Source organism: Bradyrhizobium niftali, assembly GCF_004571025.1.
GTDB lineage: Bacteria > Pseudomonadota > Alphaproteobacteria > Rhizobiales > Xanthobacteraceae > Bradyrhizobium > Bradyrhizobium niftali.
In genome coordinates, this window is the sequence record NZ_SPQT01000007.1 from 55,799 (window position 1) to 112,702 (window position 56,904).

The window sequence follows — 56,904 nt, forward strand, 5'->3', positions numbered from 1 at the left end:
CGCGATACGCGCCAGCGCCAGCAGCCAAATCGCGGCGCTGCCGATCTCGGAATAGCCGGGCAGGAACGCGAGCGCCACGGTGGCGGTGCCGAGCAGGAACAGCGCCGAGACCAGCTTGGCCGTCTTGCCGTACTCCCGGTCGACCGTCATGAAAATGACGGTGCCGATCGGCCGGGCCATGAAGGCCAGCGCGAAGATCATGAAGGAATAGAGGGTGCCGGTCAGCTCGCTGGTGAATGGGAACACCAGGCGCGGGAACACGATCACCGAGGCGATCGCGTAGACGAAGAAGTCGAAGAATTCCGAGGTCCGGCCGATGATGACGCCGATGGCAATCTCGCCGGGACTGGCCTGGTCGTGGCCGTGCTCGCCCGAGTGGAGGTCTGCCATTGCGGGGGTCTGTGCCGTCGCCATTCGTGCGCCCTTAACGTCCTGAAAACCAAAGCCGACCGCCCGGCGGGGCGCCAGGCAATCCGGGCCTGTCTGACCCAACATTCCGCACTGCAACATTGGACAAATTGTCCAATGTCCGGATTGCTGCGCCGCAGCTACCCGTTGGCCCCGCAAAGGAAACTCATTCTCAAAGGCTCGGCCCGTGTCCCGTCTCAAGATCCTGGCGCTGCTACCCCTGGCAGTTGCGCTCAGTGGCTGCAACTACGTCGTGCTGGCGCCAGCCGGCGACATCGCTGCCCAGCAGCGCGACCTCGTCATCATCTCCACTGTCCTGATGCTCCTGATCGTCGTCCCCGTGATGGCGCTGACGGTGCTGTTCGCCTGGCGCTACCGCCAGTCCAACACCGCGGCGCGCTACGAGCCGGAATGGGATCACTCGACCAAGCTCGAGCTGGTGATCTGGTCGGCGCCGCTGCTGATCATCATTTGCCTGGGCGCGCTGACCTGGATGGGGACGCATCTGCTCGACCCCTATCGCACGCTCGGCCGCATCAAAGCGGAGCAGGCCGTGGACCAGTCCAAGGCCCCGCTCGAGGTCGACGTCGTCGCGCTCGACTGGAAGTGGCTCTTCATCTATCCGGACTACGGCATCGCCACCGTCAACGATCTGGCAGCTCCGGTCGATCGTCCGATCAACTTCCGCATCACCGCCTCCTCGGTGATGAACTCGTTCTACATCCCCGCGCTCGCCGGCCAGATCTACGCAATGCCGGGCATGGAGACGAAGCTCCACGCGGTGGTGAACCATCCCGGCACCTACAAGGGCTTTTCGGCGAACTACAGCGGCGCCGGCTTCTCCGGCATGCACTTCAACTTCCAGGGCCTCGACGACAAGGGCTTTGACGCCTGGATCGCCAGCGCCAAGTCCGCCGGCGGCTCGCTCGGACGTGCCGAATATCTCCAGCTCGAAAAGCCCAGCCAGAACGAGCCGGTGCGGCGCTGGGGCACGATCGATTCCGATCTCTACCGCCTGATCCTCAACATGTGCGTCGAGACCGGCAAGATGTGCCAGAGCGAGATGATGGCGATCGACGCCAAGGGCGGCGCCGGCCATCAGGGCCTGAACAACACCCTGCCGCTCTCCTACGACAAGTACGCCCGCCGCGGCACCGCGCTCGGCCCCGAGCCGACCTTCGTCGCCGGCACCTGCACGCCGGATGCGCCGCAGGGCAAGACCACCGCCTCCATCACGGCGCCCGTCGACACCGCGCCGCTGCTCGGCGCCGGCCTGAAGCGGCCGACTTTCGCGCCGCTCAAGTCCTCGTCCTTCTTCCTCGGACAGCGTCCGAAGTCAGACTCCTAAAGAGAGCTCGCATGTCTCCTGATCTTCTCAAGCTCATCTTCGGCCGGCTCGGCCTCGAGTCACTGCCATTGCACGAGCCGATCGTCGTCGGCACCTTCGTGGTGGTCGCGCTCGGCGGCGCCACGCTGCTCGGCGGCCTCACCTATTTCCGTCTCTGGGGCTACCTCTGGCGCGAATGGTTCACCACGGTGGACCACAAGCGCATCGGCATCATGTACATGATCCTCGGCATCGTGATGCTGCTGCGCGGCTTCGCGGACGCGCTGATGATGCGCGGCCAGCAGATGCTCGCGTTCGGCGGCTCCGAAGGCTATCTCAACGCCCATCACTACGACCAGGTCTTCACCGCGCACGGCGTGATCATGATCTTCTTCGTGGCGATGCCGCTGGTCACTGGCCTGATGAACTACGTCGTGCCGCTCCAGATCGGCGCGCGCGACGTGTCGTTCCCGTTCCTGAACAATTTCAGCTTCTGGATGACGGTCGGCGGCGCGGTGCTGGTGATGGCCTCGCTGTTCATCGGCGAATTCGCCCGCACCGGCTGGCTCGCCTATCCGCCGCTGTCGAACATCGGCTACAGCCCTGACGTCGGCGTCGACTATTACATCTGGGCGCTGCAGGTCGCAGGCGTCGGCACGACCTTATCCGGCATCAACCTGATCTGCACCATCGTCAAGCTGCGCTGCCCCGGCATGACCATGATGAAGATGCCGGTGTTCACCTGGACGTCGCTCTGCACCAACATCCTGATCGTCGCCTCCTTCCCCGTCCTGACCGTGGTGCTCGCGCTGCTCTCGCTCGATCGCTACGTCGGCACCAACTTCTTCACGAACGATTTCGGCGGCAGCCCGATGATGTACGTGAACCTGATCTGGATCTGGGGCCATCCCGAGGTCTACATCCTGGTTCTCCCCGCCTTCGGCATCTTCTCGGAAGTCACCTCGACCTTCTCCGGCAAGCGGCTGTTCGGCTACACCTCGATGGTCTACGCCACGGTCGTCATCACCATCCTGTCGTACCTGGTCTGGCTGCACCACTTCTTCACGATGGGCTCGGGCGCCAGCGTCAACTCGTTCTTCGGCATCACCACGATGATCATCTCGATCCCCACGGGCGCGAAGATGTTCAACTGGCTGTTCACGATGTATCGCGGCCGCATCCGCTACGAGCTGCCGATGATGTGGACGATCGCCTTCATGCTGACCTTCGTGCTCGGCGGCATGACCGGCGTTCTGCTCGCTGTGCCGCCGGCCGACTTCGTCCTGCACAACAGCCTGTTTCTGATCGCGCACTTCCACAACGTGATCATCGGCGGCGTGGTGTTCGGCGCCTTTGCCGGCATCAACTACTGGTTCCCGAAGGCGTTCGGCTTCAAGCTCGATGTCTTCTGGGGCAAGCTGTCGTTCTGGTTCTGGGTCGTCGGCTTCTACCTCGCCTTCATGCCGCTCTACGTGCTCGGCCTGATGGGCGTGACCCGCCGTCTGCGCGTGTTCGACGATCCCAGCCTCCAGATCTGGTTCGTCATCGCCGCGATCGGTGCCTTCCTCGTCTTCCTCGGCATCCTCAGCATGCTGATGCAGTTCGCGGTCAGCCTCCTCAAGCGCGAGCAGCTCAAGGACGTCACCGGCGATCCCTGGGATGCACGCACGCTGGAATGGGCCACCTCATCGCCGCCGCCGGACTACAACTTCGCCTTCACCCCCGTCGTTCACGACAATGACGCGTGGTGGGACATGAAGAAGCGCGGCTACCAGCGTCCGCTCACCGGGTTCAGGCCGATCCACATGCCCAGCAGCACCGGCACCGGCGTCATTCTCGCCGGCCTCGCCACCGCGATGGGATTCGGCCTGATCTGGTACATCTGGTGGCTGGCGGCTGCGAGCTTCATCGCGATGCTCGTCGTCGGGATCGGTCACACCTTCAACTATCACCGCGACTTCGACATTCCGGCCGACGACGTCATCCGGACCGAGGACGCGCGCACCAAACTGCTCGCCGGAGTCAAGTAAATGACTATCGCTGTCAATCCCTCGCAAACCGGCGAGCCGGTCTTCTATCTCGCCGACGAGCATCCGCATCCGGAAGGCTACAGCACCTCGCTGGGCTTCTGGATCTACCTGATGAGCGACTGTCTCATCTTCGCGATGCTGTTCGCCGCCTTCGGCGTGCTCGGCGCCAACTACGCCGCCGGGCCCGCGCCGAAGGACCTGTTCGACCTCGACCTGGTCGCGGTGAACACCTCGATGCTGCTGCTGTCGTCGATCACCTACGGCTTCGCCATGCTGACCATGCAGCAGAACAAGATCGCCCAGACGCAGATGTGGCTGGCGATCACCGGCCTGTTCGGCGCCGCCTTCATCGGCATCGAGCTGACCGAGTTCGCCCACATGATCCATGAAGGCGCAACGCCCCAGCGCAGCGCCTTCCTGTCCGCCTTCTTCACCCTGGTCGGCACCCACGGCCTGCACGTCAGCTGCGGCCTGATCTGGCTGGTGACCCTGATGGTGCAGGTCTGGAAGTTCGGCCTGATCGAGGCCAACCGCCGCCGCCTGATGTGCCTGTCGATGTTCTGGCACTTCCTCGACGTGGTCTGGATCGGCGTCTTCACCTTCATCTATCTCCTGGGAGTTCTGCGATGAACACCGATACCCACGCCGCCCACGCGGACGATCATCACCACGGCGATGGTCACGCCCACGGCACGTTCTCGACCTATCTCCTCGGCTTCGTGCTCTCGGTCGTGCTCACCGCGATCCCGTTCTGGCTGGTGATGAGCGGCGCGCTGCCGAGCAAGCAGATCACCGCGCTGGTCATCATGGCCTTCGCGGTCGTGCAGATCGTCGTGCACATGATCTACTTCCTGCACATGACCACGAAGTCCGAGAACGGCTGGAGCATGATGGCGCTGATCTTCACCATCGTCATGGTGGTGATCGCGCTGTCCGGTTCGCTGTGGGTGATGAACCACCTCAACAGCAACATGATGCCGATCCACCAGATGAGCGGAATGAAGTGAACGAATTGGGGACCGTGACGAGCAAGACAGGATGGGCGCGCCGTAACGCTGTGCGCCCGTCCCTGTGGCTCACGGTCCTCTCGCTCACGGCCTTTGCAGTTCTGATCGCGCTCGGCGTCTGGCAGATCGAACGTCGCGCCTGGAAGCTGGCGTTGATCGACCGCGTCGAGCAACGCGTCCATGCCCCGGCCCAGCCGATCCCCTCGCCCGCGGCGTGGCCTGCGGTCTCGGCCGCAAGCGACGAATACAGGCACGTCACCGTCAGCGGCCGCTTCCTGCATGACCGCGAGACGCTGGTTCAGGCCGTCACCGAGGAAGGCCCCGGCTATTGGGTGCTGACGCCGCTCAAACGCGACGACGGCACGCTCGTCCTGATCAACCGCGGCTTCGTGCCGTCCGAGCGGCGCGAGGCATCGACACGCCGGGATGGCAATCCGGACGGCGAGGTCGCGATCACCGGCCTGCTCCGCATGACGGAGCCGAAAGGCGGCTTCCTCCGGAACAACGTTCCCCAACACAACCGCTGGTACTCGCGGGATGTCGTCGCGATCGCGACGGCACGCGGCCTCCACGATGTCGCACCCTTTTTCGTCGATGCCGATGCCGGATCACAAACCGCCCAAGGCCCCTTCGAAGGCCCCATCGGCGGATTGACCGTGATCCGCTTTCCCAATAACCACCTGATCTACGCGCTGACGTGGTTTGCCCTGGCTGTCATGCTGGCCGGTAAACTTTTCGTCACATTCGGCGGCGGGCTGTTCCGCCGCGGGCGCTTCGTCCACGAACCGGCCGGCGGCTCCGACGCTGCCGCCCGCAGGACGGGATCAGATGCTGGAACGATCGTCGAACAGGCCTGACGACGGAAAAACGCCTCCCCAGGCGTTTGGCGAGCTCGCCGTCACGCTGCAATCGCAGGCGGACGCGCGCAGCGAGCTGGTCGGCGCTACGCCGACCGACGACGAGACCAACCGCAAGAACATGGCGCTGCTGATCCAGCTGCGCTGGACCGCGGTGGTCGGCCAGATCGTGACCATCGGCGGCGTGCATTTCTGGCTCGGCATTCCCCTGCCGCTGGAGCGGATGGGCGCGGTGATCGGCGCGCTGGTGCTGCTCAACGTCTCGAGCCTGGTCTGGGTGCGCCATCGTGCCGCGATCTCCAACAACGAGCTGCTGGTCGCCTTGATGCTCGACGTCGCGGCACTGACCGCGCAGCTCTATCTCAGTGGCGGCGCCACCAATCCGTTCACCTCGCTATTCCTGCTCCAGGTGACGCTGGGCGCCGTGCTGCTCGATGCGCGCTCGACCTGGTCGCTGGTGGCGCTGACCTGCGCCAGCTTCGTTTGGCTGACGCTGGCGTACCGGCCGCTCGACCTGCCGCCGAACCCGATCAGCGAGACCTACAGCCTCACCGTAACAGGCATGCTCCTGGGCTTCGTGCTCAATGCCGTGCTGCTGGTCGTGTTCGTCACCCGCATCAACAGGAACCTGCGCGAGCGCGACGCGCATCTGGCGGCGCTGCGCCAGCATGCGGCCGAGCAGGACCATATCGTCCGCATGGGCCTGCTGGCATCGGGCGCGGCGCACGAGCTCGGCACCCCGCTCGCCTCGCTCTCGGTGATCCTCAGCGACTGGCGCCGCATGCCGGATCTCGCCGCCGATCAGGAGCTCGCCGAGGATCTCGCGGAGATGGAGACCTCGCTGCAACGCTGCAAGTCGATCGTCACGGGCATCCTGGTGTCGGCGGGCGAAGCGCGCGGCGAAGGGTCCTCGCCGACGACGGTGACGGCCTTCGTGACCGCACTGGTCGATGAGTGGCGCAACGCCCGTTCGGCGCGCACGCTCTACTTCGTCAACACGTTCGGCGAAGACATCGCGATCGTCTCCGACGTGGCGCTGAAACAGGTGATCTTCAACGTGCTCGACAACGCCTATGAGGTCTCGCGCGAATGGGTGGAACTGCTGGCGGAGCGCGAGGGCGACAATCTCGTGCTGTCGATCAGCGACCGCGGTCCCGGCTTTGCGCCGGAGATGCTGGCGCAGCTCGGCAAGCCCTATCACTCCAGCAAGGGCCGCGCCGGCGGCGGGCTCGGCCTGTTCCTGGTGGTCAACGTGGTGCGCAAGTTAGGGGGCAGCGTGACCGCCGAGAACCACAGGAAGCGCGGCGCCACCGTCCGCCTCACCCTGCCGCTCGCAACGCTCGCGATCGGGGGCAGCTTTGACGCCTGACCGTTCGCTCATCGTCGTCGAGGACGACGAAAGCTTTGCGCGCACGCTGAAACGCTCGTTCGAGCGCCGCGGCTACGAGGTCGTGCTGGCCGGCTCGATCGAGGAGGTGCGGAAAGTGCTGGAGGAGCGATCCTTCGGCCACGCCGTCGTCGACCTCAAGCTCGGCGGCGCCTCGGGGCTCGCCTGCGTCGAGCTGCTGCACACCCACGATGAGGAGATGCTGATCGTGGTGTTGACCGGCTTTGCCAGCATCTCGACCGCCGTCGAGGCGATCAAGCTGGGCGCCTGCCACTATCTGGCAAAGCCGTCGAACACCGACGACATCGAGGCCGCCTTCAACAGGGCCGAAGGCAACGCCGAAGTCGCGCTCGATGCACGGCCGACATCGATCAAGACGCTGGAATGGGAACGCATCCACCAGACGCTGATCGAGACGGATTTCAACATCTCGGAAGCAGCGCGGAGGTTGGGTATGCATCGGCGCACGCTGGCGAGGAAGCTCGAGAAGCGGCCGGTGAAGTGAGCGGTTCGCTGCGCGGGTGAAAAACACTCACCCGAGCTGATGACCTCGCGGCCATGCATCACTAGACTGAAGATCGGTTGCGGCGGCTGACAGCCGTCGTCGTGCTGCAACGGCCCAAGCGAGGAGACCGCCCCGTGACAATGCTCGTCGAGCGCCGCGAATCGTCTGCCGAGCCTTCACGCGCGCGCAGCCAGCGCGAGACCGAAACTGTCCAGTTCGCGCAGGCCGCACTCGCATCCGCCAAGCAGGAGGGCCTGCAACTGGCCGTGCGGGCGCGCTATGTCGCGCTTGCCATCATCGCTTGCCTGCTGCCGGCCATCAACCCGGCATGGCAGCAGCTCTACTACGTGGCGCTGCTGGGCCTGTTCGCACTGATCGGCTGGGCCCAGGTCAGGGTTGGGCGGGTCGGCGTGTCGCGGTCGGAATTGGCGCTTTTGTTCTGCGACCTGGCGCTGCTCACCTTCGTCATCGTCGTCCCGAACCCCTTCGGCACGACGCACTGGCCGGTGGCGATGCAGTACCATTTCGGCAACTTCATCTACTTCTTCGTGCTGCTCTCGGGCGCCACGCTGGCCTATTCCTGGCGAACCGTGGTTGCGGTCGGAACATGGACCGCAGCGCTCTGGGTGATCGGCATCGCATGGGTGTGGTGGCAACCTGATCGCGATCCCGCACTGACCGCCCGCATTGCGGACGCGGTGGGCAGCGATCACAGGCTGTTCGCGCTGATCTCGCCCGCTGCGATCGGATTCGGCATCCGCATCCAGGAAATCGTCGTCTTCATGATCGTCGCCGTGACGCTGGCGCTCGCCGTCCGCCGCAGCAACGATCTGCTGATCCGGCATGCCGCGGTGGAACGGGAACGCGGCAATCTTGCGCGCTACTTTTCACCCAACGTCGTGACGGAATTGTCGAAGCACGACGAGCCACTGAAGCAGGTGCGCACGCAGGACGTCGCGGTGCTGTTCGTGGATATCGTCGGCTTCACGGCCTTTGCCGATGCGCGCACCCCGGAGGAGGTGGTGCGGACGTTGCGCGAATTCCACGGATTGATGGAGCAGGAGGTTTTCCGCCACGACGGCACGTTGGACAAATATCTGGGTGACGGATTGATGGCGACATTCGGCACGCCGTTCGCCGGCACGCGCGACGCCAGCAACGCGCTGCGCTGTGCCCAGGCCATGATTGCGGCGGCGGACCGGTGGAGCGCGCAGCGAAGGGCATCCGGTGAGCCGCCGATGCACGTCAGCTTTGGCCTGCATTACGGGCCGGTGGTGCTCGGCGACATCGGGCACACCTGTCTGGAATTTGCCGTGATCGGCGCGACCGTCAACGCAGCAAGCCGTCTCGAAGCGCTGACGCGCACGCTCGACTGCGCGCTGGTGGCAAGCCACGATCTCGTCAGCCGCGCCATGCTAGAGCTCGGCAGCACAGCCGAGACATTTGCATCGTTGATCGCCCTGGATCCCCAAGCGATCCGCGGGCTCGAGCGGCCGATCGCGATCTGGACCCAGCCGCGCGCGGCGCCGTAGGGCGAGGCTCGACCGCCGTCGCATCACAAACAAAAAGCCCGGCCAAACGGCCGGGCTTTTGATCTGTTGCGATCGACGCGACGAGAGGCTTACGCCGCCTCGTCGGCGACGGTGGTGTCGTCGCCATCGGTATCGTCGGCATCGCCCTCGGCATCCGCCTCGCCCTCGGCGGCTTCCGCCTTGGCGTTGCGGCGCGGGCTCTTGGCGAGCTGGGCCTCGATCTCCTTGACCGCTTCGGTCTCGGTCGAGTGCTGCACCACCGCGATCTCGCGGGAGAGACGATCCAGCGCCGCTTCATAGAGCTGGCGTTCGCTATAGGACTGCTCAGGCTGCGACTCGGAGCGATAGAGGTCGCGCACGACTTCCGCGATCGCGACGATGTCGCCCGAATTGATCTTCGCTTCGTACTCCTGGGCGCGGCGCGACCACATGGTGCGCTTGACGCGGGCGCGGCCCTTGAGGGTCTCCAGCGCCTTCTTCACCAGCGCAGGCTCGGACAGCTTGCGCATGCCGACATTGGCGACCTTGGCGGTCGGCACGCGCAGCGTCATCTTGTCCTTGATGAAGTTGATGACGAACAGCTCGAGCTTCGCACCGGCGATCTCCTGCTCCTCGATGGCCAGGATCTGGCCGACGCCGTGAGCGGGATAGACGACGAATTCGTTGGCCTTGAAGCCCTGACGCTGGGTCACGACCTTCTTTTCCTCGACCTTCGGCGCAGCAGCCGCCGGCTTCACGGCCGGCTTGGCAGCGACAGGAGCCTTGGCAGCAGCAACAGGGGCCTTCGGCGCGGCGGACTTGGCAGCGGGAGCCTTGGCAGCAGGCTTGACAGCGGTCGCTTTCGCGGCCGGTTTGGCAGTCTTGTTAGGCATTGCGCTTCTTTTGTTCTTCGAGGACTTTGCAGCCGGCGCCTTCGTCGCGGACCGACCCTTGGATGCGCTACGGCTGGCCGCGGCGACTTTTTTGGCCTCCTTATGGGAAGCCCTCGCTGAAGTACTCTTTTTACGCGTTTTCTGTGACACAGCCTGCGCGCGGAAACTGCCACGCCCCTGTTCGACATTTGGTTTCACGGGAACCCAGAAGGGCCAACGGGGCTGACGGGGTTCGGCTTAATGTGCCCAATATAGCACATTTCCCGCAAAAATCAATGATTTAGGGGTCTTCAGGCCTGGTTTTCGACGGTCACGCCGCTATTAGGGTTAAGTTTGCGGCCGAATTAGTCTCCGGAGCCGGGGTTCGGAGAAAAATATTTCTCGAACTTTCCCTCCATGCCGTCGAATTCCTTGGCGTCGGCAGGTGATTCTTTCTTCTGGGTGATGTTCGGCCAGCTCTTGGCGTAGTCGGCGTTGACCGACAGCCACTTTTCCAGGCCCGGTTCCGTGTCCGGCTTGATGGCGTCGGCGGGGCATTCCGGCTCGCACACGCCGCAGTCGATGCATTCGTCGGGATGGATGACGAGCATGTTCTCGCCCTCGTAGAAACAGTCGACCGGGCAGACCTCGACGCAGTCGGTATACTTGCACTTGATGCAGGCTTCAGTGACGACGTAAGTCATCCAACGCTCCGAAAAGCTCTTTTAAAAGTCGCGGCTTGCGTAGCGCGGATGGCCCGGCGCCGCAAGGTCGGGGACGGTCGATCATGACGGCTTTGCGCGTTTGATCGACCAAGAAATGAATTCAAAGCGCAATTAATTGCGCTTTCCTTCGCCGAGCTCCTCGTAGAGCACGCGCGCCGAGGCGGCGTCGCCGCGGCGCTCGTTGAAGGCTATCACTTTCAACACGCGCACGGTGCGGTCGAGCGCGATGGTGAGCACGTCGCCAACCTTGATCGCATGCCCCGGCGAGGTCTCGCGCACGCCGTTGACGCGGACATGGCCGGACTCGACCAGTTCAGCCGCAGAGGTGCGCGCCTTCACCACCCGCGCGTGCCACAGCCATTTGTCGATGCGCTGCCGCTCGGTCGTGGGCTACTCCTTGCGCCCCGCGAGCTGCTCCTTCAGCGCAGCGAGCTTTGCGAAGGGCGAATTGGGATCGACCGGACGATCGCGCTCGCGCGGGTTCGCGCTCGAGGCGTAGGGACGCAGCGACGGCCCGCCCTGGCGGTCACGGCCCTTGTCGCGGTCGCGGCCACGATTGTCGCGGCCCTTGTCGCGATCGCCGCCGAACTTGCCCTTGTTGCGATCGCGATCCTTGTCGCGGTCCTTGCCCTGGAAGCTGCGGTTCTTGTCGTCGCGCCCTTCGGGACGCGGCGCGCCTTCCGCACCACCTTCGCGGCCCTTGCGGAAGTCTCTGCCGCCATCCCTGCGACCGCCGTGACGATGGCGCTCGCCGCGCTTCTCGCCGTCGGCTGCTTGCGCGGCCTCGCCTTCGGCGGGCGCAGCACCCGCCTCGGCGCCCGCCTGCGGGCGCGGCTGATGATGGTGACGCTGGTGGCGATGGCGCTCGTGGCGCGGCTTGCGATCCTCGTGACGGCCGCCGGGACGCCAGACCTCGACCAGCTCGGGCTCGGCGGGCGCGGCGTCGACAGGGGCGGCGGCATCGGGCGATGCAGCGGCCTCGACCGCGGCGGCTTCGGCGGGAGCTGCCTCAAGGCCGGCAGCCTCCGCAGGCGCAGCGGCTTCTTCTTCGGCCGGCGGCGCGATGCCGGGAGCGTCTTCGGGCGTGACGGGAGCATCTAGCGATGCTTCGAGCGCCGGCTCGTCCTGCGCGGGCTCGTCGTGCTGCTCCATGCCGGGCGCGTCTTCGACGGTGACTGCGACCGCAGCGGCTTCGATCGGTGTGTCTGCGGCGGCGGCGTCCTCGACCGGCGTTTCGGTCGCAGGCGTCTCGGCGGGAGCCTCTGCGCTGGAAGCTTCAGCAACGACCGCCACAGGCTTCGGCGGCAGCGGCGGGCGCTTCTCCATGCGATAGCCGAGCGCACGCAGCACCGAGGCGAAATCTTCGCCCGCGGAGCCCGTGAGCGAGGTCATCGCCTGCGTCACCACGAAGCTGCGGCCGTCGAACGCGCCGGCGGGCTTTTCGCCGGGCGAGTTATCACGCCAGGCCAGCGCCGGACGGATCAGATCGGCAAGGCGCTCCAGGATGTCGACGCGCACGGCGCGCTCGCCGGCCTGCTTGTAGCCGAGCACGCGATAGGCATCGCGCGGCAGTTGCTTGTCGACCGGGAACGAGGTGCGGCCCGAAGATGCCAGATGCTGCGCGCCCGAGAGCGAGGACAGATCGACATTGTCCTGCTTCAGCGCCCACAGCAGCGCGGCGAGCGCACGCGCGGCGGGCTTCAGGAGGCCGGGGAAATAGAGGTGATAGGCGCCGAAGCGGACGCCGTATTTGCGCAAGGTCGCGCGCGAGGGCTGGTCGAGATCCTTCAGCTCGTTGGCGATCTTGGGACGCTCGAGCACGCCGAGCGCCTCGACGAGCTGATAGGCGATGCCGCGGGCAATGCCGGTGACGTCCTCGGCCTTGCTGAGCTCGAACATCGGCCCGAGCAGCTTTTCGATATGCGTCTTGAGCCAGAGGTCGAGGCGGGCCTGCACCTTCTCGCGCGGGCTGCCGGTCAGGCGCTCGTCGGAGATGATGCGGATGCGCGGATGCAGCGCGTCCTCTGCGGCGGACAGTCGCGCCACGGCGTCGCCGGTCCAGCGGATGGTGCCTTCCGAGGTCAGCACGAACTGCTCGTCCGGCGCGTTGCCCAGTTTTTCGGCGCGCGCGTTGATCTCGCCGGCGAGCACCGCTTGGGCCGCAGCCTGCAAGGCTTTCGCATCGGAGCCGGCTTCCGCGGCGTCCGGTGCAAAGGTGAAGCCATCGAGACGGCCGATGACATGGCCTTCGACGATGACTTCGCCGGTCTTGCCGATTTCAGTATTCAAGCTCGTGTTCTCCCGCAGGCGGCGCATCAATACACTGGTCCGGCGATCAACGAAACGCTCAGTCAAGCGTTCATGGAGCGCATCCGATAATTTATTTTCGACCTCCCGCGTAATCCCCTGCCAGTGTTCGGGGTCCGCGAGCCAGTCCGGCCGGTTGGCGACGAAGGTCCAGGTGCGGATCTGCGCGATCCGGCCCGACAGGGTGTCGATATCGCCGTCGACGCGGTCGGCCTGGTCCACCTGGGCCGCGAACCAGGCATCGGGAATGCGGCCCTTCTGCATCAGGAAGCCGTACAGCGTGGTCACGAGCTCGCCATGGGCCGCCGGCGACAATTTTCGGTAGTCGGGGACCTGGCAGGCCTCCCACAGCCGCTCCACGGCCAGCTTGCCATGTGCGGAATCGCGCACATCGGCGTCGCGGGCGACGTGGTCGAGCACGCGCATGTCTTCTGCAATGGGCGCCCGCGTCAACGCCTCATGGCCGGGGGAGAGGTTCAGCGACACCTGGAGCGCGCCGAGCGAGGAGAAATCCAGCTTCGAATTGCGCCATTGCAGCATCTTCACGCTGTCGAAAGTGTGGTTCTGCAGCGCGTTGACGAGCTCGGGCTCGAACGGCGCGCAGCGGCCCGTGGTGCCGAACGTTCCATTCCGCGTGGCGCGGCCGGCGCGGCCGGCGATCTGCGCGAATTCGGACGGCGTCAGGCGGCGGAACTGATAGCCGTCGAACTTGCGGTCGGAGGCGAAGGCGACGTGGTCGACGTCGAGATTGAGGCCCATGCCGACCGCGTCGGTGGCGACGAGATAGTCGACGTCGCCGTTCTGGAACATCGACACTTGCGCATTTCTGGTGCGCGGGCTGAGCGAGCCGAGAACGACGGCCGCGCCGCCATGCTGGCGGCGGATCAGCTCGGCGATGGCGTAGACCTCGTCGGCCGAGAACGCGACGATGGCGGTGCGGCGCGGCTGGCGGGTGATCTTGCGATCGCCGGCAAATTCCAGCTGCGACAGCCGCGGCCGCGTGATCATGGACACGCCGGGCAACAGGCGCTCGATGATCGGGCGCATGGTGGCAGCGCCCAAGAGCAGCGTCTCGTCGCGGCCGCGGCGGTTGAGGATGCGGTCGGTGAAGACGTGGCCGCGCTCCAAGTCAGACGCGATCTGGACCTCGTCCACGGCGAGGAAGGAGACGTCGAGATCCCTCGGCATCGCCTCGACGGTGGAGACCCAATAGCGCGGGTTCTTCGGCTTGATCTTCTCCTCGCCGGTGATCAGCGCGACGCTCTCCACGCCCTTGCGATCGGCGATCTTGTTATAGACCTCGCGCGCGAGCAGGCGCAGCGGCAGGCCGATCATGCCGGAGGGATGCGCGAGCATCCGCTCGATGGCGAGATGGGTCTTGCCGGTGTTGGTCGGCCCGAGCACCGCAGTGACGCCCGCGCCGGGTGCGCGCTCGGAGGCGAAGGGGGAAGGGGGAAAAGCCATTCTGGGGATTAGGTAGTGCCGATTTCGGCGAATGTCAGTGCTGTTTGGGGCGGCGCGGCGGCTTGCGAGGTGTCGGGTATGTCTCCGAACGCTGCGGGGCGGCCGCCCCCACTGCTGTCATCGCCCGGCTTGACCGGGCGATCCAGTACGCCGAGGCGGTCGTGACCGAACCGAGAAGCCGCGGCGTACGGGATGCCCCGGTCAAGCCGGGGCATGACAGCGGAGTGTGTGGAGCATCCTCAAAACCTCGCGCAACTGTCTCACTTTGCGACGCTTTTCCCTGTGGCCTTAAGCATCGGAACGACTCTAGAACGAATCGCGGCCGAATCGCTGACTCCCCGTTGAGTCCTGTTCCGTTCACGCAACATGTCGCGGCGCCCTGTGTTTGATTGCACTAGATGGAGTTTTGGGCTGCCGCACAAGCGACACTTCGGTGGCGGGTTCCTTAAAATTGGGGACGGCGCGGAGTCGAATCAGAATCGGGGAGGAGTCAAATGGATTCACGCCCCTCCGCCTGCTTCCCCGTCATGGCCGGGCCCCCAAACGCATTTTCGCGAAAACAACCCCATGCACAGTAGAAACGGCGCGTGGGCGAATGACGGGGTGGGGCGCGTAAGGTGTTGAGGCTGCGTGCAAAATCCCTCCGCTTGTCATTCCCTGGCGCGACGCAGTCGCGAGCCCGAAATCCATCAGGCCACAGGGCTTGTCTCGCCATGGATTCTCAGCTGCGCAATTGCGCACCGTAGGTCGCGCCAAGTGGCGCGCCCCGGAATGACGGAGGAATCGCAGCGCGGCTTTTACTGCGTCTTCGCAACCCGCGGCGGCTGGGCTGATGTGATGAAGCTCGTCGCTTCCAGCATTGCCGATCCCAAGGGCGTCGGCACTTTCAGCCAGAACGGAACCAGGATGCGCGTGCCGGCGACGGGCGCGAAGGCGATCTCGATATTGCGCTGGGCGGCGAGGTATTTGATCACGGGGCGGTCGGGGATGTAGCCCGCCACGGGCACGAAATAGAGCGCGCAGACGACGACCGGGCCGTGATAGCCCTTCTCCGCCTTCACGTTCTCCATGCGCTTGAAATCAAGCTTGAGGTCGTAGCGCATGCGGCCGTCGAACACCGGCGCGCCGTTGTGGCAGGCGTCCGGCGAGACTGGGTCGCCGGTGCCCGGCACGCGCAGCAGCGAAGCCGTCATCGGGTCCCAGACGCCGCGGCGATGCGCGTCGGTGACGAGGATGCGATCAGGGTCGACCGGCGGCTCCGGCACGATGCCGAACTCCTTCACATTGCCCTTGTCGAGGGTGATGTGGATCTCTTCGGTTTTCTTCGAGGTGGTGGTGGAGGCCTGGTAGCCGGTCGCGACCAGCGCGCCGTTGACCACCCGCCCCTGCGAGGCGCCGGTGCCGGACCCGCCCGCGAACGACTTCAGCAGCCCCGTGGTGCCGCCGGAGGCGGCCGCTGCGAACACGTCGTCCTGGATGTCGATGTTCCAAGCGCCCCTGCCGACCGGAATGCCTGAGAGCGTCGCCTCATACTGCGCCTCGAGCTTGCCTTGCGCCGCCGCCGGCTTCGCCTCCCACGCGAAGGCCAGGGCGCACAGGGCCGCCATGGCCAGCCGGGCGGCAAACCGCGGACTGGCGATGCGCGGCCTGGGCGCAAATCGGGGGAAAATGAGCACGAAACAATCCAATCGGGGCGCGACGGTTGTTATTTAAGCCAAAAACCGCGGCAAACAATGTGTCCGGGCGTAACAGGCGCGGAACTCCACCGGAGTCTTCCGGGGCGAATACGCCCTTTATGTGATGGTAAGGCACTTCAAACATTGCCGTTTTGGTGATCGGGACGGTTATCTTGGCCCCCAGCACTCCGCCGTCATGCCCCGGCTTGACCGGGGCATCCAGTACGCCGCAGCCCCTCGACTCCGGCCGCGCCGTCACGGAATACTGGATCGCCCGGCCAAGCCGGGCGATGACACCTATCGTGGGGCATGGCGCGGGGCCCAAAACCCCTCCCCAAAAACTTGACGTCCCGCCGCTTCCCCCCTATACGTCCGCCGCTCCCTGCAAGGACAGAGAATTTGCCCCCGTGGCGCCCCGAATGGCGGCCTCAACTCGTTTGGGGGTCAGGATAAGGATTTGTGACATGTCTCGCCGCTGCGAACTGACGGCCAAGGGCCCCCTCGTCGGCCACAAGGTCAGCCACTCCAACATCAAGACCAAGCGCCGCTTCCTGCCGAACCTCGTCAACGTGACGTTCATCAGCGAAGCCCTGGAGCGCAACGTGCGCCTGCGCGTCTCCACCAACGCGGTGAAGAGCGTCGACCACAATGGCGGCCTCGACGCCTTCCTGCTCAAGGCCAGCGCCGACGTCCTGTCGCCGCGCGCCCTCGAGCTGAAGCGCGCCATCCAGAAAAAGGTCGGCGACACCGCGCCGGTCAAGAAGGCCAGCTAAGAAGATTTACCGTTAGGGCGGGGGCTAAGTCGCGTGGCGTAAGCTTAGCCAGTAGAGTTTTGCGTGACGGCCGGATCGAAAGATCCGGCCGTTTTTGTTTTAGGGATTCGAATGGCGAAGTGCTGGCGACAGCGGAGCGTTGCTCGCGGCCGAGGTCGGCATCTTACCTCGCGTTCGAGGGCTATCTCTCGCTCGAACAACGTACTGTTTGATCACGCCGCAACCCCTCAAACATAGTGCTTCACGATCTCGTCGAGGATGGCCGGGCTGTAAAATCACTGCTTTGAGCTTTTCTTGTTCCGTGGATCGAGCAGACGGACGCGACAAAACCGCGGATCGTCCTCGACGGGGTCTGCGCAGCTTGTGAAATCGCTTCTGGGGAGAACCTGGCAACGGAGACCATCCATAGCTGGGCTTCATCGTCACCCGCGGTAGTGGTGCCCTGCGATGCCAAGGCCGGCACGGCGACGCCACCCGTAAACCAGCACCGCCCGCGTGTTAACCGTCCATTAACCAACGCAGCCTAGCCTGCTGTAATCGTCCAGCCATCATTAGCCCGAAATGCCTTCCCGGTTCGCTCCAGGAGAAGCGCCGATGTGCGTTGCGTTGTTGACGTATGCTGATCTGGGTGCCCGCCTCAATATCTCGCGCGAGGCCGCTCGTTCGCTTGCGAGACGTCGCCGGTTGCCGCGCTCGCGTTCGGATGATGGCAAAGCACTGGTGAGCGTTGATTTCTCCGAGCTCCGGTACGTGCCCCGCCCACGGCGTTGCCGCAAGGCAGACCCCATCGCCGCCTCCATGGCAAGGATCGAGGCGTTCAAGGCGGAGGCATTCAAGATGGAGGTCGCGCGGCTCGAAGCAGCAGCAACCGGCTACAGGGCGGATTTCGAGCGCGAGCGTGAGCGCGCCGATCGCCTGGCTGTCGAGCTGCTGCAGGCGGCTGCCGAGACGACGGCAGCCAATGCGTGGGCGGCACGACTGGAAGACGAAGTGGCGGCTCTGCGGACCGGTCGCCGGGCCAGCGGCGCGATCGCGGGACGAGCCGCGCTTCGATTGGGACATCTGGCCGCGGCCATCGTGGGCGCAGACCGCGCGGCTCGCAGGTAGCACTTGAACCTTTCTCCACCCCGGCCTGCCGGAGCAACCACGAGGACAGAATGACTGGCATGACCGATATTCGTGAGATGAAGGCGCGCATTGTCGTGTTCGGGGTCGGCGGCGCCGGCGGCAATGCCGTCAACAACATGATCACGGCCGGGCTGGAAGGGGTCGACTTCGTCGTCGCCAATACCGACGCGCAGGCGCTGGCCATGTCGAAGGCGACGCGCCTCATCCAGCTGGGCACAACGGTCACCGCAGGCCTCGGCGCCGGCTCGCAGCCGGAATTGGGACGCGCCGCAGCCGAGGAGGTCATCGATACGATCCGCGAGCACCTAACCGGCGCGCACATGGTGTTCGTGACGGCCGGCATGGGCGGCGGCACCGGCACCGGGGCTGCACCGATCATCGCCAGGACCGCGCGCGAGCTCGGCATCCTCACCATCGGCGTGGTAACCAAGCCGTTCTACTTCGAGGGCCAGCGCCGCATGCGCTTTGCCGAAGCCGGCGTCGAGGAGCTGCTGAAGACGGTCGACACCCTCTTGATCATCCCGAACCAGAACCTGTTCCGGGTGGCCAGCGAGAAGACCACGTTCGCCGATGCCTTCGCCCTTGCCGACCAGGTGCTCTATTCGGGCGTGGCCTGCATCAGCGACCTCATCGTCAAGGAAGGTCTGATCAATCTCGATTTTGCCGACGTCCTCTCCGTCATGAAGGAGAAGGGCAAGGCGATGATGGGACGGGGCGAGGCTTCCGGCGAGAAGCGCGTGCTCGCCGCCGCCGTGGCCGCGATCTCCAATCCGCTGATCGAGAATCCCTCGATCAAGCGTGCCAGTGGCCTCATCATCTCCATCACCGGCGGCAGGGATCTCATGCTGTACGAGGTCGACGAAGCCGCGACCCGCATTCGCGACGAGGCCGATCCGGACGCCAACATCATCGTCGGTGCGTCGTTTGACGAAAGCCTCGAAGGCATCGTCCGCGTCTCGGTGGTTGCGACCGGAATCGATAATCTCGATCCGGCGCAGCAGGCGCTACCGGTGGAAACCGCCCTCACGCAGCTCGCCGGCAGGCTGCGCAACGACGGCCGTCGCATCGCCGATCGCATCGAGCGCAGTGCTACCCTGCCGCAAGTGGAAAGCCCGCCGCTCCGCCCGCAGCCGCACCACCCCGTGGGGCCACCGGCAAGGCCGGGTCTGGACTATGCGCGGCAGGCGGCGCTTCAGCCGCTCGATCCTTACGGCCGCGCCCCTGCGCGCAATGCGCCCGACGAGGCCGTTCTCGATATCCCGGCCTTCCTGCGCCGCGCCGCCAACTGAGCGGTGGCGAAGGAGGTGCGCTCCCTCCCGCAAGCGGGAGAGGTTCGAACGAGCCCGCGGCCAGTCGATTCGACTTAAAGCCATTCCGCTTTAGGTCCAGGGTGCGATGAGATCAGGTTCGGCCGCCCGGTTCACCCTCTCCCCAGCAGGGAGAGGTGGCCTAGTTCTCAACTCGCTCCGAACGTCAGATTATGCAGACAAGGTCTTGAGCTGCGCAGCGTGCCGGGGCTTCAAGCCGCCGTGCTGCGCGGGCTCTCGGCGGTGTCCTTCTTGTCCGTCTCCCTGTCGCGGGACAGCCACGCCGGAAAACGAAGCAGGCGCTCGTTGGTGTCCTTTGGCAGCTCGATGGGCGGCGCTTCAATGGCCGAACTCGGCAGGTCCAGCGCTGCCTGTCCGGTTCGCACCGCATCCGCGCGCTGATCCAGTTCGCGGAGCAGGGGATCGAGCACGCTGTCGATCTCGGTCGCCACCGACACCAGGAAACTATTGAGCTCGCGCGCCTCGGGCACAACCGCCGCAGCCTGCTCGATCGCCCTCGAGAGACCATCGACGACAGGCGCAAACGCGCCGGCGGCTTGCTTGATTCGCGTCTTGATCGCTTCGACCTCGCTCAAGACGCGCTCACGCTCACGCCTTTTCTTTTCCTCCGAAAGACGGGCTTCAATTTCGGCGATCTGGGCCGTCAGGGCCGTGGCTTCGGATGCAAGCGCATCTCGTCTTCCGCGCGCGCGATCGAGATCGCGGCTGAGATTGTCCACTAAGTCGTCCTTTCCGAACATGGCTTTGCTCCGTGGGACAGGCGCTTTGCCCTGTAGGACGGCCTTGGCGCGAACCGCCAGCCTCGCCACCGACCGGATGGCCGGATCGGCCGAAACAGACATCAACCTCGGTCGCGTCACATGGGCCGACATGGTGATCCCCCATCGTCAACATTAGGCAACCGCATGGTTAACAGACGGTTAATGTCAACAGACGATGCGGCCATGGGGCGTGACGGCACCGGCAACGAGATCCCGAAGAACATCTCCAACGTCCTGAAGCTCCATCGCTGCCTGCGCAAGACGGACAAGTCGCAGCCGCGGTAGCCCGCCTCCCCTACCCCCGAAAATCAATGCTCCGCAGCACGATCCCTGGCGGCGTCCCCTCGAACTCCGTCGCGCGGTACTTGCTCGCCGCTTGCGCCTCGATCCGCTCGCGCAGGCGGGTGAACTGGGCTTCGCGCTGCTCGGGCCTCGCTTGCGGGCCGCGCTCGAGATAGTCCATCGCGGAGGTCGAGATCGCGCAGGCGATCTCCTTCGATCCGTCCTGCATCAGGAACTGGACGATGCCCCGGTCCTGTTCGTAGCCGACGAAGCGGCTGCTCGTGAGTGTCATGGCTTACTCCCTTGCGCGATTGCACCGTGGCGCGATTGGCGCCTGGCTTCGACGCCGCCGCGGCCCGTGAATTCCTCTCGTTGCCCGGCCTGGTGCGCAATTGCGCAACGAGGGCCAGGGCCCATGAGTCCGGTCAGCGTTATGGAGGCACGCTGTGGCCATGTTCATTCACAATAACTCGGTTCGGTGGCTATGGGTCCTGGCTCCCGTGCGCAATTGCGCACCAGGCCGGGACGACGGCGGTTTTCCAGGCGCAAGACATCGTGCAATGCACGCACGCGGCCGGGCTTCAACTGTCGCCACTGAGCCTTGCGAAATCGTCGAACAGCGCCGTCACCAGCGCGCGGTGGCGGGTGTCCTCGGTGGAGAGGCTGGCGGCATAGAGGTTGAGCAGATAGCGCGCCTTCACCGCGGCCTCGGCCCACGAGGCGGCGGGCACCGTCATCAGGCGGTTCTCGAGATCGGCCTCGCGCTCGCGCAGCTCCCGGACATTGTTCTCGACCTCGGCCAACGCGCGGCGCAAATCGGTCGCCTTCTGGGCGGCCATGCCGCGATGCCTGTCGAGATCCACCGGGACGTCAGTCATGGGCGACACTCTGGGCGACGCTCGCCGGCGCGGCCTGCGCATCCGCGGCTTGCGCGTCCGCGAGGTCAACCGAGCCGATCGACAACATTTCCATCATGCCGCCGCGCCCGCCTTCGGCCGGCACCGTGATCATGGTGGCGACGCGGCGCCAGCACGGGAATGACAGGCCCTCGATCATCTCCTCGTCGGTGACGACGTCATAGCTGCCCGCGGGCAGCAATCGGTCGATGCCGTGGATGCGGAACGGATGCCTGAAGGTGACGGTTTCTCGGCGCGAACGGATGGTCACGGACGCCTGCCTTTCTGCGAGCGGAGCCCCAACCGACACCGGCTTGCCCTGAGCATGCGCTCCCAGGGCGGCAATAGCCAGCACTATCGTCACCGCGCCGCGCGCAGCCGAGGGCGCAGGCGACGCGCGGCGTTTTAGTCCTCGCTATTGGGGTGGGGCAGGCGTAGGCTCGCTCCTATCACCGCCCTTCCTGCAACGGCATCGACCGGTGACTGAGGGTCACGTGCGCTCCCGCCGATAGAGCAGCGTTCAGAGCATGACGTTGTCATGCTGTGCAGGAGCGTGCGATGCCGCGGTTTCGCGTCTCGGAATGGATCGTTCCACAGGTCGACGTCGCGCTGTTCCTTCTGCTCCTGGTCTGCGCGGCGGCCATCCTCAATGGCTAGGACAATGCGCGTGCCCTATCTGGTCAGCGGTACCAACGAATATGGCTGCTCCAATCTCGGCCGCGGCAGCGCCACCGTCGCGCTGCGGCTGGCGCGGAAGCTGCTGCGCGAGGGCTACATGGACGTGCGCGTCTGCACGCCGCGCGGACGCGTGCTGCAATCGGACGAACTGGACGAACTCAAACCCCCACAGGAGACCGACGCCATGGCCAAGGGACAGCAACGCGGCAATCGCGAAACCAAGAAGCCGAAGAAGGACAAGACCAAGATTATCGCCGCAGCACCGAGCCGCAAGGACGCGGTGTGGCAGCCGGACTTCGGACCGACGAAGAAGAAGTAGGAAGTAGCAAGCGGGGATTCTCACCCTCCCCTGGAGGGCAGGGCAATCGCATTTAAGGCGGTTGCTCTGCGGCCCATCCATCGAGACGCCCGCCTTTGGCGGGCCCTCAGGATGAGGACGGAGTGCGCGGCAGCAATTTTCGATCGGCAAAGATGCCGCTTAGCCTCATCCTGAGGAGACCGCGGAGCGGTCGTCTCGAAGGACGAGGCGCGCGCTCAGACCCTGCCAAGAAGTCATATGCGATTGCCCCGCCCTGGAGGGGGAGGCTAAGAACCCCCACCGTCTCCTCCCCGTCGCGCTTTTTTGCTATACTCGCCCCGGTAGCATTACCGGGAGGGGCCACCTGTGGAGCACGAGCGCAAGATCGAACCGAATACCGAACCGAAGAACCTCGTCATCTGCTGCGACGGCACCGGCAACGAGATCAGCGAGAACATCTCCAACGTCCTCAAGCTCTATCGCTGCCTGCGCAAGACCGACAAGACCTCGCCGCGCCAGATGGTGTTCTACGATCCCGGTGTCGGCACGGTGACGGAGCCGACGACGTGGCACCGCTTCAAGGCCAACGTCAACCTGGTGCTGGGGCTCGCCACCGGCTACGGGCTCGATGACAACGTGCTCAGCGCCTATCGCTTCCTGGTCGAGCACTACGCGCCGGGCGACAAGATCTATCTGTTCGGCTTCTCGCGCGGCGCTTACACCGTGCGCGTGCTGGCGGGGCTGATCCACAAGATCGGGCTGATCTCGCCGGAGCAGGCTAACCTCGCAGGCTCGGGCCTCGTCGCCTACAAGCAATATTCCGGCACCGGGCGCGGCAACGACATCGAGGACCTCAGCGATGTCGATGTCGACGATCAGGGGCCGCTGCCGAAGGACACGTTCGACCTCGCCGCGCAGTTCGCGCGCATCACCTCCACGCGCTGGCCGACCATCCACTTCATCGGGGTGTGGGACACGGTGGCGAGCGTGATCGTGCCGCGGCGCGACAATTTCTTCTTCGTGTTCAGCCTGGAGGAGCTCGCCTTCACGCTGCGCAATCCGAGCGTAAAAATCTTCCGCCAGGCGATCGCGATCGACGAGCGGCGCTGCATGTTCCGCCTCAAGGAGTACGAGGAGCCGCAGGAGTATTGGCGCAACCGCTATGTGCCCGACGAGAAGAAGGAGCCGCAGGACATCCTGCAGGTGTGGTTCGCCGGCGTGCATTGCGACGTCGGCGGCGGCTATCCGGAGGCCGAGAGCGGGGAGTCGAAATATCCGCTCATCTGGATGATCGAGGAAGCCGCGAAGGCCGGCCTCAACTTCAACCCGCGCACCGTGAACCAGCTCGCCTGGGGCGTCCAGCGAAAGAACTCGCCGTTCCAGTATGTCCCGCCCGCCTACACCGGCAAGTCCGGCGAGCTGCACAATTCGATGACGGCGGCCTGGCGGCTGCTGGAGTACCTTCCGAAGAGCGCGAAGTACAAGGAGTGGCCGGAGCGAAAGGTGTTTCTCGGCTTCTACATCCCCGATTGCGAGCCGCGCCTCATCCCCGAAGGCGCGCATGTGCACGAGAGCGTGGTGAAGCGGATGGCGGTGGAGCCGGACTACCGGCCGGTGAACCTGCCGAAGACGTACGAGACGGTACCGATGCCGGTGCCGCAGCATGTGGGGGTGGCGGCGGAGGCGGAGACGGTGACGGGGTGAGGTGGCGCTGGAGCCGCATTAGAGGTGTCGTCCCGGCCTAGTGCGCAATTGCGCACTAGGCCGGGACGACAATGGTGATTGAAACCCCTCCCCCGCTACCGCCGCTTTCTCCATTCGCCGCTACTTTTCATTAAAATTCTCCCGCCCACCTTAGCCGGATCGCATCAACTCCCGCCGATCATTGCAACAGACCACCCGCGCTATCCGCGGAATTGGAGGAGATGTGCCAATGCATCCGCGAAGGTTCGCCCGTGTGAAGCCCGCAGGACTGGTGTCGCGCCAGGCCAAGATCATCACCGACCCGCGCGCGCCGGTGATTCCCTGCACGCTGATCGACTATTCGCCCGGCGGGGCCTGCGTCGATCTCGGCGGCCAGGTGAGCATCCCCGACCGGTTCGAGCTGCTGCACGTCAACACCAAGAAGCGCTGCCGCATCGCCTGGAAGCGCGGCACGCGGGTCGGCGTGGTGTTTTAGGGAAGCTGTCACCGTAACCGAATAATTCCCGCCGAGCACTCCGCTCTGCTCCCTCCCCCCTTGCTGGGAGAGTTGGCGAGGGGGGTGGCCCAGCAAAAGGTGCGGGTCGCATGCGAGGCCGCGGCAACAGAGTTTCGCTCAACGCGATAGAGCACGCCGTGTGGCTCCCCCTCCCTAGCCCTCCCCCGCAAGGGGGGAGGGAACGCAGTGTGCTTCGCGGCGCTGTCTTTTCCAGAGCAACAAGCGACGCCTTACTTCCGCATCCGCGCCTTCGCGCCGGCGACGATCTGCATGGCGACGCCGGCGATCCAGCCGAACAGGACGAGCCAGGTCCAGACCATGTGCGGATCGAGCCGCAGCACGATGACGGCGACCGAGGCGAGCGCGGCGAGCGTGGCGCAGAGCGTGCCGGCGGAGCTCAAAAATTCCGCGGCGTCGATGGCGCTGTGCGCCTCGTCGAAGGGCAGCTGCGGCGTGTCGATGCCGAGATAGAAACCGACCGCGCCCAAGCCCATCATCAGCATCAGGAAACCCTGCGTGGTGAGCGGAGCGATCGCCGATCCGACATAGGCGCCGACGAACAGCCCGCAGGCGGCCCCCGCCATCGCGAGACCCACGCGCTCCAGCACGTGAGCAGCGTTGCGAACGCGAAAACGCATGGCGGGCCTCCGTGAGGCGTTGAACGTTGCGAAGGTTAGGCCAGTTTTGCGGGGGGTGGAAGCTGAGGGAGGTTACGGATGCGTGAGGGGCGGCTGCGATCTCGCAACTATACCTATGGAGTTACTCCCTATGGTTATGCCGCCGTCCCCGCACCTCACCTCGCCCCGAACGTCGTCTTGCCGAACAGCGCCTTCTGCGTCGACGGCTGCGAGCGCCAGTATTGCGGCGGGGCTTCGACCTCGCCGCCGAGCTCGGCTGCGGCGTGCCAGCCCCAGCGCGGGTCGTAGAGCATGCCGCGGCCGAGCGCGATCATGTCGGCCTTGCCGGAGGCGACGATCTCCTCGGCATGCTTCGCGTCGGAGATCATGCCGACGGCGATGGTGGGCAGTCCCGTCTCGCGGCGGATGGCGTCTGCGAACTGCACCTGATAGCCGGGGCCGAGCGGAATCTTCTGCAGCGGCGAGACGCCGCCGGAGGACGCATCGATCCAGTCGATGCCGCGCGCCTTCAGCACGCTCGCGAATTCGAGGGTCTGCGCCAGATCCCAGCCGCCCTCGACCCAGTCGGTCGACGACACCCGCATGCCGATCGGCTTGTCGTGCGGGAACGCGGCGCGTACCGCGTCGTAGACCTCGAGCGGGAAGCGCAGGCGGTTCTGCAAGCTGCCGCCATACTCGTCGGTGCGCCGGTTCGAGATCGGCGACAGGAACTGATGCATCAGATAGCCGTGCGCACCGTGCAGCTCGATGGCGTCGATGCCGATGCGCTCGGCGCGTTTCGCGGCCTCGACGAAGGCCTCGCGGATGCGCGTCAAGCCCGCGGCATCCAGCGCCAGCGGCGCGGCCTCGCCCTCCTTGTGCGGCAGCGCGCTTGGCGCCACCGTCTGCCAGCCGCCGTCACTGACCGGGATCAGCTGGCCGCCGTCCCAGGGGCGCGCGCTGGAGGCCTTGCGGCCGGCATGGGCGAGCTGCATCGCGACCGCGGTGGAGGAATGCTTGCGCACGGAGGCGAGGATCTGCTTCAGCGCGGCTTCGGCGGCATCGCTGTAGAGCCCGAGGCAGCCCGGCGTGATGCGGCCGATCGCCTCGACATGGGTCGCCTCGATGCAGAACATCGCAGCGCCCGACAGCGAAAGATTGTTGATGTGGGTGAAGTGCCAGTCGGTGGGAACGCCGTCCTCGGCCGAATACTGGCACATCGGCGACACCACGACGCGGTTCTTCAACGTCAGGCCGCGCAGCTTGATCGGGGAAAACAGGGCGCTCATGCGGGAGTTCCGGGGGATGAGAGGGGAGATTAAGGGGAGTGTAGTGAGGGATGCGCGGATTTCCAGCGGCGCGGCAAGCATGCCCGCCAGCGAGGCCATGCATTGCGCGCGTCATATGATCACAAGAGGCCCCTTGGCTGTCGCCAAAACCTCCGCTGTCATCCCGGGGCACGCGAAGCGTGAGCCCGGGACGACGATCGAATTTGGGGCCCCTACTCCAGCTCCTCGAACTGGCCCGCCCTGGGCTTGCCCATGCGGATGCGGCCGTCGGGCAGCAGCTCGCCGTCGGCCTCGGCGGAAAACTGGACCGTGGTGCGGCCGTCCTTCATCGCTGTCGCCTTGCCGAGCGGCCCGAGCTTGTCTGCGAGCGCGGCGTCGTCGAGCACGAACACGCGGTAGTCGGTGAGATGGAAGCGCCGCGGTGCCGGCCATGTCAGCGCGGGGACCGATGTGCGCATATCGCCGTCGGTCTTGATATCGACGCTGCGGCCGGTCACGTCGCGGAACAGGTCCGGCGCATCGATGAGGCGCACGCGGCGGCCGTCGATGGCGTAGAGGTTCAGCGTGACGATATGGCGCTCGCTGCGGAAGGAGACGGCGACGGTGCGCGAATCGGCCGACCAGGCGGCGTGGAACGCATCCGGCGCGGTGTCGAGGATGTTGTCGTCGTTGACGTTGTCGAGCGTCATCAGCCGGCGATGGCCCGGCTCCGCCATCAGGTAGATGCGAAAACCCTCGCCACCGGTCTCGCCGCCGCCATGGGCTGCGACGGACAGCTTCCCATTCGGCGCGCGGCCACCCTGGATGATGGCGTATTCGTTCTTTCCATACCGGTGCTCGGCCGTCGCAAAGGCCGGCGACAGCGCGGCGAGCGTGAGAGCAAGGGCGAGGATGGCGCGGCGGAAGGGCATGAGGGTGTGTCGCGATACGGGCGGCGAACGTTCACTCCACCAGCGTGAACTGGAGCAGCAGCGTACGCTGGAGCATTGAAAAATTGTCGTCCGAGACCAGCGTCAGCACGGTCTCGCCCGCCGGCGTGACGTGGGCGTCGATGCCTTCCATGTTGTCGATCTCCTGGCCGAGATCGGCCCTGAACAACGCAGGGCCGTCGGCCACCGCGCCCGGCGCGATGGATTTCAGGGGAATCGAGCGGATGCGGATGTCGACGCCGCTGAACCAGGAGAATTTGCGTTCGAGGATGAGCAGCTCGCCCGAGGGTAGCAGCACCGCGTCGCTGATGTCGAATTTCTCGGTGCGGCGGACGCTGAACTGGCCGGGCGCAGGACCGCCGATCAGGAACGCGACCAGATTGCCGTCGACGTCCAGCCCGCGCTCGGAGAAGGCGATCAGGGTGCCCGCGAGCGGCTGGCCCTTCGGGACGAAGACCAGCCCCTCGAGCCCCTTGTTGTGCGGCAGCCTGCGCAACGCGGGCGGCACCTGGATCACCTCGCCGCGGGCGCGCGTGCCGCCCTTCGAGAAATCGTAGCGCAGGATCTGGTTGACGCGCTCGAGCCCGACATAGACGATATTGCCGTCGCGCGTCAGCGACTCCGAATCCCACCAAAGGCGCTTTTCCGTGATCGGCCGCCCCTCGGCATTGAGCAGCGGCGCCGCCTCGACGTCGTCGAGCCCGGCCATCTTGCTGCCGGAATAGCGGATGGCCCCGGTGAACCAGCCGCCCTGGTCGGAGATCGCGAGGAAGCGCTCGCCCTTGGCGTCGAGCCGGATGCCGGACAGGCCGCCGAAGCCGCGATAGGGCGAGGTCAGCACCAGGCCGCTGCGATACTCCAGCGAACCGAAGCGCGTGCGCGAACGGTCGCGCGGCTCGAAACTGGCGATCGGCCGCGCGTTGACCTCGATGCTGACCGGCTCGGCGACGGCGCGCTCGACCTGGAGCGGGCGCGGCGGCGGCTCGGTCGTGGCTTGCGCCTGCGCCAATCGGGACAGTGCGAAAGTGGAAAATCCCGCCGCCGCATGGCCAAGGAAGCTGCGGCGGGATTGATGGCTGCTCACGAATGCAGTTTGCGACGCGGCCGGCCGGCCGGCTGGATCGGCGCGGTGTTGGTCTCGCTGAACAGCTCGGCGAGCTTCTCGGTGATGGCGCCGCCGAGCTCCTCAGCGTCCACGATCGTCACCGCGCGGCGATAGTAGCGCGTGACGTCATGACCGATGCCGATCGCGATCAGCTCGACCGGCGAGCGGGTCTCGATCTCCTCGATGATGTGGCGCAGATGCCGCTCGAGATAGTTGCCGGGATTGACCGACAGCGTGGAATCGTCGACCGGCGCGCCGTCCGAGATCATCATCAGGATCTTGCGCTGCTCGGGCCGGCCGAGCAGGCGCTTGTGCGCCCAGTCCAGCGCCTCGCCGTCGATGTTCTCCTTCAGCAGTCCCTCGCGCATCATCAGGCCAAGGTTCTTCCGCGCACGGCGCCAGGGCGCGTCGGCGGACTTGTAGATGATGTGGCGGAGGTCGTTGAGACGGCCGGGATTGGCCGGCTTGCCGGCGGCAAGCCACGCTTCGCGCGACTGCCCGCCCTTCCAGGCGCGCGTGGTGAAGCCCAGAATCTCGACCTTGACGCCGCAACGCTCCAGCGTGCGCGCGAGAATGTCGGCGCAGGTCGCCGCGACCGTGATCGGGCGGCCGCGCATCGAACCGGAATTGTCGAGCAGCAGCGTCACCACGGTGTCGCGGAACGTCGCCTCCTTCTCGTGCATGAAGGATAGCGGGTGATAGGGATCGGTGACGACGCGGGACAGCCGCGCGGGGTCGAGGATGCCCTCTTCGAGATCGAACTCCCAGGCGCGGTTCTGCTGCGCCATCAGCTTGCGCTGCAGCCGGTTGGCGAGGCGGGCGACGATGCCCTGCAGATGCGCGAGCTGCTTGTCGAGATAGGCGCGCAGGCGCTCCAGCTCGTCATGGTCGCAGAGATCTTCGGCGGCAATCACCTCGTCGAATTTCGGCGCGAAGGCGTGGTATTCCGGCCCGCGCGGCTCGTTCTTCCCGTGCGAATTCGGCCGCGTCGCCTCGCCCGGCGTCTCATCGTCGCCGAGTTCGCCGTCGTCGAACGTGTCTGACGTCGAGGCCTGCGCGCTTTCCATCGCGCTCTCGCTCATCTCCTCGCTCGACGCCTGCGCCTGGTCGGCGCTCATGTCCTGGGCGGCATCGGAATCGGGCGAACCCTCGGCGCCGGACTGGTCGTTGTCGCCGTCGCGGTTTTCGTCGTTGTCGTCATTCTCTTCGCTGTCGGCGTTGCGCTCGTCACCGAGCTCGAGCGCGGACAGGAGGTCATGCACGGCGTCGCCGAACCTGGTCTGGTCCTCGACCACGCCGTCGAGCCGGTCGAGCCGCTTGCCGATCTTGTCTTCGAGAATCGGCCGCCAGAGATCGACCATCTTCTTCGCAGCCGTCGGCGGCGCCATGCCGGTCAGGCGCTCGCGCACCAGCATCGCCAGCGCATCGGCCAGCGGCGCGTCGGCGCGGTCGGTGATCTCGTCGAACTTGCCGCGATGGAAATGATCGTCGAGCATCGCGGTGAGGTTTTTCGCAACGCCCGCCATGCGGCGCGCGCCGATCGCCTCCACCCTCGCCTGCTCGACCGCCTCGAACACGCCGCGCGCCTGCGGATTGCCCGGCATCAGCTTGCGATGCAGCTTCGGATCGTGACAGGCGATCTTCAGCGCGATGGAGTCGGCGTGGCCGCGCACGACCGCGGCGTCACGCTTGGTCATCTTGCGCGCCGGCTCGGGCAGCCGCGCCTTGCCCGGCGCAAGGCCCGGCCGCTCGGCGGCAAAGGAGACCTCGAGCTCGGGCGATTTCGCGATCGCCTTCAGGCAGGAGGCCACCGAGCGCTTGAACGGCTCGGTCGGCGCTTCCTTGCTGTTACGGAATTTGGAATTGGATGATGATGTGCTCATAGCGACTTCGTAAACGAATGGCGCGTCACGCCGCCGGGATAGCCCTTGAGAGTGCCGAATTCCTCGTACCCGCAGGAACGATAGAAGCCCGGCGCCTGGAAACTCATCGTGTCGACATGGGCCTGGATCGCGCCCTGCCGTCTTGCCTCGTCCTCGATCGCCGCGATCAGCTTCGTGCCAAGCCCCTTGCCGCGCTGCTTCTGGTCGATCCAGAAATACTGGATGAACAGAACCGTAGCCCAGAGATGCCCGACGATGCCGCCGACGATCTTGCGGCCGTCCTTCAACGAGACCGCGATGCTCTTGGCCCTCTGCTTCCCGAACTGCTCGTCGTTATAGGCACCGAGCCCGGCGAGCACAGCCTTCTTGGTGGTCCCAATGGTGCGCTCGACGGTGATGGTTGGCATGGCCTAGCTGAGCGCCACGTTGACCGCCGATTCCGGCAGCTCCGCGTTGAAGCAGCGCTGGTAGAACTCGGCGACCAGGGGACGCTCGAGCTCGTCGCACTTGTTGAGGAAGGTGACGCGGAAGGCGAAACCGATATCGCCGAAGATGTCGGCGTTCTCAGCCCAGGTGATCACCGTGCGCGGGCTCATCACCGTCGACAGATCGCCATTGGCGAACGCGTTACGGGTAAGATCGGCAAGGCGCACCATCTTGTTGACGATGTCGCGGCCTTCCTGGGTGCGATAATGCTTGGCCTTCGCCAGCACGATCTCCACTTCCTCGTCATGGCTGAGATAGTTCAGCGTGGTGACGATCGACCAGCGGTCCATCTGGCCCTGGTTGATCTGCTGGGTGCCGTGATAGAGGCCCGAGGTGTCGCCGAGGCCGACCGTGTTGGCGGTCGCGAACAGGCGGAAGGACGGATGCGGCTTGATCACCTTGTTCTGGTCCAGCAGCGTCAGGCGGCCGGAGACCTCCAGCACGCGCTGGATCACGAACATCACGTCCGGGCGGCCGGCGTCGTATTCGTCGAACACCAGCGCGACATTGTGCTGGAGCGCCCAGGGCAGGATGCCGTCGCGGAATTCGGTGACCTGCTTGCCGTCGCGGACCACGATCGAGTCCTTGCCGACGAGGTCGATACGGCTGATATGGCTATCGAGGTTGACGCGCACGCAGGGCCAGTTCAGGCGGGCGGCGACCTGCTCGATATGGGTGGATTTGCCGGTACCGTGATAGCCGGTCACCATCACGCGGCGATTGCGGGCGAAGCCGGCGAGAATGGCGAGCGTGGTGGCGCGGTCGAAGCGGTAGTCGGAATCGACTTCGGGCACGTGAGGATCGACTTCGGAATAGGCCGGCACTTCGAGATCGCTGTCGATCCCGAACACCTGGCGCACCGACACCTTCATGTCGGGCAAACCGGAAACTTCCTCAACTTTGGACAGAGCGGCGGTCGTCATCAATCCTCCGAGGTCCCGGGCGATCCCGAGACCAGTTATTGCACGGTGGCTGCGGCTGGGTGCGTTTGCGAACCTATCAGAGACAACGTGCGGGCAGAAGCCCGCCCTCCAATCAAAGTTCCATTGTCTTTTCATTTAGATAGGCAAGGAGCGCGATTTTTGGAAGGCTGCCCTGCGAATCCCGCTCGTATTTCAGGCGGGTCAGCCGGCCTGCCCACGCGAATGGCACTTTTACCGCCTCCCCTTACTTATGTAGGGTCTGAATCCGCCTGGCCCCGCCCAACACGAAAGCCGACGTGACGTCATTCCTCGATCCCTTGATCTCGTTCGTTTCGGCCCATGCGTGGCTGGCCTATCTGACCCTGTTCCTGGCGGCGCTTCTGGAAGCGGTTCCGGTGGTGGGATCGGTGGTGCCGGGCTCGACCATCATCCTGGCGCTCAGCGCCCTGGTCCCGGGCGGCGAGCTCAAACTCGGCTGGGTGCTGCTGGCGGCAGCGACCGGGGCCGTGCTGGGTGACGGCTCGGCCTACTGGATCGGGCACCGGCAGCAGCGCGAGATCCTCAACACCTGGCCGCTGACCAATTATCCGCGCGTGGTCGAGGAGAGCGAAAGCTTCTTCCACCGCTTCGGCACCTGGGCCGTGTTCTTCGCCCGCTTCGTGCCGCCGATCCGCGCGTTTGTCCCGGTTACGGCCGGCGCGCTCGGGATGCCCCCTGCCCGCTTCTACGCGATCAACATCCCGGCAATCCTGGTCTGGGCCCCCGCGCATGTGCTGCCGGGCGTGCTGGCGGTGTCGGCCCTGCACGAATATGCCGGGCTGCATCACCACGGGCATGTCGGCAAGCACATCTGGATTTTGACCGTGGCGGCCGTGGCGATCACATTGGGGCTGGCGATATGGATCATTCGCCGGCGGCAGGGCAGCGGTGTCGCGGCGGCAAAGCCGCGGGCTTAACCGGCCGCCACACCACAGGTGTCGTCCCGGCGAAGGCCGAGACCCATAACCCCAGGGAGGAGTTATGGCGCGAGCTGGCAACCACGAGTCTTCGTCAAACCAAATCCTGTGGTTATGGGTCCCGGCCTTCGCCGGGACGGCGCTGAGAAATGAGCTTTATCGCTCTTCCAATTTGGCGGGCGTGCCCCCCGCCCTCCGCCCCGGCGCCGGCCCCACATACCTTGCCCTTGGCCTGATCAGCTTGCCGAACTGCAATTGCTCGCTGGCATGGGCGATCCAGCCGACGCTGCGGGCCATCGCGAACATGGCGAGCTCGCTGCCGGCGGGCAGCCGCAGGGCATGCACGAGGACGGCGAGCGCATAGTCGATGTTGACGAATTCGCCGGTCGCCTCGGCAATCCGCTCCGGCACTTCGCGCGTGAATTTGCGCGGCGCGCCGGCGCGCGAGAGCGCATTCAGCAGCGATTGCGCGCGGGGATCGCCGCGCTTGTAGACGCCGTGGCCGAAGCCGGCGAAGCGCTCACCGAGCGCGACGCGTTCGCGCACCACGGGAGCGACGTCGCGGTCGACCAGCGTTTTCACCAGCTGCGAAGCCAGCACGCCGGCGCCGCCATGCTTCGGCCCCTTCAGCGCGGCGAGGCCGGCAATGACGGCGTCGTAGAGATTGAGGCCGGTCGAGGCCGCGCAGCGCGCGGTGAAGGTCGAGGCGTTCAGTTCATGATCGGCGAGCAGAACCAGCGCGCGGCGGATCAGATCGGGCGCGTGCTTGTTGTCCGCCGCCCAGACGCGCGCGACCTGCTGATGCAACGGCTCGGCCGAGGCTTCCGCATTGAGCATGGTTGCAACCAGCAGGCGGACGATGCGCGCGCCGACCATCGCGCGGCCATCGGGTGCACGGGTGAAGGCGCGCGGATCGGCGCTCGCGGCCAGCGCCAGCACGGCGATGGCGCGGTCGATCGGCGCCGCCCGCCGCGCGGCCCCTGCGATCGTGCGCATCTCCTCGGATATCTCGGGCTGATTATCAGGCGCAAACGGATCGACGCCGGAGACGTCCCAGAGCAGCGTCGCCGTGTGCTCCAGCGTGTCGTTCTCGGCGAGATCGACACAATTGACGCCGCGATAGATCGCACCCTCCTCGGTGATGGTCGAGATCTCCGTGTCCATGACCGGCAGGTCGGCATCGAAGCTGCGCAGCCCCCGCGGCTCCGGCGACGGTACCCGGCGCTCCTTCAGGGCGCGGACATCCTCGGCGCGGTAGCGGTTCTTGCGCGAATCCGGCGTCGGCTCGGAGCGGATCAGGCCTCGGCTGACATAGGCGTAGAGCGTGGCCGGCGAGATCGCGAGCTCGGCGGCGGCCTCCCGGGCAGAGAGGTAGAGCTCATCGGAATTTTTCATATTGATTTATGTAATCAAGATTGATCAATCTGTCGAGAGGCCCGACTTTTATCGTGCGTAGAACAGGAGATTTAGGCCATGAACATCCACCTCACCAAGAGCCAGATCGGGCTGGACGGCGTCCCCGCGGCCGAGACCGTGCTGAGCCATGTCGACGGCGAGCGCGGCGAGCTGATCATCGCCGGCGAGCATGTCGGCCGGCTGGCCGCCAAATCGAGCTTTGAGGGCGTCACCGCCCGGCTCTGGAACGGCGCCAGCAAGACCTCGCTGAGCGAGGCCAATGTGCGGGCGAGCCTGGGCGCCGCACGCGAGCGTGCCTTCGCGCGGCTCGCCGAGCTGCTGCCGGCGACGCACGGCATGGGGATCGTCGACGGGTTTCGCGCGGCCGTCGCGGGCCTTCGCGCCGAGCACGGGCTGGAACATGAGGCGACCATCGTCGGCGCGTTTCCGGTGATTTCAGGCGCGCTGGTCCGGCGCGCCAAGGGGCTGGAGCCGGTCGCCCCCGATCCGAGCGCGAGCCACGCCGCCGACTCGCTCCGCATGCTGCATGGGCGCGCGCCGGCCTCTCGCGAGGTCACGGCGCTCGATGCCTATCTCGTCACCGTCTGCGACCACGGCATGAACGCCTCAACCTTCACAACGCGCGTGGTGGCCTCGACCCAGGCCGACCTGTTCGCGGCCGTCACCGCCGGCTATTGCGCGCTCACCGGTCCCTTGCATGGCGGCGCGCCGGAGCCGGTGCTGGAAATGCTCGATGCGATCGGCTCGCGCGAGCGGATCCAGCCCTGGGTGGATGCGGCACTGGCGCGCGGCGAGCGCATGATGGGCTTTGGTCATCGCGTCTATCGCGTGCGCGATCCGCGCGCCGACGTGCTGAAGACCGCGATCGAGGCCCTCGCCTCCAACGGAGCCGACCTACCCTTCGCCGGCGAGGTCGAGGCCTATATCCGCGCCGCGCTGCGCAAGAAGAACCCGGAGCGGCCGCTGGAGACCAATGTCGAGTTCTTCACCGCGATCCTGCTCGATGCGCTGGCGATTCCAAGGCAGGCGTTCACGCCGATCTTCGCGGTGGCGCGCGCCGCGGGGTGGACCGCGCATGCCCGCGAACAGCAGCGCACGGGACGGCTGATCCGGCCGAGTTCGTCGTATGTCGGGGCGATGCCAGAAGAATGATGCAGTGACCCGGATGGAGCGAAGCGTAATCCGGGGAAGCCGATCGCCGTGCGAGAAAGCCCGGATGGCGCCGACGCTCCATCCGGGCCGGCTGCTTGGCTAACCGCGCCAGCGCAACACGCCGCAAGAGACCGTGATTGCGAGGACGGACTGGCGGCCATGCAGGAACACCCGAGCGCCTGGCGACTTACCTATCTGCCCCCGGTAGATCAGGAACGCTATGCTGGACTTGTTAGGACATTCGGACGAGGCCAGGATCGGCGAGATCGCCGCCAGCTATGCGACGAGCCGGAGCGAGGCCGACGCCGATTCCGAAAGGCGCTTTCGCGACTTGCTCCAGGCGTTGCCCGCCGCGGTCTACACGACCGACGCAGACGGCCGCATCACATTCTTCAATCGCGCCTGCGTCGATTTTGCCGGACGCACGCCAAAGATCGGCGAGATGTGGTGCGTGACATGGAAGCTCTACCTGCCTGACGGAACGCCGCTCCCCCACGATGAATGCCCGATGGCCATCGCGCTCAGGCAGAACCGGCCCGTGCGCGACGTCGAAGCCGTGGCCGAACGGCCGGACGGCTCCCGGATCTGCTTCATGCCGTATCCGACGCCGCTGCGCGACAAACGCGGCCGATTGGTTGGGGCGGTGAACATGCTGGTCGACATCACGGCCCGCAAGCAGGCCGAGCAGCGGATGATGCTCCTCACCTCCGAGGTCGACCATCGTTCGAACAATCTGCTCGCAGTGGCTCAGGCGATGCTGCGGCTGACGAAGGCAGACACCGCAGAAGAGTTCCAGGCCGCGTTTCAGGGCCGGCTCAGCGCCCTTGCCAACGTGCAGAGGCTGTTCTCGGCCTCGCGCTGGACTGGCGCGAATCTGAAGACCATCGTCGAAGAGGAACTGCGGCCCTACGCAAGCCGGGACGGCGAGCGGATCAGGATCGCGGGAGACGACGTCCATCTGCCGCCGACCCTCGCCCAGTCGATCGCAGTCGCGCTGCATGAGCTGGCGACCAACGCTGCCAAATACGGGTCGCTGTCGACGCCTTCGGGCACGTTGGAGATCCGCTGGGCGACCAATGATGCAGAGCCCCTCGTGCTGCACTGGTCGGAGAGCGGCGGTCCCCGGGTCAACGCGCCGCCGACGCGCAGGGGCTTCGGGGTCGGCGCGATCGATGGCATCATCCGGACCTTGCGAGGAAAGGTTACCCGGCAGTGGAAGCCGGAAGGACTGGTTTGCGAACTGTCCTTCCCCGAGGTCGCCGCCTAGGCCTCCCGCACGACCGTCTTCAGATAATTATACGCCTTGATGATCTCGATCAGGCGGTCTTCGGTGGAGCGGTCGCCGCCATTGGCGTCGGGGTGGTGCTGCTTGACCAGCGCCTTGTACTTGGTCTTGACGTCGGCGAGCGTGGCACTGGGGCCGAGGCCCATGACCTGGAGCGCCTTGCGCTCGGCGTTCATCACCTTGCGCGTCTCGGCCTTGGGCTGGGCGTCTGGCCCCTTCCGCCAGTTGGCGCGGCCGTTGATCTCTGAGAACATGCTGAACGGATCGGACGCCATATCGATCTCGGCTTCCGCACCCTTCTTGCCGCCATTGGCGCCCATCTTCCAGGTCGGACGGTGGCCGGTCAGCGCATCCTTCTGGTAGCGCGCGACGGCGTCGGCATTCATGCCGGAGAAGAAATTGTAGTTCTGGTTGTACTCGCGCACGTGGTTCAGACAGAAATGCCAGTACTCGCGCTGGTTCTCACGCCCCTTCGGCGCGCGGTGTGCGCCCTTGTTCTGGCATCCGGCCCATTCGCACGCGACCGCGGTGTCGCGCGGCTTCACCTCGGGCTGCTTGCCCCGCGGCTTGACGCGGATGGAGTCGAAGAACTTTGATGAATCGATCGGCATGGCTGACTTTGACTACGCAATGCAAAAACCTTCAAGTCTTGACATTGCAATTAGCTGCGAACCCGGCAAATAACGGAGTGCGATCTCTGCACCTGAATGGCACACACATGGCTATGAGCGATACTATCAGCAACAAGTTGCAGGAAGCTTTCACGCCGGAAAGCCTGCAGGTCGTCGACGAGTCACACCTGCATGAAGGCCATGCCGGCCATCGGCCGAGCGGCGAGACGCACTTCCGCGTTTATATTGTGTCTCAAGCCTTCAAAGGGAAGAGCCGGGTCGATCGCCATCGCATGATAAATGCGGCGCTGGCCGCGGAACTCTCCGGCAGCGTGCACGCGCTCGCGATCCACGCGCAGGTGCCGGGGGAAGGCGGGACCTAGCTCGCCAATCCGGCTGTCATGCCCGCCACCGGGTCTCGCCTTCGGCCAGCCCGATGACAGGCTCCGGCGGGGCATCCAGTAAACACTGCTGGCGAGATTCAATCGATAAGCCGCGGCGTACTGGATCGTCCGCCTGCGCGGACGATGACACCGTGCGTCAAAACGACGTCCCGGCCCGCCTCGGCTTTGCCTCCTCCAGCTCCGCCTCGCGCGGCACCGGTGAAATACGGAGCGCGGTGATGCGGTTGCGTTCGCGGCGCAGGACGCGGAAACGGAAGCCGTGGAACGTGAAGCTCTGGCCGCGATCGGGGATCGAGCGCGCCTCGTGAATGACGAGGCCGGCGACCGTGGTTGCCTCTTCATCGGGCAGATGCCAGTCCATGGCGCGATTGAGATCGCGGATCGGCACCGAGCCGTCGACCACGACCGAGCCGTCAGGCTGGGCGCGCACGCCGGCGACCACGACGTCGTGCTCGTCGGAGATGTCGCCGACGATCTCCTCCAGAATGTCTTCCAGCGTCACGAGACCTTCAACTTCGCCGTACTCGTCGACGACGAGCGCGAAATGGGTCTTGCGGCGGCGGAACGCCTTGAGCTGCTCGGAGACCGGGCGCATCTCCGGCACGAACCAGGGCGGCAGCGCGATGGTGGAGACGTCGATGCGCGAGGTGTCGCCTTCGGCGGCGCGGATCGCGCGCAGCAGATCCTTGGCGTGGAGCACGCCGATGATGTTTTCCGGCTTCTCGCGCCAGAGCGGAATGCGGGTGTATTCGGTCGCCAGCACCTCGCGCACCAGCTCCTCCGGCGGCAGGTCGGCGTTGATCATCATCATCTCGGTGCGATGGATCATGACGTCGGAGACCTGGAGCTCGCGCAGGTCCAACAGGCCGCCGAGCATGTCGCGGTCCTGCTTCTCGAACTTGCCCTCGTGATGCAACAGGTCGACCGCGCCGCGCAGGCGCTCGGTCGGCGACAGGATGGCCTGGTGCTCGCCGGCAAGGCCGAACAGGCGCATCAGGAGGCGCACGATGACTTCGACGATCTTGAGCAGCGGCCCCAGTACATACATGGTCAGCCGCATCGGGCGCGCGACCGCAAGCGCCATGCGGTCGGGCGCGTTGATGGCGATGGTCTTGGGCAGCACTTCCGCGAAGATCACCACCAGCGCGGTCATCACACCGGTGGCGTAGAGCACGCCGACATCGCCGAACCATGACGTGAAGATGGCGGTGGCGAGCGCGGAGGCGCCGATATTGGCGATGTTGTTGCCGAGCAGCAGCGCGCCGATCAGGCGCTCGCGCATGTCGAGCAGTTGCGAGACCACGTCGGCGTCGTGATTACCCTGCTTGGAGAGCCGCAGCATGCTGGCGCGCGAGGCGCCGGTCAGCGCGGTCTCGCTCGCGGCGAAGAACGCCGAGACCAGCAGGCAGAGGACGACGATGGTGAATCCGAGCCAGTCCATGAACCACTCAAGTTTCTTGTCTTGACGCGTTTTCCTTGCGCGAACCGGTCCCCACTTCGCTCGAAAACGCTTTCACGAAGTTCAGCCGCGCGTCACGCCTTGTGAGCGAGCTTCTCTTTCAGGAAGTCGCGCACCGGGGCCGGCTCGACATCCTTTGCGATCACGGCGCGCCCCACAGCCTCGAGCAGGATGAAGGTGAGCTTGCCGCGCTTGACCTTCTTGTCCTGCGCCATCAGGGCCATCAGCGCGTCGGCATCGGCAAGCCCTTCCTGCGAAAAGCCCGCGATGTCCTGCAAGCGGGTCGGCAGGCCCGCTTCAATGAGATGCCGCTCGACGCGCGCCGCGTCGGCCTCGCCGATCATGCCGAGCTTGGCGGAGAATTGCGCCGCCAGCGTCATGCCGATCGCGACGCCCTCGCCGTGGAACAAGCGGTCGGAGAAGCCGGTCGCAGCTTCGAGCGCGTGGCCGAAGGTGTGGCCTAGATTGAGCAGCGCGCGCTCGCCGGTCTCGCGCTCGTCGCGCGAGACCACGCCGGCCTTGGCGCGGCAGGAGGTCGCGATCGCGTGCTCGCGCGCCGAGCCGCCCTTGAAGATGTCGGCGTGGTTCTTTTCCAGCCAGGTGAAGAAGGCCTCGTCGCCGAGCACGCCGTATTTGGCGACCTCGGCGTAGCCGGAGCGGAATTGCCGCGGCGACAGCGTGTCGAGCACGGCGGTGTCGGCAATCACCAGCACCGGCTGGTGGAAGGCGCCAAGCAAATTCTTGCCCTGCGGCGAGTTGATGCCGGTCTTGCCGCCAACGGAAGAATCGACCTGTGCCAGCAGCGAGGTCGGCACCTGCACGAAATCGACGCCGCGGCGCAGGATCGCGGCGGCAAAGCCGGCGAGATCGCCGACCACGCCGCCGCCGAGCGCGATGACGAGATCGTTGCGCTCGATCTTGGCCGCGATCAGGGCTTCGCTGACCTTTTCGAGGCCGGCATAGGTTTTCGAGATCTCGCCTTCCTCGACCACGATCCGCGAGGTCGGGATGCCGACGGCCGCGAGCGATGCTTCCGTCGGCTCGAGCCAGTGTTTAGCGACGGTGCGATCCGTCACGATCGCCGTGCGCACGCCGGGGCGTAAGTGCGCGACCCGTTCGCCGAGCGAGGCCAGCACGCCACGGCCGATGACGATGTCATAGGCGCGATCGCCGAGCGCGACACCGACGTTGACGGGGTCGGAATGTTTCAGGGGCGCGGTCATCGTACGGCACTCGCAACGTCGACAGGTGGCTGAGACGCCTGCTCACCGCAAAGATGCGCGCGCAGCGTCTCGATGCATTCCTCGACGATCTTGTCGTGCGGCACGTCGCGGGAGGCGATGGTGAGGTCGGCATGGCTGTAAACCGGCTCGCGCTCGGTGAGCAGGCGCGTCACCGTCCCTTCCGGATCGGCGGTCTGGAGCAGCGGACGATCGGCGCGGCGGCGGACGCGGCGCATGATGACGTCGTGGTCGGCCTTGAGCCAGATCGAGACCGCCTTCGCCGCGATCCGGGTCCGCGTCTCCTCGCGCATGAAGGCGCCGCCGCCGGTCGCCAGCACCGCCGGGCCGCCGTCGAGCAGGCGCGCGATCACCCGCGCCTCGCCGTCACGGAAATGGGCCTCGCCATGGCGCTCGAAAATCTCCGGTATGGTCATGCCGGCCGCCGCCTCGATCTCGGTGTCGGCGTCGACGAAGGGCAGCTTGAGCCGGGCCGCCATGCGGCGACCGATGGTGGATTTGCCCACCCCCATCATGCCGACGAGCACGATCGAGCGCGCCCCGAGCGCCGACAGGATGTCGGCCTCAGGCGAAGCTTGTATCGGCAACGCGGCGTCGGACATGGGTCTCGCTCTGGATCTCGCTCTGGGTCTCGCTCGATCTGCCGCCAAAAGCGGCCTGCTTTGGCCACCTATACGACCCCGAAGGGGGCCTCGCCAGAGGACTCTTGCCACGAAACGGCGAACATGTTGGATGATTTCATTGGTTAATTTGCCGACCTGGACCTTTACCGAGACCTTGCACGATGCCCAGCCTGTTCCGCTTCCTGACGGTCGTCGCCGTGATCGCCGGCATCGTCTATGGCGTGGTCTTTGCGCTGGCGAACTTCGTCAATCCCAAGCCGCGGGAAATGACGGTGACGATCCCGCCGGATAAGTTTCTCAAGAAATAGGAGCTAGCCTCCAGGGCATGCGTGCAAAGCCCTCAGACAGCAAGCTCACCGGCCTGTTCCTCGACATGCTCGCGGCGGAACAGGGCGCCGGCCCCAATACGCTCGATGCCTACCGCCGCGATCTCACGGACTTCTCCGAGTTCCTGGGCCGCATCGGCCACTCTTTTGCGGATGCCGAAACCCAAACGCTGCGCGACTATCTCGCCGATCTCGACACCCGTGGCTTCAAATCCACCAGCGTCGCGCGCCGCCTGTCGGCGATGCGGCATCTCTACCGCTTCCTCCTGAACGAGCGCATTCGCATCGACGATCCCGCCGCGATCCTGTCCGGCCCCAAGCGCGGCCGCGGCCTGCCAAAGGTGCTGTCGATCGCGGATGTCGACCGCATGCTCCGCCGTGCCAAGGAATTGAGCGAGGCGGAGGAGGCCTCGCCCTCGAAGCGGCTGCGCGCCTTGCGGCTCTATTGCCTGCTCGAGGTGCTCTACGCCACGGGCCTGCGCGTCTCCGAGCTGGTGGCGCTGCCGCGCACGGCGGCCAAGCGCGACGCCCGCATGATCGTGGTGCGCGGCAAGGGCAACAAGGAACGGCTGGTGCCGCTGAACGAGGCCTCGCGCCAGGCGATGGCGGATTATCTCGCCGCGACCGAAGCCGCGAAGACGGAGAAGAAGAAAGACGGCCTCGCCGCCTCGAAATGGCTGTTTCCCTCGTTCGGCGAGAGCGGGCATCTGACCCGGCAGCATTTCGCCCGCGACCTCAAGGAGCTCGCGGTCGCCTCGGGCCTGCAGGCGCGGCTGGTCTCCCCGCACGTGCTGCGCCACGCCTTCGCCAGCCACCTGCTGCACAACGGCGCGGACTTACGCATCGTGCAGACCCTGCTCGGCCACACCGACATCTCGACCACCCAGATCTACACCCACGTGGTCGAGGAGCGGCTGAAGAGCCTGGTGCGCGACCTGCACCCGCTGGCGGAGAAGTAACTTGTCGTCGTCCCGGCGAAGGCCGGGACCCATACCGCGTGATCTGTCGGTGAGGGGCGGTGTCAGTCCCGCAGAAAGACCGCATCACTCCGAGTCTTCGCCAAATTTCTCCCTGTGGTTATGGGTTCCGGCCTTCGCCGGGACGACAGCGGTGGCCGAAACCGCCTTGACTTCGGCCACATCTCCGCAGAAAGAGCCGTGGCCTCACGATTGATTTGGCGGGCGGCCCAGAAGCCCACAAGCCAACTCATTGAAGAAGCTACACTTCTTTCCGCAGGTCTGAAACCGCTTCGCCGCCTCGCCCCGTCCTCCCTATATTGAGTTGATGCAAGACCAGATGCGCAGCTATCTCGACTTCGAAAAGCCCGTCGCCGAGCTCGACTCCAAGGTCGACGAGCTGCGGACGCTCGCGGCCTCCGGGACCGACATCAGTGACGAGATCGGGCGGATCGAGGACAAGGCGGCGCAGGCGCTGGCCGACCTCTATACGAACCTGACGCCGTGGCAGAAGACGCTGGTCGCGCGGCATCCGCAGCGGCCGCATTTCAACGATTTCATCACGGGCCTGATCACCGAGTTCACGCCGCTCGCCGGCGACCGCAAGTTCGGCGAGGACGAGGCCCTGGTCGCCGGCTTCGGCCGCTTCCGCGGCGAGCCGATCTGCGTGATGGGCCAGGAAAAGGGCGATTCCACCGAGAGCCGCATCCGGCACAATTTCGGCATGGCGCGGCCCGAGGGCTATCGCAAATGCGTGCGGCTGATGGAGATGGCCGAGCGGTTCGGCCTGCCGGTGCTGTCGCTGGCCGATTCCGCCGGCGCCTATCCCGGCATCGGCGCCGAGGAGCGCGGCCAAGCCGAGGCGATCGCGCGCTCGACCGACGCGTGCCTGTCGCTGGGCGTGCCGAACGTCGCCATCATCACCGGCGAAGGCATGTCGGGCGGCGCCATCGCGATCACCACCGCCAACCGGGTGCTGATGCTGGAGCACGCGATCTACAGCGTGATCTCGCCGGAGGCCGCCTCCTCCATCCTCTGGCGCGACGGCACCAAGGCGCAGGAAGCCGCCAACAACATGAAGATCACCGCCCAGGACATGCTCCGCTTCGGGGTGATCGACAGCATCCTGAAGGAGCCGGTCGGCGGCGCCCACCGCGACCCCGCCGCCATGATCGCCACCACCGGGGACGCCATCGCCAAGGCGTTTGAGGAGCTCCACGGCCTCGACGCCGACGCCATCCGCAAGCAGCGGCGGCAGAAATTCCTCGATATCGGCCGGAAACTGGGCTGATTCGTGCGGTTTTTGTGTCCCGGACGCGGTGCGGCACGAAGTGACGCTCCGCTGAGCCGGGACCAGCAGGCTCCACAGACCGCCTTCAGCGTAGGCCCCGGCTCTGCGGTGCACCGCTGAAGAAGCGCTGCGCCGCGTCCGGGGCACGAGAAACCGGTCCCCGGTAACCCCGCATTAACCCTTTTTTTGCCCAAATCGGCGATCTCTGTCTGGATCGGGCCGGAAGGCCCAAGTAAGGCCCAAAGTCGCGTCCATTTAGTCTCTGTTGACCATGCCATTGGGCCAACGGGCTCGTGATCCCCGCTCGGGTTGCGACCACATGACCCAGAGGTTAGAATTTTAATTAATGGCTTCAGGGCAAAAGCGCTGGAGCGTGGTTTGAAAAAGCCCGTCACGACGGGTCCGGATCTCCGGTCGGATCATGCTCCAAAGAATTGGGGTTCGCGCGGCTTGCCCGGCACGGTGTGGGGTCCATCTTGATTTCTCGTTCGCTTGCTCGCGCGCTCTTGGCTTCGGTTGCGCTGTTGACGGCCAGTGTTCTGCTGGCCGGCTGCGACACTGACCAGGTGTCGCTCGCGACCAACGCCAAGGCCAACCAGCCGGTGCCGCCAAAACTTCTCGCCGCGATGGTCGAGAAGGACATGGATCTGCAATCCCCGATCCTGGTCCGCCTGTTCAAGCAGGAGGCCGAGCTCGAGGTCTGGAAGCAGACCCGCAACGGCCAGTTCGCGCTGCTCAAGACCTATCCGATCTGCCGCTGGTCGGGCGATCTGGGCCCGAAGGTGCGCGAAGGCGACCGCCAGGCGCCGGAAGGATTCTACTCGATCAATCCGGGCCAGATGAATCCGCAGTCGGCCTATTACCTCTCGTTCAACACGGGCTATCCGAACGCGTTCGACAAGGCTCTGGGCCGTTCCGGCTCGCAGCTGATGGTGCATGGCGACTGCTCTTCGCGCGGCTGTTACGCGATGACCGACGAGCAGATCGCGGAGATCTATTCGCTCGGCCGCGAATCCTTCTTCGGCGGCCAGAAGGCGTTCCAGCTCCAGGCCTATCCGTTCAAGATGACGCCGGTGAACATGGCCAAGCACCGGAACAATCCGAACATGCCGTTCTGGAAGATGATCAAAGAGGGCTATGATCATTTCGAGGTGACGCGGCAGGAGCCGAAGGTCGATTTCTGCGAGAAGAAGTACGTCTTCGACGCGGCGAAGACGCCCGATGCCAAGCGCGATCCGGTGTTCGACGCGTCCGCAAAGTGCCCGGCCTATGTGATCCCCGAGGACATCGCGAGCGCCGTGCGCGAGAAGGACGCGCGCGACCAGGCCGAGTACGCCAAGCTCGTGGCCAAGGGCACGCCGGTGGCGCGCATGAACACCGGCATTGACGGCGGCATGAACAAGATCTTCGCCGCCAAGATTCCAGAAGGCTCGACCGGCCTGTCGGAGGGCGCCGAAGGCACCACGCTGCAGATGCTGGCGATGGCGAAGGCGCCGGGCACGATCCCCGGCCACGTCAATCCGCCCAGGCCCAATCTCGACGCGGCCGCGCCCTCGCCGCAGGAAGAGCCGGTCGTCGCCGTCAGCGCACCCGCAACCAGCACCCGCGTCGCGGCCGCTCAACCGGCCGAGAAATCCCAGGAAAAATCCCAAGAGAAATCCCAAAGTGGCGGCTTCTTCTCGAACCTTGGCCGCAAGATGGGCCTCGGCACCGCCGACACGACCGCGACCGCTTCGGCTCCGCCGCCGCAAGCCACCGCGTCCGTGGCCCCGGCCACGACGTCCACAACGCCGCCCAGCGCGGCATCAAGGCTGAAGGCCGCCGTGACCCGCTTTGTGCCCGGCCGCGACACGACCAAGGACGCGCCGAAGCCGGCTGTTGCCGCCGCCAAGCCCGCCGAGCCGGCGAAGCCCGATACCCGCCTCGCCGCAACGCGCCCGGCGCTGAAGCCGACGGTGTCGGATGATCCCGCTGGTGGCCCGCAGATGGCGGGCGCCGCGCCGGTGGTGCAGTCGAACTCGTTCGACAGCCGCTTTGGGGCGGTGAAGTAAACAACGGCTCTCGCTTCGGTCTGCTCAATCGACAATTTCCCACCGTCACCCTGAGGTGGCCGCTTCTTCAGCGGCCCTCGAAGGGCGACGGCCCGACTGGCAGCTCGGCCATTCATCCTTCGAGGCTCGCTTTGCGATGCTGCGCATCGCGCCGCTCGCGCCTCAGGATGACGGGACTGGCAGGAAGCCTGCGGCGAGAGACAGCCGTAGAGCGGGTAGTGAGAATCTACGGCGCCAGATACCGCATCAGTTCCGGATTGCCACGCACATCATTCGCCTCCCCCTGCAGTGCGACCCTTCCGCGGTCCAGCACGTAGGCATAATCGGCGACGCGCAGCGCGAGGTCGAGGTGCTGCTCGACGATGATGACGGCGATGTTTTTCGCGAGCTCGATCAGGCGTTCGGTGATCTCCTCGATGACGCCGATCCAGACGCCTTCGGTCGGCTCGTCGAGCAGCAACAATTTCGGATCGCCCAGCATGGCGCGGCCGATGGCGAGCATCTTGCGCTCGCCGCCGGAGAGCGTGCCGGCGGGCTGGTCGAGGCGCTGGCCGAGTTTCGGGAAGATGGTCAGCACGTGGTCGACGGCGTCGGCCTTGCTGCTCGCGAGCGAGCCGACGGCGAGATTGTCGCGTACCGACAGGCGGGCGAACACCGAATGCTCCTGCGGGACGTAGCCGATGCCGGCGCGCACGCGCTCCTGGGTCGCGCGGCGGCTGATGTCGCGGCCGTCGAAGGCGACCTCGCCCTTCCACGCCGGCAGCTCGCCGACGATGGTCTTCATCAACGTGGTCTTGCCGGCGCCATTGCGCCCGAGCACGGCGACGCCGCCACGCCAGGGAATGCCGAGGTTGACGTCGAACAGGACCTGGCTGCGGCCATAGCCGGCGTCGAGATGCTTGATGTCCAAAAATTCAGGCACGGCGCAGATAGATCTCCTGGACGGATTTGTTGGCCTGGATCTCGGACACGGTACCTGACGCCAGCACCTTGCCCTGGTCGAGCACGGTCAGGCGATCGCAGATGTCGCGGATGAAATCGAGGTCGTGCTCGACGATGACGAGCGAGCAATGTTTTTTGATCGGCTGGAGCAATTCGCCGGTGACGCGGCGCTCTTCCAGGCTCATGCCGCCGGTCGGCTCGTCCAGCAGCAGCAGCTTTGGCTTGCCCGCAAGCGCCATCGCGATCTCCAGCCATTGCTGCTGGCCGTGCGACAGCGCCGCCGCCGCGTCGAAGGCGCGATCGGCGAGGCGGAACTGCGTCAGCATGGTCATGACCTGGTCGTGCAGCGCGCCGCGCGTACGCGAGAACAGGAGGTCGAACAGCGAGGACTGCGCCTGGAGCGCGAGCAGGATGTTGTCGTAGAGCGTCAGCGTCGGCAGCACGCTGGTGATCTGGAATTTCAGGCTCATGCCGGCGCGGGCACGCTCGGTCGGCGTGAACGCGGTGATGTCGGTGTTGACGAAGCTCACCTTGCCCTGCGTCGGCACCTCGGCCCCGGCGATGCACTTCATCAGCGTGCTCTTGCCGGAGCCGTTCGGGCCGATCAGGCCGTGAAACTCGTTCTCGCCGACGGTGAGGGCTGCGCCATCGAGCGCGGTGAGCTTGCCGAAGATCTTTTTGATGCCCGCGGCCTCAAGGAGCGGCATTGCGCTTCTCCTTTCCGGGCTTCTTGTTCTCGTTGGGCTTCGCACCGAAGCTGCCGACCCGTTCGCGTTCGCCCAGCACGAAGCTGATCAGGCCGAGCGGCCGGAACAGGATCACGAGCAACAGCAGCACGCCCAGGATGATCGGCCAGATGTCGCGGTAATTGTCGGACAGCCAGAAGCTGACGCCTTCGACGATGACGGCGCCGATGACCGCACCGATCAGCGTGCCGGAGCCGCCGAACAGCACGTAGAGCACCACCTGCGTCGAGACGACGACGCCGACCATGTTGGGCCATACGAAACCCTCATGGAAGGCATAGAGGCTGCCCGCGAGCCCTGCGATGGCGCCGCCGATGGTGAAGATGATCGCCTTCAGATGCTGCGCCTTGTAGCCGAAGAAGGCGATGCGCTGCTCGTTCTCGCGAAGACCTGCGAGCGCGAGGCCGAACTGCGAGCGCACCAGGAAGCGGCAGAGCAGATAGACCACGACGAGGATGCCGAGCACGAGATAATAGAAGGCCGGCCCTTCCGAGAACTCGTAGCCTCCGAGCGTCATCGGCGCGATCGAGGGAATGCCGTTCTGGCCGCCGAGATAGTACCAGCCGCGTGCCAGGCGATCGGCGGCGTAGGAGCCGGTGAGCGTGCCCAGTGAGACGAAGATCACGCTGGAGGGATGCCGGCCCAGCAGCAGGAAGCCGCCGAGTAGCAGCGCGAAGGTGAGGCCGATGATGGTGCCCGCGGGCAGCACCAGGAAGATGTTGGTGATGTCCAAGTCGCGCGCGAGCAGCGCGACGCCATAGCCGGCCGAGCCGAAGAACAGGGCCTGGCCAAAGCTCATGATGCCGGCATAGCCCCAGACCAGGTCGAACGACAGCGCGAACAGCGCGAGGATGATCACCCGCGTCGCGAACACCGTGAGATAGTCCTGCAGCACCAGCGGCGCGAGCAGCGCCGCGACAAGCACGACGCCCTCCACGATCGGCAGGACGTTTCGTCCTGCCGCGACCTGTACCGCTGCCGCGCGTTCAGCCATCGCATCGTCCGCTTCGTCGCCGGCGATGGCCTCTCTTACCACACTCATCGACTTCGGCATTCCGCCTCAGCATTCCTTGGGATCGACCAGACCGTCGCTGCGTCCGACGATCTCGTAGTTCCCGCCCTTGGCGACCGCGGTGTACATCTTCATCTTGCAGTGCCGCTTGCCCGGCACCATCTCGGCCGGTCCCCCGGGGCCCTCCGCGATCTTGGCATGGTCGAGCGCGGCGGCGACCGATTCGCGGTCGATCTTGCCCGCTTCCTTGACGGCCGCCTCCCACAGCTTGAGGCCACGATAGGTGCCGGTGGCGGCGCTGCCGGCAGCGAACAGGAAATTGCCCGGAAAGTCCTTCTCGTAGGCCGCCTGGATTTTTGCGTCGAACGGATTCTCCTTGGTCAGCACCTTGAAATAGTCGAGGCAGCTTGCGAGGCCCTCGATCTCGGCGGCCTGGTTGATGTTGAGCGTGTTCTCGTCGTAGTAGACGCAGGCGAGACGGCCGCCGTTCTTGAGGAAGCCCGCTTCATAGAGCTGCTTGAAGAACGGGCCGACGCCCGGCGGAATGACGGTGTTGAAGACGACGTCGACCTTGTTGGAGATGATGCGGTTGACGGTCGAGGAGAAATCGACCTGGTCGAGCGGATAGTATTCCTCGAACACGACCTCGCCGCCGTTCGATTCGATCACCTTGCGCGCATAGACGTTGAGCGTGTGCGGCCAGACGTAGTTGGCGCTCGGCAGCGCGAACTTCTTGCCGCCGTTCTTGATCAGCCAGGGGATGAACTCGTCGCATTGCTGCGCCGGCGTCGGGCCGGTACAGAACAGATAGGGCGTGCACTCCTTGCCTTCGTAGAGCTGCGGATAGATGTAGAGCGTCTTGCCGCGCGCCACGATCGGATCCTTGATCGCGTTGCGCATCGAGGAGGTGATGCCGCCCAGCACCATGTCGACCTTGTCGCGCTGGATCAGCTTGCGGACGTTGCCGACGGCGACGGATTCGTTCGAAGCGGTGTCCTCGATATAGAGCTCGAGCGGACGGCCGAGCAGGCCGCCGGCGGCGTTGATCTCCTTGATCACCATCTTGGCGACGTTGGCGTCGGCATTGCCCGCGTAGGCGATCGGGCCGGTGAGATCGGTGGCGATGCCGACCTTGATCGGGGCTTCGGCCGCATTGGCCCAGGGGGCCGGGATCACCCAGCTGCCGACGCCGGTTGCGACCGCGCCGGACGCAAAGGCGAAATTGGAGAGAAAGCGGCGGCGTGAGAGCTGCGTACGATCGAACATGTGACTAAACCCCTTTTCCAGCGATGAGGCCCTGCGGCCGGAATTTGATGAAGACAATAGCGAGCACGAAGACGAGGACGTCGGCGACGACGGGCGCCATCACCCATGGCAGCGCGGCACTGAGCGTCCCGATGACGCCGGCGCCTGCGACCGGTCCGATGAAGGAGCCAACGCCGCCGACCATGACCGCAACAAAGCCCTGGATCAGGAAGCGCAGGCCGAGATCGGCGAACAGGCTGAACACGGGCACGATCAGTGCCCCGGCGAGGCCGGCGAGCGCCGCGCCGAAGGCAAAGGTGGCACCATAGATCAGCGGCGTGGAGATGCCGGAGGCACGCGCCAGCGAAGGATTTTCCAGCGTGGCGCGGACGCGAAGGCCAAAGCTCGTGCGTGAGAGCAGGAGATAACAACCGCCCATCACCAGCAGCGTGATGACGATGATCGTGAAGCGCCAGGCCGAGATGTGCATCGCGCCGATGTCGATCGAGCCACCAATCGGCTCCGGCACGGTGAGATAGAAGCCGCCGATCAGCCCGCGCACGGATTCGCGGATGATCAGGCCCAGCGCATAGGTGCCGAGCATCGCCACGATCGGCGCGGCGTAGAACCGGCGGATGATCAGCGCCTCCAGCACGAAGCCGAGCGCGCCGACCACGAAGGGCGCCGCGACCATGCCGGCCCAGATCGGCAGGCCCCTGGCGTAGGTGAGATAGGTGATGTAGGCCCCGAGCAGGACGAACTCTCCTTGCGCGAAGTTGAAGATGCCCATCATGCTGGCGATGATCCCGAGCCCCAGCACGATCAGGACGATGATCGCGCCAAAGCTCAGGATCTCGAACGCCGCGACGAACGCGTTAGCCATTTGGTGGATTCTTGTTTTGACGCGTTTTCTTGACGCGAACCAGCATCCACTTCGCTCGAAAACGCTTCTGTGTTCCGTCCGTCTGCATCGATGCCTCGCTCACATCTTCTTCCAGTCGCCGATCTGCTCGAAAGCGTGCGCGGCGCGATAAATCGTGGATTCCTCGAACATGCGGCCGACCAGCATCAGGCCGACGGGCAGGCCGTCGACCATGCCGCAGGGCAGCGACATCGCAGGATGATGGGTGATGTCGAACGGCGCGGTGTTGCCGATCATCTCCAGCGCACGGGCGACGTAGTCCTCGCGGCTGGCCGTGGGCTCCGGCAGCTTCGTCGCCTTCATCGGCGTGGTCGGCAGCAGCAGGAGATCGTAATCCCTGAAAGCCTTGTCGTAGGCTGCAGTCAGACGCCGGGAGATGTTCAGCGCCTTGCCGTAATAGCGCGGACCGAAATTGTTGTTGATGTAGGTCCCGAGCAGCAGGAACAGCTTTGTCGTCTCCGACAGCGAGTCCGCCTGCCGGCGCCAGCCGCGATGGAAATCCATCAGCGAGGTCGAGTAGAGGTCGGAGCGGGACAGGCCATAGCCGTCGCCATACATCATGGTCTGGGTCATGCCCTCGGTGCCGATCGGCGTCCAGATCGCGGGGCCGACGAGGTGCATCGGGATCGAGACGGTCTCGACGGTGGCGCCGAGATCCTTGAAACGCTTGGCCGCCTCGCGCACACTCTCGTTCACCGCGGCTTCCGCGGTCGGCTGCTCAAAGCCTTCCTTGAGGATGCCGATCTTCATGCCCTTTACGCCCTGGCCGAGCGCCTTGGTGTAGTCCTCGACCTTGGGCGCCTTGATGCGCGGGTCATAGCCGTCGTCGCCGGCGAGCACCTCGAGCAGCAGCGCGTTGTCGGCAACGGTCGCTGTCATCGGGCCGGTGTGATCGACGAAGATCTCGATCGGCATGATGCCGGTGTAGGGCACGAGGCCCCAGGTCGGCTTCATGCCGTAGGTGCCGCAGAACGAGGACGGCATGCGGATCGAGCCGCCCTGGTCGCCGCCGATCGCCATGTCGACCTCGCCGAGCGCGACGACGACGCCGCTGCCCGAGGACGAGCCGCCGGCCGAATAGCCCATCTTGTGCGGATTGTGCACCGCGCCGACCGCACCGGTGTGGCTGCCGCCGGACATGCAGAAGGATTCGCAATGCACCTTGCCGGCGATCTCGGCGCCGGCATCGAGCATGCGCGTGACGATGGTGGCGTCGAAATCGGGAACGTAGCCTTCCAGCGTCGCCGAGCCGTTCATCATGGGAACGCCGGCGAGCATGATGTTGTCTTTCAGCGCGACGGTCTTGCCCTTGAGCTTGCCGCTGGCGGCGCCCTTCACCGTGGACTTGCGATACCAGGCGTTGCGCGGGTTCTCCTCGGGCGAAGGCCGATAGCCCGGCGTGCGCGGATATTTCACCTCCGGCACTTCGTCCGGCATTGCGCCGACGAGATTGTAGGCTTCGATCGAGCCCTGCATCAGGCCGCGGAACGAGGCGACGTCATCGTCGGTCAGCGCGAGGCCGCACTGCTCGGCGACGCTGCGAAGTTGGGCGGGCGTTGGAAGGACAACTGTCACGGCGCTCTCCTTGAGGCTTCTTGATCCCTGGCTTTGATGGAGGCCGCTCGCTCGCGCTTGCACAGCGCGGGCCAATCGGCTTCGCCTCGATATTACAGACGGAAATATTTTCCTTTTCAAGTATTATTTCGAAAATCCGCCGCGACAGACGAGCGACCGATGTCAGAGCGTCTTGATGAGCTTGAAGTCGAGACCGTCCGCCTCGGCGAGATACATCGGCATCTCGGCGCGGCCATCGCGGATGGTGACGGGTCCGCGGCCCGCCGAATAAACGGTGTTGCGCGCCGCCTTCAGCAGCGGATGCAAGGCGAGGGAGCCGGCACGGTTGGCCACGGACTCCAGGAACCGCAGCCCCTCGTAATTCGACTGGCCGACGGAACCGACGGGCGGCGCGTGCGGGCCGAACATGGCCTGATAGCCGCCGAGGAACTCGTCATTGGCGCGCGAGGCCATGCAGTTGAAATAGCCGGAGGCGCAGAACAAATTCTCGGTGTTATCGGCACCGATGCCGAGCAGCACGGTTTCGTCCATCGCACCCGCGAGCCGCAGCGTCGCGGTGGCGAGGCCAGCCTCGGCGAAGGCGCGATTGAAGGTGATGCTGTCGGTGCCGATCAGCGAGATCAGCACCACGTCAGGCTTGGCGGCGCGGATGCGCGCCAGATGCGGCTCGTGATTGTCCTCGCCGACGGGGACGAACTCCTCGCCGACGACCTGGCCGCCGGCTTCCTTGATGTAGCGCTTGACCGCGCGATGCGACTGCCAGGGCCAGACGTAATCGCTGCCGATCAGGTACCAGCGCGCCGCCTTCTTGACGTCGGCCAGCCAGTGGATCGACGGCCGGCTCTGCCAGCGCGGCGTCTCGCCGATCGCCATCACGCCCGGCGTGCGCTCGCCGCCCTCATAGACCGGCGTATAGATGTAGGGGATGCGGTTGCCGGTGACCTTGCGCAGCGCGACGCGGACGGCGCTGATATGCGACCCCATGATGAGGTCGACCTCGTCGAAGGCGATCGCCTGCTCGGCGCGCTGCACCACCTCGTCGATCGGGCCGCCAGAATCGTAGATCGACAGCTCCAGCTCGCGGCCCAAAATGCCGCCGCGCTTGTTGATCTCGGCGACCGCCAGCATCGCGCTGTTGGTGGAGGTCGGGCCCCAGATCCCGGGCGAGCCGGTGAAGGTGAGGAAATTGCCGATGCGCAGCTTGTTGCGTGCGCCGCGGCGCTTCATGAAATGCGCGTCAACCGGAGACAGGTCGAAGTCGGCCGCCGACGACGACAGATTCCTGAACAGCAAAGACGGCGGCAACGCCGGGCCGCCGTGAGCCGGGAAGTTTACCGTCGCGCGCACGCCAACTCCTGTCTGGCACCAGACCTGAAAGCACATTGAGCAGGCGGCCGCGGCTTCCGCCCTTTTGTTGGGCAATGATCCTATTTTGAAAATATTGAATATTCAAGAATTGAAGTGCATATAGATGCAGCATTGATTGCAAGACATTCACTCATTTGGGTCAAGACGAAGTCTTAGCCGTGGCAAAACCGTCGAAAGAAAACTCTCCGATCACCGAACACCTCGCCTACCTGCTCGCGCAGGCCAACCGGGAGATCAACCGGCAGCTGGAACTGCGCTTGAGCAAGGAAGGTGTTCCCGTCGAGCAATGGCGCATCCTGAAGGTCCTGTCGGACGGCAACGGCCATTCGATGGGCGAGCTTGCGGACGCCGTGCTGCTCAACCATCCGACGCTGACCAAGATGATCGACCGCATGGTCTCCGACACGCTGGTCTATCGCGTGCAGGACCCGAACGACCGCCGCAAGGTCCTGATGTTCATCTCCGACCGCGGCAAGGTGCTGTGCAAGAAGCTCAACTCGCTCGCGGTCGACCAGGAGGAGCACATCCTGGAGAGCTACGGCGACAAGTCGACGAGCGAATTGAAGCGGCTGCTGGAGAGCTTGATCGACAGCTCGAATTGAGTCGGCGCGCAATTCAATTCCATCGTCGTCCTGGACAAGCGCAGCTCCCGACAACGCGCAGCGTTGTCTCGAGCGAGCGCAGATCCAGGACCCATTACCCCAAGAGCAGGCTTGACGAAGACTCGTGGTTGCCAGCGTCGCGCCGCGACTTCTCCCTGGGGTAATGGGTCCTGGCTTTCGCCAGGACGACGATGTGGGACTAGTTGAGCGCTACATACTCAACCGTCATCGCCCGCGCGATCCAGTATTCCAGAAACAATGGTGATTGAACCGAGAAGCCGCGGCGTACTGGGTCGCCCGGTCAAGCCGGGCGACGACAGTGGAGATTGAGGCGCCGGTGTTGCGCCTCACAAGTACATTCAGGCCTTACGCATACCGCCCGTGGCAGTGCTTGTACTTCTTGCCCGAGCCGCACGGGCAGTCCTCGTTGCGTCCGATCTTGCCCCAGGAGGCCGGGTTCTTCGGATCGCGCTGGGCGGCGTCGGAGGCCGGCGCGCCGAGCGTGACGCTGGCGAGCGCCATCTCGTCCTCGCCGGTGTTGGGGTCGAACTTGTGCGCTTCCATCGGCGGCAGCACCGGGGCTTCCTGCTCCGGCGGGACGATCTCGACGCGCATCAGTTGCGCGGTGACGGCCTCGCGCAGGTGCGCGCTCATCTCCTGGAAGAGATTGAAGGCCTCGGTCTTGTACTCCTGGAGCGGATCGCGCTGGCCGTAGCCACGCAAGCCGATGACCTGGCGCAGATGGTCCAGCATGATCAGGTGCTCGCGCCAGAGATGGTCGAGCGTCTGGAGCAAGATGGTCTTCTCGACGTAACGCATCACGTCGGGGCCCCATTGCGCGACCTTGGCGGCCATGTGCTCGTCGGCGCGGGTCTCGATGCGGTTGAGCAGCTCCTCGTCGGCGATGCCCTCTTCCTTGGCCCATTCATCGACCGGCAGGTCGAGATCGAGCACGCGCTTGAGCTCTTCCTTGAGGCCGGCGACGTCCCACTGCTCGGCATAGGCATGCTCGGGCACGTGCTTGGCGACGAGGTCGTCGATGAAGGCATGGCGCATGTCGGTGACGGTCTCGGCGACGCTGTCGTCCTTCATCAGGTCGACGCGCTGGTCGAAGATCACCTTGCGCTGGTCGTTCTGGACGTTGTCGAACTTGAGCAGGTTCTTGCGGATGTCGAAGTTGCGGGCCTCGACCTTCTGCTGCGCCTTCTCCAGGGCCTTGTTGATCCAGGGATGGATGATGGCCTCGCCCTCTTGCAGGCCGAGACGCTGGAGCATGCTGTCGAGGCGATCCGAGCCGAAGATGCGCATCAGATCGTCTTCCAGCGACAGGAAGAACTTTGAGCGGCCGGGGTCGCCCTGACGGCCGGAACGGCCGCGCAGCTGGTTGTCGATGCGGCGGGATTCGTGACGCTCGGAGCCCATGATGTAGAGGCCACCCGGCTTCGTCACGGTCTTGGCCGGCTTTGAGCCCTTCGCCGGCTCGATCTCGACGACCTCTTCCGCCTTCAGCACGATCTCGCGGAAGCGCTCGACGTCGGCCTTGATCTGCTCGATCTTCCTGGCCTTCTCGGCCTCGTCCTCGATGCCCGCGGTCTCCTTCGGGATGCGCATATCGAGCGAGCCGCCGAGCTTGATGTCGGTGCCGCGGCCGGCCATGTTGGTCGCGATCGTGATCGCGCCGGGAACGCCGGCTTCGGCGACGATATAGGCTTCCTGCTCGTGGAAGCGCGCGTTCAGCACCGCAAACAGCTTTGCCGGCTTGCCCGCGCGGGCCGCTGCGTAAAGCTTGTCGAGCGCGTTCTCCTTGCCGAAATCGATCTGCTTGTAGCCGTTCTTCTTGAGGAACTCGGCGAGCACTTCCGACTTCTCGATCGACGCCGTGCCGACCAGCACCGGCTGCAGCCGCGAATTGGCGCGCTCGATCTCGGCGAGGATGGCCGAATATTTTTCCTGGTGGGTGCGATAGACCTCGTCGTCCTCATCCAGGCGGCCGACCGGCACGTTGGTCGGGATCTCGACGACTTCGAGCTTGTAAATGTCGAAGAGTTCGTCGGCTTCGGTCAACGCCGTACCGGTCATGCCCGCAAGCTTCTCGTACATGCGGAAGTAATTCTGGAACGTGATCGAGGCCAGCGTCTGGTTCTCGGGCTGAACCTGGACGTGCTCCTTGGCTTCCAGCGCCTGATGCAGGCCTTCCGAATAGCGCCGGCCGGCCATCATGCGGCCGGTGAACTCGTCGATGATGACGACCTCGTCGTCGCGGACGATGTAGTCCTTGTCGCGAGTGAACAGCGTGTGGGCGCGCAGCGCCTGGTTGATGTGATGCACGACGGAGACGTTCTCGACGTCGTAGAGCGACTCGCCCTTGAGCTGGCCGGCGTCGCGCAGCAGCGTCTCGATCTTCTCCATGCCGGCTTCGGTCAGCGTCACCGTGCGCTGCTTCTCGTCGACGTCGTAGTCGGTCTTGTCGAGCTTGGGCAGGAACCCATCGATGGTGTTGTAGAAGTCGGAGCGGTCGTCGAGCGGACCGGAGATGATCAGCGGCGTGCGCGCCTCGTCGATCAGGATGGAGTCGACTTCGTCGACGATCGCGTAGAAGTGCGGTCGCTGGACCATGTCCTCGAGCCGGTACTTCATGTTGTCGCGCAGATAGTCGAAGCCGTATTCGTTGTTGGTGCCGTAGGTGATGTCGCACGCATAGGCCGCCTTGCGCTCGGCATCGTCGAGACCATGGACGATCACGCCGGTGGTCATGCCGAGGAAGCTGTAGATCTGGCCCATCCAGCCGGAGTCGCGGCGGGCGAGATAGTCGTTGACCGTGACGACGTGGATGCCCTTGCCGGCGAGCGCGTTGAGATAGACCGCCAGCGTCGCCACCAGCGTCTTGCCTTCGCCGGTCTTCATCTCGGCGATGTCGCCCTCGTGCAGCACCATGCCGCCGATGAGCTGGACGTCGAAATGGCGCTGGCCGAGCGTGCGCTTGGCGGCCTCACGCACGGTGGCGAAGGCGGGCACCAGCAGATCGTCCAAGGTCTTGCCCTCGGCGAGCTGCTTCTTGAAGTCCGCGGT

Annotated in this window: 54 protein-coding genes (2 of these 54 only partly in view); 24 read left to right on the plus strand and 30 right to left on the minus strand. The window is 65.4% G+C overall.

Annotated elements, in window-relative coordinates; genetic code table 11:
* Nucleotides 1-414, minus strand: partial view of an MFS transporter gene (locus E4K65_RS15215; protein WP_135174867.1) — the 5' portion only. It extends 915 nt beyond the left edge of the window; only the first 414 of its 1,329 coding nucleotides appear in the window; its start codon is at nt 412-414; the stop codon falls past the left edge of the window.
* 181 nt (nt 415-595) lie between these two features.
* On the opposite strand from E4K65_RS15215, the gene cyoA reads away from it, so the two are divergent.
* The 8 genes from cyoA (at nt 596) to E4K65_RS15255 (ending at nt 9,053) form a co-directional block, all read left to right on the plus strand.
* Nucleotides 596-1,756, plus strand: a complete 1,161-nt coding sequence (gene cyoA, locus E4K65_RS15220; protein ID WP_135174868.1) for a ubiquinol oxidase subunit II — start codon at nt 596-598, stop codon at nt 1,754-1,756.
* Between the two features lie 11 nt (nt 1,757-1,767).
* Entirely contained in the window at nt 1,768-3,765 is a 1,998-nt protein-coding gene (cyoB, locus tag E4K65_RS15225) for a cytochrome o ubiquinol oxidase subunit I (protein ID WP_135174869.1), read from the plus strand.
* Nucleotides 3,766-4,395: a cytochrome o ubiquinol oxidase subunit III gene (cyoC, locus tag E4K65_RS15230; RefSeq protein WP_135174870.1), complete on the plus strand. Its 630-nt coding sequence runs from the start codon at nt 3,766-3,768 to the stop codon at nt 4,393-4,395.
* On the plus strand, nt 4,392-4,772 hold the full coding sequence (cyoD, locus tag E4K65_RS15235; RefSeq protein ID WP_135174871.1) for a cytochrome o ubiquinol oxidase subunit IV: 381 nt from the start codon (nt 4,392-4,394) through the stop codon (nt 4,770-4,772). The genes cyoC and cyoD overlap by 4 nt, the downstream gene beginning before the upstream one ends.
* A complete protein-coding gene (locus E4K65_RS15240; RefSeq protein WP_135175010.1) occupies nt 4,769-5,629 on the plus strand; it encodes an SURF1 family protein in 861 nt (286 codons plus the stop codon). The genes cyoD and E4K65_RS15240 overlap by 4 nt, the downstream gene beginning before the upstream one ends.
* On the plus strand, nt 5,601-6,998 hold the full coding sequence (locus E4K65_RS15245) for an ATP-binding protein (protein WP_135174872.1): 1,398 nt from the start codon (nt 5,601-5,603) through the stop codon (nt 6,996-6,998). Before E4K65_RS15240 ends, E4K65_RS15245 begins: the two co-directional genes overlap by 29 nt.
* A complete protein-coding gene (locus E4K65_RS15250; RefSeq protein ID WP_135174873.1) occupies nt 6,988-7,521 on the plus strand; it encodes a response regulator transcription factor in 534 nt (177 codons plus the stop codon). Before E4K65_RS15245 ends, E4K65_RS15250 begins: the two co-directional genes overlap by 11 nt.
* A 140-nt stretch (nt 7,522-7,661) precedes the next feature.
* Nucleotides 7,662-9,053, plus strand: a complete 1,392-nt coding sequence (locus E4K65_RS15255) for an adenylate/guanylate cyclase domain-containing protein (protein ID WP_235885651.1) — start codon at nt 7,662-7,664, stop codon at nt 9,051-9,053.
* 89 nt (nt 9,054-9,142) lie between these two features.
* Here the strand turns inward: E4K65_RS15255 and E4K65_RS15260 are convergent, their stop codons facing one another.
* The 5 genes from E4K65_RS15260 to E4K65_RS15290 form a co-directional block, all read right to left on the minus strand.
* On the minus strand, nt 9,143-9,925 hold the full coding sequence (locus tag E4K65_RS15260; RefSeq protein ID WP_167770832.1) for a CarD family transcriptional regulator: 783 nt from the start codon (nt 9,923-9,925) through the stop codon (nt 9,143-9,145).
* A gap of 344 nt (nt 9,926-10,269) precedes the next feature.
* Entirely contained in the window at nt 10,270-10,608 is a 339-nt protein-coding gene (fdxA, locus tag E4K65_RS15265; protein ID WP_027545217.1) for a ferredoxin FdxA, read from the minus strand.
* 132 nt (nt 10,609-10,740) lie between these two features.
* A complete protein-coding gene (locus tag E4K65_RS15270; RefSeq protein WP_135174876.1) occupies nt 10,741-10,998 on the minus strand; it encodes an RNA-binding S4 domain-containing protein in 258 nt (85 codons plus the stop codon).
* A gap of 21 nt (nt 10,999-11,019) precedes the next feature.
* Nucleotides 11,020-14,400: a helicase-related protein gene (locus E4K65_RS15275; protein ID WP_135174877.1), complete on the minus strand. Its 3,381-nt coding sequence runs from the start codon at nt 14,398-14,400 to the stop codon at nt 11,020-11,022.
* A gap of 797 nt (nt 14,401-15,197) precedes the next feature.
* Nucleotides 15,198-16,007 carry a DUF3108 domain-containing protein gene (locus tag E4K65_RS15290; RefSeq protein WP_167770851.1) on the minus strand — a complete coding sequence of 270 codons (810 nt, stop codon included), beginning with the start codon at nt 16,005-16,007 and terminating at the stop codon, nt 15,198-15,200.
* Between the two features lie 533 nt (nt 16,008-16,540).
* Between E4K65_RS15290 and rpmB the strand changes: the two genes are divergently transcribed.
* The 3 genes from rpmB (at nt 16,541) to ftsZ (ending at nt 19,266) form a co-directional block, all read left to right on the plus strand.
* Nucleotides 16,541-16,849, plus strand: a complete 309-nt coding sequence (gene rpmB, locus E4K65_RS15295) for a 50S ribosomal protein L28 (protein WP_135174881.1) — start codon at nt 16,541-16,543, stop codon at nt 16,847-16,849.
* A 594-nt stretch (nt 16,850-17,443) separates the two neighbouring features.
* Nucleotides 17,444-17,956, plus strand: a complete 513-nt coding sequence (locus E4K65_RS15305; RefSeq protein ID WP_167770833.1) for a hypothetical protein — start codon at nt 17,444-17,446, stop codon at nt 17,954-17,956.
* A gap of 50 nt (nt 17,957-18,006) precedes the next feature.
* A complete protein-coding gene (gene ftsZ, locus E4K65_RS15310; protein ID WP_135174883.1) occupies nt 18,007-19,266 on the plus strand; it encodes a cell division protein FtsZ in 1,260 nt (419 codons plus the stop codon).
* 230 nt (nt 19,267-19,496) lie between these two features.
* Here ftsZ and E4K65_RS15315 read toward each other — a convergent pair whose 3' ends face one another.
* Nucleotides 19,497-20,045: a hypothetical protein gene (locus E4K65_RS15315; RefSeq protein ID WP_235885647.1), complete on the minus strand. Its 549-nt coding sequence runs from the start codon at nt 20,043-20,045 to the stop codon at nt 19,497-19,499.
* Between the two features lie 183 nt (nt 20,046-20,228).
* Between E4K65_RS15315 and E4K65_RS49495 the strand changes: the two genes are divergently transcribed.
* Nucleotides 20,229-20,351: a hypothetical protein gene (locus tag E4K65_RS49495; RefSeq protein WP_271576819.1), complete on the plus strand. Its 123-nt coding sequence runs from the start codon at nt 20,229-20,231 to the stop codon at nt 20,349-20,351.
* A 10-nt stretch (nt 20,352-20,361) separates the two neighbouring features.
* Here E4K65_RS49495 and E4K65_RS15320 read toward each other — a convergent pair whose 3' ends face one another.
* From E4K65_RS15320 to E4K65_RS15330, 3 genes are all read right to left on the minus strand, one after another.
* Nucleotides 20,362-20,640, minus strand: a complete 279-nt coding sequence (locus tag E4K65_RS15320) for a DUF1488 family protein (protein WP_135174885.1) — start codon at nt 20,638-20,640, stop codon at nt 20,362-20,364.
* A 289-nt stretch (nt 20,641-20,929) separates the two neighbouring features.
* Nucleotides 20,930-21,226 carry a hypothetical protein gene (locus E4K65_RS15325; protein ID WP_135174886.1) on the minus strand — a complete coding sequence of 99 codons (297 nt, stop codon included), beginning with the start codon at nt 21,224-21,226 and terminating at the stop codon, nt 20,930-20,932.
* The gene (locus E4K65_RS15330; RefSeq protein WP_135174887.1) at nt 21,219-21,515 is read right to left on the minus strand and encodes a hypothetical protein; all 297 of its coding nucleotides are present in this window, start codon (nt 21,513-21,515) and stop codon (nt 21,219-21,221) included. Before E4K65_RS15330 ends, E4K65_RS15325 begins: the two co-directional genes overlap by 8 nt.
* A gap of 378 nt (nt 21,516-21,893) precedes the next feature.
* On the opposite strand from E4K65_RS15330, the gene E4K65_RS48205 reads away from it, so the two are divergent.
* The 3 genes from E4K65_RS48205 (at nt 21,894) to E4K65_RS15345 (ending at nt 24,399) form a co-directional block, all read left to right on the plus strand.
* Nucleotides 21,894-22,241, plus strand: coding sequence for a hypothetical protein (locus E4K65_RS48205; RefSeq protein ID WP_209312069.1), 348 nt, complete (start codon nt 21,894-21,896; stop codon nt 22,239-22,241).
* Between the two features lie 345 nt (nt 22,242-22,586).
* Nucleotides 22,587-23,924, plus strand: coding sequence for a T6SS phospholipase effector Tle1-like catalytic domain-containing protein (locus E4K65_RS15340; protein ID WP_135174889.1), 1,338 nt, complete (start codon nt 22,587-22,589; stop codon nt 23,922-23,924).
* Between the two features lie 229 nt (nt 23,925-24,153).
* Nucleotides 24,154-24,399, plus strand: coding sequence for a PilZ domain-containing protein (locus tag E4K65_RS15345; RefSeq protein ID WP_027545230.1), 246 nt, complete (start codon nt 24,154-24,156; stop codon nt 24,397-24,399).
* Between the two features lie 251 nt (nt 24,400-24,650).
* Here the strand turns inward: E4K65_RS15345 and E4K65_RS15350 are convergent, their stop codons facing one another.
* The 7 genes from E4K65_RS15350 to cobS all read right to left on the minus strand — a co-directional run bounded on the left by E4K65_RS15350 (nt 24,651) and on the right by cobS (nt 31,652).
* A complete protein-coding gene (locus E4K65_RS15350) occupies nt 24,651-25,058 on the minus strand; it encodes a hypothetical protein (protein ID WP_135174890.1) in 408 nt (135 codons plus the stop codon).
* 155 nt (nt 25,059-25,213) lie between these two features.
* The gene (locus E4K65_RS15355; RefSeq protein ID WP_135174891.1) at nt 25,214-26,326 is read right to left on the minus strand and encodes an NADH:flavin oxidoreductase/NADH oxidase; all 1,113 of its coding nucleotides are present in this window, start codon (nt 26,324-26,326) and stop codon (nt 25,214-25,216) included.
* 212 nt (nt 26,327-26,538) lie between these two features.
* Nucleotides 26,539-27,237 (minus strand): hypothetical protein, encoded by a 699-nt coding sequence (locus E4K65_RS15360; protein ID WP_135174892.1) that lies wholly within the window; start codon nt 27,235-27,237, stop codon nt 26,539-26,541.
* A gap of 31 nt (nt 27,238-27,268) precedes the next feature.
* Nucleotides 27,269-28,339 carry an esterase-like activity of phytase family protein gene (locus E4K65_RS15365; protein ID WP_135174893.1) on the minus strand — a complete coding sequence of 357 codons (1,071 nt, stop codon included), beginning with the start codon at nt 28,337-28,339 and terminating at the stop codon, nt 27,269-27,271.
* Nucleotides 28,336-30,243, minus strand: coding sequence for a cobaltochelatase subunit CobT (cobT, locus tag E4K65_RS15370; protein ID WP_135174894.1), 1,908 nt, complete (start codon nt 30,241-30,243; stop codon nt 28,336-28,338). The genes E4K65_RS15365 and cobT overlap by 4 nt, the downstream gene beginning before the upstream one ends.
* Nucleotides 30,240-30,650, minus strand: a complete 411-nt coding sequence (locus tag E4K65_RS15375) for a GNAT family N-acetyltransferase (protein ID WP_027545236.1) — start codon at nt 30,648-30,650, stop codon at nt 30,240-30,242. The genes cobT and E4K65_RS15375 overlap by 4 nt, the downstream gene beginning before the upstream one ends.
* Nucleotides 30,651-30,653: 3 nt before the next feature.
* Nucleotides 30,654-31,652 (minus strand): cobaltochelatase subunit CobS, encoded by a 999-nt coding sequence (cobS, locus tag E4K65_RS15380; RefSeq protein ID WP_008144548.1) that lies wholly within the window; start codon nt 31,650-31,652, stop codon nt 30,654-30,656.
* A gap of 296 nt (nt 31,653-31,948) precedes the next feature.
* On the opposite strand from cobS, the gene E4K65_RS15385 reads away from it, so the two are divergent.
* Entirely contained in the window at nt 31,949-32,608 is a 660-nt protein-coding gene (locus E4K65_RS15385) for a DedA family protein (RefSeq protein ID WP_135174895.1), read from the plus strand.
* Nucleotides 32,609-32,764: 156 nt separating this feature from the next.
* Here the strand turns inward: E4K65_RS15385 and E4K65_RS15390 are convergent, their stop codons facing one another.
* Nucleotides 32,765-34,003, minus strand: a complete 1,239-nt coding sequence (locus tag E4K65_RS15390; protein ID WP_135174896.1) for a citrate synthase family protein — start codon at nt 34,001-34,003, stop codon at nt 32,765-32,767.
* A 78-nt stretch (nt 34,004-34,081) separates the two neighbouring features.
* Here E4K65_RS15390 and E4K65_RS15395 point away from each other — a divergent pair, with 78 nt between their 5' ends.
* Entirely contained in the window at nt 34,082-35,176 is a 1,095-nt protein-coding gene (locus E4K65_RS15395; protein WP_135174897.1) for a citrate synthase/methylcitrate synthase, read from the plus strand.
* 220 nt (nt 35,177-35,396) lie between these two features.
* Nucleotides 35,397-36,443 carry a sensor histidine kinase gene (locus E4K65_RS15400; protein WP_135174898.1) on the plus strand — a complete coding sequence of 349 codons (1,047 nt, stop codon included), beginning with the start codon at nt 35,397-35,399 and terminating at the stop codon, nt 36,441-36,443.
* Here E4K65_RS15400 and E4K65_RS15405 read toward each other — a convergent pair.
* Nucleotides 36,440-37,072 carry a J domain-containing protein gene (locus tag E4K65_RS15405; protein WP_135174899.1) on the minus strand — a complete coding sequence of 211 codons (633 nt, stop codon included), beginning with the start codon at nt 37,070-37,072 and terminating at the stop codon, nt 36,440-36,442. The genes E4K65_RS15400 and E4K65_RS15405 overlap by 4 nt on opposite strands.
* Nucleotides 37,073-37,179: 107 nt before the next feature.
* On the opposite strand from E4K65_RS15405, the gene E4K65_RS15410 reads away from it, so the two are divergent.
* Nucleotides 37,180-37,455 (plus strand): BolA family protein, encoded by a 276-nt coding sequence (locus tag E4K65_RS15410; RefSeq protein ID WP_135175011.1) that lies wholly within the window; start codon nt 37,180-37,182, stop codon nt 37,453-37,455.
* Nucleotides 37,456-37,612: 157 nt separating this feature from the next.
* Here the strand turns inward: E4K65_RS15410 and E4K65_RS15415 are convergent, their stop codons facing one another.
* The 3 genes from E4K65_RS15415 to E4K65_RS15425 form a co-directional block, all read right to left on the minus strand.
* On the minus strand, nt 37,613-38,917 hold the full coding sequence (locus E4K65_RS15415) for an HlyC/CorC family transporter (protein WP_027545242.1): 1,305 nt from the start codon (nt 38,915-38,917) through the stop codon (nt 37,613-37,615).
* Between the two features lie 92 nt (nt 38,918-39,009).
* Nucleotides 39,010-40,158 carry a 3-dehydroquinate synthase gene (gene aroB / locus E4K65_RS15420; protein ID WP_135174900.1) on the minus strand — a complete coding sequence of 383 codons (1,149 nt, stop codon included), beginning with the start codon at nt 40,156-40,158 and terminating at the stop codon, nt 39,010-39,012.
* A complete protein-coding gene (locus tag E4K65_RS15425) occupies nt 40,155-40,778 on the minus strand; it encodes a shikimate kinase (RefSeq protein ID WP_167770834.1) in 624 nt (207 codons plus the stop codon). Before E4K65_RS15425 ends, aroB begins: the two co-directional genes overlap by 4 nt.
* A 182-nt stretch (nt 40,779-40,960) precedes the next feature.
* On the opposite strand from E4K65_RS15425, the gene E4K65_RS15430 reads away from it, so the two are divergent.
* The 4 genes from E4K65_RS15430 to E4K65_RS15445 all read left to right on the plus strand — a co-directional run bounded on the left by E4K65_RS15430 (nt 40,961) and on the right by E4K65_RS15445 (nt 45,423).
* Nucleotides 40,961-41,107, plus strand: a complete 147-nt coding sequence (locus tag E4K65_RS15430) for a hypothetical protein (RefSeq protein WP_035669499.1) — start codon at nt 40,961-40,963, stop codon at nt 41,105-41,107.
* A gap of 17 nt (nt 41,108-41,124) precedes the next feature.
* Nucleotides 41,125-42,084: a site-specific tyrosine recombinase XerD gene (gene xerD / locus E4K65_RS15435; RefSeq protein WP_135174902.1), complete on the plus strand. Its 960-nt coding sequence runs from the start codon at nt 41,125-41,127 to the stop codon at nt 42,082-42,084.
* A 325-nt stretch (nt 42,085-42,409) separates the two neighbouring features.
* Nucleotides 42,410-43,372: an acetyl-CoA carboxylase carboxyltransferase subunit alpha gene (locus tag E4K65_RS15440; protein WP_135174903.1), complete on the plus strand. Its 963-nt coding sequence runs from the start codon at nt 42,410-42,412 to the stop codon at nt 43,370-43,372.
* 476 nt (nt 43,373-43,848) lie between these two features.
* On the plus strand, nt 43,849-45,423 hold the full coding sequence (locus E4K65_RS15445; protein WP_167770835.1) for a L,D-transpeptidase family protein: 1,575 nt from the start codon (nt 43,849-43,851) through the stop codon (nt 45,421-45,423).
* 226 nt (nt 45,424-45,649) lie between these two features.
* Here E4K65_RS15445 and E4K65_RS15450 read toward each other — a convergent pair whose 3' ends face one another.
* From E4K65_RS15450 to E4K65_RS15480, 7 genes are all read right to left on the minus strand, one after another.
* Nucleotides 45,650-46,345 carry a branched-chain amino acid ABC transporter ATP-binding protein gene (locus E4K65_RS15450; protein WP_027545251.1) on the minus strand — a complete coding sequence of 232 codons (696 nt, stop codon included), beginning with the start codon at nt 46,343-46,345 and terminating at the stop codon, nt 45,650-45,652.
* A complete protein-coding gene (locus E4K65_RS15455; protein ID WP_135174905.1) occupies nt 46,338-47,072 on the minus strand; it encodes an ABC transporter ATP-binding protein in 735 nt (244 codons plus the stop codon). The genes E4K65_RS15450 and E4K65_RS15455 overlap by 8 nt, the downstream gene beginning before the upstream one ends.
* On the minus strand, nt 47,059-48,165 hold the full coding sequence (locus E4K65_RS15460; RefSeq protein ID WP_135174906.1) for a branched-chain amino acid ABC transporter permease: 1,107 nt from the start codon (nt 48,163-48,165) through the stop codon (nt 47,059-47,061). The genes E4K65_RS15455 and E4K65_RS15460 overlap by 14 nt, the downstream gene beginning before the upstream one ends.
* 6 nt (nt 48,166-48,171) lie before the next feature.
* Nucleotides 48,172-49,389 carry a substrate-binding protein gene (locus E4K65_RS15465; protein ID WP_025576495.1) on the minus strand — a complete coding sequence of 406 codons (1,218 nt, stop codon included), beginning with the start codon at nt 49,387-49,389 and terminating at the stop codon, nt 48,172-48,174.
* 4 nt (nt 49,390-49,393) lie between these two features.
* Complete coding sequence (locus E4K65_RS15470) at nt 49,394-50,251, minus strand: branched-chain amino acid ABC transporter permease (protein WP_135174907.1); 858 nt, start codon at nt 50,249-50,251, stop codon at nt 49,394-49,396.
* A 99-nt stretch (nt 50,252-50,350) separates the two neighbouring features.
* Nucleotides 50,351-51,865 (minus strand): amidase, encoded by a 1,515-nt coding sequence (locus E4K65_RS15475; protein WP_135174908.1) that lies wholly within the window; start codon nt 51,863-51,865, stop codon nt 50,351-50,353.
* 162 nt (nt 51,866-52,027) lie between these two features.
* Complete coding sequence (locus E4K65_RS15480; RefSeq protein ID WP_167770836.1) at nt 52,028-53,212, minus strand: substrate-binding domain-containing protein; 1,185 nt, start codon at nt 53,210-53,212, stop codon at nt 52,028-52,030.
* A 179-nt stretch (nt 53,213-53,391) separates the two neighbouring features.
* Here E4K65_RS15480 and E4K65_RS15485 point away from each other — a divergent pair, with 179 nt between their 5' ends.
* Complete coding sequence (locus E4K65_RS15485; protein ID WP_025576502.1) at nt 53,392-53,835, plus strand: MarR family winged helix-turn-helix transcriptional regulator; 444 nt, start codon at nt 53,392-53,394, stop codon at nt 53,833-53,835.
* A gap of 366 nt (nt 53,836-54,201) precedes the next feature.
* Here the strand turns inward: E4K65_RS15485 and secA are convergent, their stop codons facing one another.
* Nucleotides 54,202-56,904 carry the 3' portion of a preprotein translocase subunit SecA gene (gene secA / locus E4K65_RS15490; RefSeq protein ID WP_135174909.1) on the minus strand. It continues 138 nt past the right edge of the window, so 2,703 of the gene's 2,841 nt are visible here — the last part of the coding sequence; its start codon lies off the right edge, out of view; the stop codon is at nt 54,202-54,204.

Bases quoted from the DNA above. Each gene is read 5' to 3' on its own strand.
- E4K65_RS15405 (WP_135174899.1), bottom strand. From the start codon at position 37,072: ATGCCGATCGATTCATCAAAGTTCTTCGACTCCATCCGCGTCAAGCCG.
- E4K65_RS15245 (WP_135174872.1), top strand. From the start codon at position 5,601: ATGCTGGAACGATCGTCGAACAGGCCTGACGACGGAAAAACGCCTCCC.
- E4K65_RS15440 (WP_135174903.1), top strand. From the start codon at position 42,410: ATGCAAGACCAGATGCGCAGCTATCTCGACTTCGAAAAGCCCGTCGCC.
- E4K65_RS15315 (WP_235885647.1), bottom strand. From the start codon at position 20,045: ATGTTCGGAAAGGACGACTTAGTGGACAATCTCAGCCGCGATCTCGAT.
- E4K65_RS15410 (WP_135175011.1), top strand. From the start codon at position 37,180: ATGGCTATGAGCGATACTATCAGCAACAAGTTGCAGGAAGCTTTCACG.
- E4K65_RS15390 (WP_135174896.1), bottom strand. From the start codon at position 34,003: ATGAAAAATTCCGATGAGCTCTACCTCTCTGCCCGGGAGGCCGCCGCC.
- E4K65_RS15255 (WP_235885651.1), top strand. From the start codon at position 7,662: ATGCTCGTCGAGCGCCGCGAATCGTCTGCCGAGCCTTCACGCGCGCGC.
- ftsZ (WP_135174883.1), top strand. From the start codon at position 18,007: ATGACTGGCATGACCGATATTCGTGAGATGAAGGCGCGCATTGTCGTG.
- aroB (WP_135174900.1), bottom strand. From the start codon at position 40,158: ATGACCGCGCCCCTGAAACATTCCGACCCCGTCAACGTCGGTGTCGCG.
- E4K65_RS15305 (WP_167770833.1), top strand. From the start codon at position 17,444: ATGTGCGTTGCGTTGTTGACGTATGCTGATCTGGGTGCCCGCCTCAAT.
- cyoD (WP_135174871.1), top strand. From the start codon at position 4,392: ATGAACACCGATACCCACGCCGCCCACGCGGACGATCATCACCACGGC.
- E4K65_RS15375 (WP_027545236.1), bottom strand. From the start codon at position 30,650: ATGCCAACCATCACCGTCGAGCGCACCATTGGGACCACCAAGAAGGCT.
- E4K65_RS15275 (WP_135174877.1), bottom strand. From the start codon at position 14,400: ATGGCTTTTCCCCCTTCCCCCTTCGCCTCCGAGCGCGCACCCGGCGCG.
- cyoB (WP_135174869.1), top strand. From the start codon at position 1,768: ATGTCTCCTGATCTTCTCAAGCTCATCTTCGGCCGGCTCGGCCTCGAG.
- E4K65_RS15320 (WP_135174885.1), bottom strand. From the start codon at position 20,640: ATGACACTCACGAGCAGCCGCTTCGTCGGCTACGAACAGGACCGGGGC.
- E4K65_RS15395 (WP_135174897.1), top strand. From the start codon at position 34,082: ATGAACATCCACCTCACCAAGAGCCAGATCGGGCTGGACGGCGTCCCC.
- E4K65_RS15350 (WP_135174890.1), bottom strand. From the start codon at position 25,058: ATGCGTTTTCGCGTTCGCAACGCTGCTCACGTGCTGGAGCGCGTGGGT.
- cobT (WP_135174894.1), bottom strand. From the start codon at position 30,243: ATGAGCACATCATCATCCAATTCCAAATTCCGTAACAGCAAGGAAGCG.
- E4K65_RS15400 (WP_135174898.1), top strand. From the start codon at position 35,397: ATGCTGGACTTGTTAGGACATTCGGACGAGGCCAGGATCGGCGAGATC.
- xerD (WP_135174902.1), top strand. From the start codon at position 41,125: ATGCGTGCAAAGCCCTCAGACAGCAAGCTCACCGGCCTGTTCCTCGAC.
- cyoC (WP_135174870.1), top strand. From the start codon at position 3,766: ATGACTATCGCTGTCAATCCCTCGCAAACCGGCGAGCCGGTCTTCTAT.
- E4K65_RS15260 (WP_167770832.1), bottom strand. From the start codon at position 9,925: ATGCCTAACAAGACTGCCAAACCGGCCGCGAAAGCGACCGCTGTCAAG.
- fdxA (WP_027545217.1), bottom strand. From the start codon at position 10,608: ATGACTTACGTCGTCACTGAAGCCTGCATCAAGTGCAAGTATACCGAC.
- E4K65_RS15465 (WP_025576495.1), bottom strand. From the start codon at position 49,389: ATGTTCGATCGTACGCAGCTCTCACGCCGCCGCTTTCTCTCCAATTTC.
- E4K65_RS15430 (WP_035669499.1), top strand. From the start codon at position 40,961: ATGCCCAGCCTGTTCCGCTTCCTGACGGTCGTCGCCGTGATCGCCGGC.
- E4K65_RS15455 (WP_135174905.1), bottom strand. From the start codon at position 47,072: ATGCCGCTCCTTGAGGCCGCGGGCATCAAAAAGATCTTCGGCAAGCTC.
- E4K65_RS15460 (WP_135174906.1), bottom strand. From the start codon at position 48,165: ATGCCGAAGTCGATGAGTGTGGTAAGAGAGGCCATCGCCGGCGACGAA.
- E4K65_RS15290 (WP_167770851.1), bottom strand. From the start codon at position 16,007: ATGGCGGCCCTGTGCGCCCTGGCCTTCGCGTGGGAGGCGAAGCCGGCG.
- E4K65_RS48205 (WP_209312069.1), top strand. From the start codon at position 21,894: ATGGCTAGGACAATGCGCGTGCCCTATCTGGTCAGCGGTACCAACGAA.
- E4K65_RS15355 (WP_135174891.1), bottom strand. From the start codon at position 26,326: ATGAGCGCCCTGTTTTCCCCGATCAAGCTGCGCGGCCTGACGTTGAAG.
- E4K65_RS15470 (WP_135174907.1), bottom strand. From the start codon at position 50,251: ATGGCTAACGCGTTCGTCGCGGCGTTCGAGATCCTGAGCTTTGGCGCG.
- E4K65_RS15360 (WP_135174892.1), bottom strand. From the start codon at position 27,237: ATGCCCTTCCGCCGCGCCATCCTCGCCCTTGCTCTCACGCTCGCCGCG.
- E4K65_RS15325 (WP_135174886.1), bottom strand. From the start codon at position 21,226: ATGACTGACGTCCCGGTGGATCTCGACAGGCATCGCGGCATGGCCGCC.
- E4K65_RS15425 (WP_167770834.1), bottom strand. From the start codon at position 40,778: ATGTCCGACGCCGCGTTGCCGATACAAGCTTCGCCTGAGGCCGACATC.
- cobS (WP_008144548.1), bottom strand. From the start codon at position 31,652: ATGACGACCGCCGCTCTGTCCAAAGTTGAGGAAGTTTCCGGTTTGCCC.
- E4K65_RS49495 (WP_271576819.1), top strand. From the start codon at position 20,229: ATGTCAACAGACGATGCGGCCATGGGGCGTGACGGCACCGGCAACGAG.
- E4K65_RS15415 (WP_027545242.1), bottom strand. From the start codon at position 38,917: ATGGACTGGCTCGGATTCACCATCGTCGTCCTCTGCCTGCTGGTCTCG.
- rpmB (WP_135174881.1), top strand. From the start codon at position 16,541: ATGTCTCGCCGCTGCGAACTGACGGCCAAGGGCCCCCTCGTCGGCCAC.
- E4K65_RS15345 (WP_027545230.1), top strand. From the start codon at position 24,154: ATGCATCCGCGAAGGTTCGCCCGTGTGAAGCCCGCAGGACTGGTGTCG.